The following is a 42,430-nucleotide window of genomic DNA, read 5'->3' as shown; positions in this document are numbered from 1 at the left end:
AGATGGCTATGTCGCCATTACGATGATCAGTCGCACCCGACCGACGAGTGACGTGTCGCCGCAGCGCGCGTTGCGGTACCCGTGAACCCGTATCAAACGTCAGTTAAACTATCACGATTAAGTCAACTGCGAGGCATTCAAGCATATGCTGGTACTAGCTATCGCGGAAGCCCTTTCACCTCAAAGTAAATAAGGTCTCAGCGTCATGCGTATTTCGTCATTCCGCGTGCAAAATTACAAATGTTTTTTTGACACGGGCGAGATAACGCTCGCGCCTGGGTTTAACATCTTTGTGGGGCGTAACGATGCGGGGAAGAGCGCCTTGGCGGAGGCACTCAGTTTGATGTATGGACCAAAGCCGCATCGGAGCTTAACAACTGCGCCCACTGCAGAGGCGTGGACGAGCGATTTGTCAACGACCGACGTCACCTACGCTGTGTTGCCTGAAGAGTTAAAGGCTTTTCTTTCTCGACAGCGGTCCTGGGCGGTACCGCTACAACAACATGGAAACAACGATGTGACCACTGCGGCTTTTAACGGTGCTATAGAAGACCCAGGGCCATTGTTTGCCTCGTGGGCAAATCAGAATCTCGTGTCCGGCCGCCTAGCCCCTCTTGGTCTACCTCAGAGCAACCAGTATGCCATTTACCAAAATGTAGGTTTTCCCACGTCTACACAGCTTTCATTCCAATCAATACAAGCCGGTCATACGCAAGATTTTGCCTTTCATTTTGCGAACTCGCTCCGCGGCCGAACATACGCGTTCCGAGCTGAGCGTATGAACGTTGGTCAATCTGGGATGAGCGCGAAGCAGCATCTTGAACCAAATGCAGCCAACCTCCCGGATGTGCTTAATCAGTTGAGTTCGGGTAACCCGGCACGCTACGAACGGCTGATGGCTCACGTTCGCACAATATTTCCGCACATTACCCAAATCACCGCCCCTGCTATTGGCAATGGTAATGCGCAGATATTGGTCTGGACGGTTCCTGTCGATACCGAACGCGCTGACTTGGCGGTTCCGTTGACTGAGAGTGGTACAGGCATAGGGCAAGTACTGGCGATGTTGTATGTTGTAGTCACGTCTCATTTGCCAAACGTCATTATCATCGATGAACCGCAGAGCTTTTTGCATCCTGGGGCCGTGCGTAAGCTATTGGAGATATTACGCGAGTACTCACAGCACCAATACGTGGTTACAACACATTCGCCAGTGGTGCTGACGCTTACGGAATCAGATCGAATGTTCCTGGTTCGGCGAGAAGCGTCGGGTAGCACAGTTGTACCTATCGATCCTGAGAGCCAAGATGATCTGCGCTTATCACTTACAGAGTTGGGCGTGAGGTTGGGGGATGTCTTCGGTTCAGATTGGATTCTGTGGGTGGAAGGCAAGACGGAAGAGACCTGTTTTCCCGAAATTATCCGCCGCTTGGGCAACTCACGGCTGCACGGGGTCCAGATTCTTGGCGTCATCAGTACAGACGAGCTTAGCGCCAAAATGGCGAACAGGGTATACGAAGTCTATACCCGTCTTTCCGGCGGCCCGTCACTACTTCCGCCGGCCGTAGCCTTCATGTTCGACCGAGAGGGACGTTCGGAAGCAGAACGTGCGGATATCGATCGGAAAAGCGGTGGCTTAGTTCAGTGGCTCCCGCTGCGAATGTACGAGAACTATCTACTGGAGCCCCTGAGCATCGCTTCGGTCATTAGTGCTCTAGATACAGCTCGCGCGAAACCAATTGCAACCGACGAAGTGAGGGAATGGTTGGAGCGGAATGGTGGCCAGAAGAAATACTTCGCCTCGACTCAGGATTCGACCGGCTTTGGCACTGCTACATGGCAGCAACGCGTGCACGGTGCTCAGATTCTTCACGATATGTTCGGTGAATTTACTGAGTTCCGGCTTGAGTATGACAAGGTAAAGCATGGACTGATGCTGACGCGACACTTAATCGATCAGCCGACACCCGAACTGCGGCACTTGGCTCAAATGCTAAGTGACCTCGTTGCAGCGAAGGCGTAGTCAGATCGTCATGTGACCTTTTCCGTGATTGCGCCACGTGCAACGCAGGAAATGCGGCATGTCAATTGTTTCGTCTGCGAGCGGCCGCACCGAGCGGCTGCTTGACTATGACTACTGCCGCTGCACCTCTGACGGCTCGACCGGCGGCTACGGGTCGGCAGCGGCGGGTCCCTTGAAACGAATTGAACGTAGGTTTTGGCGTAGCTTTCTGATCGCGGCCTTGTCAGATAAGGCGGAAAGACCTATGCATCATCGGTGTATGCCGGTTCGATTCCCGCTGCTGGACTGGCGTTCGCTCTGGTTGTGTGTGCTACAAATTTGCACCGGACGAAGATAAATGAATGATTATATTGAATAGTTGAGTCCGGTCCCCGGCACCAAGATCGCTTCCGTGCGATTCCATGAAGTTCCGAAAACCCGCGAGAAACCAGCCGCTCGCGGGTTTTTTGTTTTTCAGGTCGTGCTTCGCTTCGATGGCGGCGGCCGGTTCCCGTAGATCCCCCGCGCCGGCCAAACGCAAACGTACCGGCGATTGAAATATCGATTCCCCGCGATTTGCTTCAGGCGTCCGCTCGTCGCCCGAATGAAGCGCGCTTCAACACCCGGCTATCCGCTTTCCGCGCCGAAAAACAGCCAGCGTTCTGGAGAGCACCTTTCCGCTGCAGGCCGCTAACAGCAGAAAAACGGCTCATTACACTGCGCCCGTCGCATCGCCGGGAAACATCGACGCGACGCACCTTCGCAGCACGCAACCGTTGCGACCAGCAAACGAAAGACCTGGGGGTAAATCGTCATGAACATGCGTTGGGGGATCATCGTACCCGCCGCGTTGCTTGCTGCCGCGGCGCATGCACAAAGCAGCGTGACGCTGTACGGCAAGATCGAGGACGGCATCAACTACACGAGCAACGCGCGCGGCCACGGAACCGTGCAATTGCAAAGCGGCTACGACTACGGCAGCCGCTGGGGTATCAAGGGCACCGAAGACCTCGGCGCAGGCTACCAGGCGATTTTCACGCTCGAGAGCGGCTTCGACGTCAACAACGGGAAAATGAGCCAGGGCGGCCGGGAATTCGGCCGTCAGGCTTTCGTCGGCATCGCGTCGGATCGTTACGGCACCCTGACGTTCGGTCGCCAGTACGATCCGAGCGTCGACGTCTTCTCGCCGCTCACCGCAAACGGCAACTGGACCGGCTACCTGTTCTCGCATCCGTACGACAACGACAACACCGACTACTCGTTCCGCGTGAACAACGCGGTCAAGTACGTGTCGCCCGCGTGGCACGGTGTTACCGCGGAGGCGATGTATGGATTCAGCAATCAGGCGGGCGGCTTCGCGAACAACCGTCTCTATGGCGCCGCGCTGCAATACCAGCAGGGCGGGCTGACGGTCGGCGCGTCGTATCTGAAGATCAACAACGCACGCAATGCCGATTCGACCGGGGCGATCACCGGCGACAACACGTTCGATGCGTCGTCGCAGCAGAACATCGGCATCGGCGTGAATTACGCGTTCTCGAATGCGCTCGTGGGATTCACGTATTCGCACGTCGACGTTTACGATCCGACTTCGAACGCGTATTTCACCGGTACGACGCAGCCGGCGGGCGGTGCGTGGCAGTCGTGGAAATTCGACAACTTCGAGGTGAACGGCCTCTATCACTTCACGACAGCGTTCTACGTCGGCGCGGCATACACGTACACCCAGGCCCGCGTGGCGTCGACGATCGGCTCGTTCAATCCGAAGTGGCATCAACTGAGCGCGAAGCTGAACTACGACTTGTCGAAACGCACGTCGGTATTCGTCGAAGGTGTCTATCAGCATGCGCTGAACGCGCACACTGGAACCGACTTCGACTACGCGTACGTTCCGGGCGCCGCCGATATCTCGTCGGGTCCGAATCAATACGTCGCGCGTGTCGCGCTGCTGCATCATTTCTGACGCCCGTGCCGTTCGCGGAGACTGCATGGTTGCGCGAGCGATCCCGGGGCCCATCGAACGGATCGTCGCGGCGGGACCCGATAGCGGGGCGCCTCACTGCGGCGAAGCCGACACCGAAACCGGCGCCATGTGATACTGGCACGCGCGTCGCGCCGGACACGTTTGCCGCCATCGGCATACGCGCCCCGCCGACGGACTTCAACGCAGTTTCCCTCCCGCAAGACCACCCGCCATGACCGATTCGAACTACCACTATTACGAACCGTCGCAAGGCCACGGGCTGCCGCACGATCCGTTGAACGCGATCGTGGGCCCGCGCCCGATCGGCTGGATTTCCTCCCGCGGCAACGACGGCACGCTCAACCTCGCGCCGTACAGCTTCTTCAACGCATTCAACTATCGTCCGCCGATCATCGGCTTTTCGAGCACCGCCGCGAAGGACAGCCTGCGCAACGTGCAGGAAACCGGCGAGTTCGTCTGGAACCTCGCGACGCGCGACCTTGCCGACCGGATGAACCAGACCTGTGCCGCCGTGCCGTACGACGTCGACGAATTCGAGCTCGGCGGCCTGACCGCGATTCCGTCGCGCCTCGTCGGCGTGCCGCGCGTGGCGGAAAGCGGCGTCAATTTCGAATGCAAGGTGACCGACGTGATCCGGCTGCGCGATCACCGCGGCGTCGAGACGCCGGCCACGCTGGTGCTGGGCGAGGTCGTCGCCGTGCATATCCGTCACGACCTGCTGAAGGACGGCCTCTTCGACACGTTCGGCGCGGGCATCATTCTGCGCGCGGGCGGCCCGTCCGCCTACGTGCACGTGACGCCCGACAGCCGCTTCGACATCGCGCGCCCCGACGCGTGATGCATTGCATCATCGACGCATCGCGCCTTCGCGCCCATCGCGTCCATCGCGTCCATCGCGCGCCGGAACGATCCAGCGCGTGAGCGCTGAAGCACGCGGACGCGCACCGACAAAGACAAAGACCCCGCCGAAATCCAGGATTTCGCGGGGTCTTTCGCTTCGTACCCTCCGAGACGCGTGACAGACGCGTATCGATTCCGCGCTCGCCGACGCGTTGACGCATCGCAGCACACGCAACCGTCCTTCAAACCCACCGGCAACGCCGCTCACCCATTGTCGCCGCCATGGCAAATCTGCTCACCCCGAACGAGCGGCTTGGTCATCGACGTCCGGCCCCGCAAGGCATAGATTTCCAAGGTTGGCGTGCTTATCCGCGCGCCAGCCTGCGCGTGAGCCGGCAACCGGCCGCGCGTCTTTATCAGCGTGAGACACAATCGAGCGTGGAGACGACACGATGAGCCTGTCAGAGCCATTGCGTCTGCATGTGCCGGAGCCCACCGGGCGCCCGGGCTGCAAGACGGATTTTTCCTATCTGCATCTATCGCCGGCCGGCGCGGTTCGCCGCCCGCCGATCGACGTAGCGCCGGCGGACACCGCCCATCTCGCCCGCAGCCTGGTGCGCGTGCTCGACGATCACGGCGAAGCCCTCGGCCCGTGGGCGCCGGATCTCGACGATGCGCGCCTGATCGCCGGGATGCGCGCGATGCTGAAGACCCGCATCTTCGACGCGCGCATGATGATCGCGCAGCGTCAGAAGAAAATCTCCTTCTACATGTTGAGCCTCGGCGAAGAGGCGATCGGCGCCGCGCATGCGATGGCGCTGCGTCACGGCGACATGTGCTTCCCGACCTACCGCCAGCAAAGCATCCTGATCGCGCGCGACGTGCCGCTCGAACGGATGATCTGCCAGCTGATGTCGAACGAAGGCGACCCGCTGAAGGGGCGCCAGCTTCCGGTGATGTACTCGGACCGCGAAGCCGGCTTCTTCTCGATCTCCGGCAATCTCGCGACGCAGTTCATCCAGGCGGTCGGCTGGGCGATGGCGTCGGCGATCAAGGGCGACACGAAGATCGCGTCCGCCTGGATCGGCGACGGCGCGACCGCGGAAGCCGACTTCCACACCGCGCTGACGTTCGCGCACGTGTATCGCGCGCCGGTCGTGCTGAACGTCGTCAACAACCAGTGGGCGATCTCGACGTTCCAGGCGATCGCGGGCGGCGAGGGGACGACGTTCGCCGGGCGCGGCGTCGGCTGCGGCATCGCTTCGCTGCGCGTCGACGGCAACGACTTCCTCGCGATCTACGCGGCGTCGACCTGGGCCGCCGAACGCGCGCGCCGCAATCTCGGCCCGACCTTGATCGAGTGGGTCACCTATCGCGCCGGCGCGCATTCGACGTCGGACGATCCGACGAAATACCGGCCGGCCGACGACTGGGCCCATTTCCCGCTCGGCGATCCGATCGCCCGCTTCAAGCAGCACCTGATCGCGAAGGGCATCTGGTCGGACAGCGCGCACGACGCGCTCACGGCCGAACTGGAAGCCGAGGTGATCGCCGCGCAGAAGGAAGCGGAGAAGTTCGGGACGCTGGCCGACGATCGGATTCCGTCGCCGGCCTCGATGTTCGACGACGTGTACAAGGAGCTGCCCGCGCATCTGCGCCGTCAGCGCCAGGAACTGGGAGCGTGATCATGGCGCAACATGAAACAACGACGGCGTCGGCCCAGCCGATGACGATGATCCAGGCGCTGCGCTCCGCGATGGACGTGATGCTCGGCCGCGACGACGACGTGGTCGTGTTCGGGCAGGACGTCGGCTACTTCGGCGGCGTGTTCCGCTGCACCGAGGGGCTGCAGGCCAAGTACGGCAAGTCGCGCGTGTTCGACGCGCCGATCTCGGAAGGCGGGATAGTGGGCGCTGCGGTCGGGATGGGCGCGTATGGCTTGCGGCCGGTCTGCGAGATCCAGTTCGCCGACTACTTCTACCCGGCGTCCGACCAGATCGTGTCGGAAGGCGCGCGGCTGCGCTATCGCTCGGCGGGCCAGTTCACCGCGCCGATGACGATCCGGATGCCGTGCGGCGGCGGCATCTACGGCGGCCAGACGCACAGCCAGAGCCCGGAGGCGATGTTCACGCAAGTCTGCGGACTGCGCACGGTGATGCCGTCGAATCCGTACGACGCGAAAGGACTGCTGATCGCGTCGATCGAGAACGACGACCCGGTGATCTTCCTCGAGCCGAAACGCCTGTACAACGGGCCGTTCGACGGCCATCACGAGCGTCCGGTCACGTCGTGGCTCAAGCATCCGGGCAGTGAGGTGCCGGACGGCTATTACACGGTGCCGCTCGACACGGCCGCCGTCGTGCGGCCCGGCAACGACGTGACGGTGCTGACGTACGGCACGACCGTCCACGTGTCGCTGGCGGCCGCCGAGGAGACCGGCATCGATGCGGAAGTGATCGACCTGCGCACGCTGTGGCCGGTCGATCTCGACACGATCGTCGCGTCGGTGCGCAAGACCGGCCGCTGCGTGGTGGTGCACGAGGCGACGCGCACCTGCGGCTACGGCGCGGAGCTGGTGTCGCTCGTCCAGGAACACTGCTTCTACCATCTGGAGGCACCGGTCGAGCGGACGACGGGCTGGGACACGCCGTATCCGCACGCGCAGGAATGGGCGTATTTCCCCGGGCCGGCCCGGGTCGGCGAAGCGTTGCGACGCGTGATGGAGGCTTGAGATGGGGATTCATGTCATCAAGATGCCGGATATCGGCGAAGGAATCGCCGAGGTCGAGCTGGTGGCCTGGCACGTTCAACCGGGGCAGACGATCGCCGAAGACCAGCCGCTCGCCGATGTGATGACCGACAAGGCGGCGGTGGAGATTCCGTCGCCGGTGGCGGGCAAGGTGCTGGAGCTCGGCGGCCGGATCGGCGAGATGATGGCGGTCGGCAGCGAGCTGATTCGTCTCGAAGTCGAAGGCGACGGCAACCTGAAATCGGGCGCGAAAGCACACGATGCAGGCCCGGATGCGATGCGGCGAGCGGCGGCGGTCGACGTGCCTGCCGAGTCGTCTTCCATCGCTGAGGGATCCGAAACACATGCGTCGTCGAAGGCGGCGACGCACGCCGCGTCCCGCGCGCCGGCCGAGCCGCGCCGCGCGGAACATGCGGCGGCGCCGCGCGCGGCGCTCGCGCCGGGCGAACGGCCGCTCGCGTCGCCGGCGGTGCGCCAGCGCGCGTGGGACATGGGCATCGAGCTGCGCTACGTGCGCGGCACCGGCGAGGCCGGGCGGATCCTGCACGCGGACCTCGACGCGTATGCGCGCACGGGCGGCGGCGCCGCGCGCGGATCGCAAGCGCGCGGCTACGCCGAGCGCAACGACGCAACCGAGGTGCCGGTGATCGGCCTGCGGCGCGCGATCGCGCGCAAGATGCAGGAAGCGAAGCGCCGCATTCCGCACTTCAGCTACGTCGAGGAGATCGACGTCACCGAGCTCGAAGCGCTGCGCGCCGAGCTGAACCGGCGCCACGGCGACACGCGCGGCCGGCTCACGCCGCTGCCGCTGCTGATCCGCGCGATGGTGATCGCGCTGCGCGACTTCCCGCAGATCAACGCGCGCTACGACGACGAAGCCGGTGTCGTCACGCAATACGGCGCGGTGCACATGGGCGTCGCGACGCAGACGGACGGCGGCCTCACGGTGCCGGTGCTGCGTCATGCGGAGGCGCGCGACGTATGGTCGATCTCGGCGGAAATCGCGCGGCTCGCCGACGCGGTGCGCGCGAACCGCGCGCAGCGCGACGAGCTGACCGGCTCGACGATCACGATCTCGAGCCTCGGCGCGCTCGGCGGCATCGTGTCGACGCCGGTCATCAACCATCCCGAGGTCGGCATCGTCGGCGTGAACCGGATCGTCGAGCGGCCGATGATCCGCGACGGCGCGATCGTCGCGCGCAAGATGATGAACCTGTCGTCGTCGTTCGACCATCGCGTCGTCGACGGCGCGGACGCGGCCGAATTCATCCAGGCCGTGCGCGAGGTGCTCGAGCGCCCGGCGCTGCTGTTCGTGGAGTGAGCCCGATGAAGAACGAACACACCACGCTGCTCGTGATCGGCGGCGGGCCGGGCGGTTACGTCGCCGCGATTCGCGCGGGGCAGCTCGGCATTCCGACGGTGCTCGTCGAGCGCGACCGGCTCGGCGGCACGTGCCTGAACATCGGCTGCATTCCGTCGAAGGCGCTGATCCACGTCGCCGACGCGTTCGAGCAGGCGCGCGGGCAGGCCGGCGAGGGGATGCTCGGGATTCGCGTGCGCGCGCCGGAGATCGACATCGCGAAAAGCGTCGCATGGAAGGACGGCATCGTCGAGCGGCTCACGCGCGGCGTCGGCGCGCTGCTGAAGAAGCACGGCGTGCGCGTGCTGCACGGCGACGCGCGCGTCGTCGACGGCAAGACGGTCGACGTCGTCGCCGGCGACCACACGACGCGGATCGCCTGCGAGCACCTGTTGCTCGCGACGGGTTCGGAGCCGGTCGAACTGCCGTCGATGCCGTTCGGCGCGCACGTCGTCTCGTCGACCGAGGCGCTGTCGCCCGCATCGTTGCCGAAGCGGCTGGTCGTCGTCGGCGCCGGCTACATCGGGCTCGAACTCGGATTCGTCTATCGCAAGCTCGGCGTCGACGTCAGCATCGTCGAGGCGGCCGAGCGCGTGCTGCCCGCATACGACGCGGAACTCGCGAGGCCGGTCGCCGATTCGCTCGCGCGGCTCGGCGTCGGGCTATGGACGGGCCACAAGGTGCTGGGCCTCGCGAGCGACGGCGCCGTGCGCGTGCAGGCGCCCGACGGCGCGGAGAAAACCCTGCCGGCCGATCGCGTGCTGGTCGCGGTCGGCCGCCGGCCGCGCGTCGACGGCTTCGGGCTCGAATCGATGCCGCTCGATCGCAACGGTCGCGCGCTGCGCATCGATGACGAATGCCGGACGTCGATGCGCAACGTATGGGCGATCGGCGACGTCGCCGGCGAGCCGATGCTCGCGCATCGCGCGATGGCGCAAGGCGAGATGGTGGCCGAGCTGATCGCGGGACGGCGCCGCAAGTTCACGCCGGCCTCGATCCCGGCCGTGTGCTTCACCGATCCCGAGGTCGTCACGTCCGGCTGGGCGCCCGACGACGCGAAGGCGGCCGGTGTCGACTGCATCAGCGCGTCGTTCCCGTTCGCGGCGAACGGCCGCGCGATGACGCTGCAGGCGACCGACGGTTTCGTGCGCGTCGTCGCGCGGCGCGATACGCACCTGATCGTCGGCTGGCAGGCGGTGGGGCGCGGCGTGTCGGAACTGGCCGCCGCGTTTTCGCAATCGCTCGAGATGGGCGCGCGGCTCGAGGACATCGGCGGCACGATCCACGCGCATCCGACACTCGGCGAAGCGATGCAGGAGGCGGCGTTGCGCGCGCTGGGACATGCGCTGCACGTGTGAGCATGTGCCGACCCGTGCGGCTGATGGAAGCCCCGCCGCGGCGGGGCTTCTTGTTTGTGTCGATCGCGGGCGTCGGCTTCGTGTCTCCCGCGCCGGATTCGACATGACAGTTCGCGCTTCGAATATCCGGATTGCCGACGATCGGTCAAGGCCGACGCCGCGCTCGACGCGCGCCCGGGCGTGCAGGTGATCGGATCGGAACGGTTGGCCTGAACCGGAACCGGCGACGACGTGCCGCCGGCGGCACGGCTGAACGAACGGACGGCCTGCGCCGGCGGTTCGCGCACGACGCCGTCAAGCAGGCCGACCCCGTTGCAAGACTGTTTCGTCACACCAGGCAATAGCGGACATATCGCGTGCATGCTGACCTACGATGAAGACATCGCGTCCATCGTCCGCCTAATCATGTGCACCCACTACCGCGCCCCCGATGAAGACCCGGGCATCAGCGAGCTGAGGATCGGCATCGGCGACCTGTTTCGCCGCGATCCGTGGGAACCCGACGTGTATCCGGATTATGCGGCGCCCATCGCGCGTGCCGACGGCGACGGTCTCGCGGTCGTCAGCGCGGTGTTCGGTTTCTGGCCGAAGTTCATGCAGCCCGAGCGTCTCGACGAGCACGGCCGCAAGCGAAAGAAGCTCGATACGGTGAACGCGCGCGCGGAGACGGTCGGTGAGTCGCGACTCTACGGCAACGCCTGGCGCAATGGCCAGCGCTGCCTGATTCCGGCGCGCTGGATCTTCGAGCCGTGCTACGAGACGGGCCGCAACGTGTGGCACCGGATCGGCGTCGACGGCTGGCAACCGTGCTGCGTCGCCGGCCTCTGGCGGCGCTACGAAGCGGCCGACGGCCACGAGCGGATCGGCATGACGATGCTCACGGTCAATGCGGACGATCATCCGGTGTTCGCGCGCATGCATCGGCCCGGCGACGAGAAGCGGGGTGTCGTGATCCTGCGTCGCGACGACTACGACGAATGGCTGCATGCACGCGACGTCGAGGCCGTGCGGCGCATGCTGACACTCCTTCCTGCGGCCGACATGGTCGCCGCACCCGATCAGGTGTCGCCCGCCGGCGCCTGAGCTTTCATTTTTCATACGCTTTTCATACGCACAACCGATTGCTGCGCAGGTCGGACGTATCCCGTTTTCTCAGACGATTTCTAAAATTCCCGGATTCCGGGTAATCACCGATATCAGCCAAGTTGTATATACAAGATCATCCGCTGGCAATGTCGGCACACGTCGTGCCCGTTGCGCGCCAGCGTGCTGACCGTGCGTGCGTGGCGCATGCCGGCGATCCACGGCGCCCCGCACCCGACGAGCCGAAAGGGCGGCTCGGCACGTTTTCCGTCTCGTCCCAACCATTTGTGATCCTCAGTATCTTGGAGATTTACCCGTGTCAACGAATCCCAGTGGAAAAGCCGGCGGTCTGATCGAGGTACGCTCGATCGATTTCATTCCCGACGCCGAACGCCACGGCGGACTGCTGAGCCAGTTCACGCTGTGGCTGTCCGCGAACATGCAGATCACGGCCATCGTCACGGGCGCGCTGGCGGTCGTGCTCGGCGGCGACGTGTTCTGGTCGCTGGTCGCGCTGCTGCTCGGCCAGTTCATCGGCGGCGCGGTGATGGCGCTGCACGGCGCGCAGGGGCCGCAGCTCGGGTTGCCGCAGATGATCTCGAGCCGCGTGCAGTTCGGCGTCTACGGCGCGATGATCCCGATCGTGCTCGTGTGCCTGATGTACATCGGTTTTTCCGCCAGCGGCTCGGTGCTCGCCGGGCAGGCCGTCGCGCAACTGCTGCACGTCGACGACGCGGCCGGCATCCTGCTGTTCGCGGCCGTGATCGTCGTGCTGACGGTGTTCGGCTATCGCGCGATCCACTTCGTCGGCCGGATCGCGAGCGTGATCGGCATCGTCGCGTTCGTCTACATGTTCACGCAGCTGTTCGCGAACCACGACGTCGGCGCGCTGCTCGCGAACAGGCACTTCTCGCTCGCGAGCTTCCTGCTGTCGATGTCGCTGTCCGCGTCGTGGCAGATTGCGTTCGGCCCGTACGTCGCCGACTACTCGCGCTACCTGCCGCGCTCGACGTCGTCGGTCGCCACGTTCCTCGCGGTCGGCCTCGGCTCGGTGATCGGCGCGCAGGCGGCGATGGTGTTCGGCGTGTTCGCGGCCGCGCTGGCCGGCAGCCAGTTCGCGCACCACGAGGTGTCGTATATCGTCGGCCTCGGCTCGACGGGCGCCGTGGCCGCGCTGCTGTACTTCAGCATCGCGTTCGGCAAGGTGACGGTGACCGCGCTCAACGCGTACGGCAGCTTCATGTCGATGGCGACGATCGTCAGTGGTTTCCGCGGCAAGGGCGCGGTGTCGTCGAAGAGCCGTCTCGTGTACATCTTCGGGATGATCTGCGTGTCGACGCTGATCGCGCTCGCCGGCCGCCATTCGTTCCTGAAGGAATTCACCGCGTTCATCCTGTTCCTGCTCGCGTTCTTCACGCCGTGGAGCGCGATCAACCTGGTCGACTACTACTGCTTCACGCGCTCGCGCTACGATGTGCCCGCGCTGTCCGATCCGGATGGCCGCTATGGCCGCTGGAACGTGATGGCGATCACGATCTACGTGGTCGGCATCCTGGTGCAGCTGCCGTTCATGTCGACGCACATCTACACGGGCCCGCTCGTCGACGCGCTCGGCGGCACCGACATCTCGTGGATCCTCGGCCTCATCGTGCCGGCCGTGCTGTACTACGTCGGCGCGCGTGCGTCGCGGCGCAGCATCCCCGAGCGCCTGATCCTGCCGCTCGAACGCGGCGAGGTTCATCACTGACGCATCGCGTCGTCCGCCGGGCCGGCCAGCAGCCGGCCTGAGCGGCCCGCCGCGGCGAGCCCGGCTCGACCGGCAGCCGCGTCGTACCTCACCTTCGTTATCCGCGATGCCGGCATGGCAGACCACCGTGCCCGGCATCGTTCCATTCTCTTTTCATTGAATAGTAGGACTAAGCAGATGAACGCACGAGACAATCGTTCCCGGGCGCGATCGGCGCATGCCGGTCTTCGCATGGCCGTTACGGCCGCATGCCTGGGTGGGTCGGGCGCCGCGCTCGCGCAGGACGGCGTCACGCTGTACGGCGTGATCGACGAATTCGCGCAGTACGTGAATACCGGCAACGGCTACACGGCGGCGATCGGCTCGGGCGGCCAGTGGGGCAGCCGCTTCGGGCTGAAGGGCGGCGAGGACATCGGCGGCGGCCAGAAGATCGAGTTCGCGCTCGAGAACGGCTTCAACCCGAACGACGGTTCGCTGGCAAGCTCGGGCAGCATGTTCAACCGGCAGGCGTGGGTCGGCATCGCGGGGCAGTGGGGCAAGGTGCGCGCGGGCCGCCAGAATTCGCCGCTGTTCAACGACCAGGGCGGGCAGGACGCGTTCGGCGGCGTCACGCAGGCGTCCGGCATGGACAACCTGACCGTGTTCGCGTTCCGCACCAGCAATACGCTGTCGTACCAGAGCCCCGAGATCGCCGGCTTCCAGGCCGGGCTGTATTTCGGATTCGGCGACGCGGGCGGCGTGCGCTCGGCAGGCTCGAGCCAGCAGTTCGACGTGACCTACGAGCACGGGCCGTTCGCGGCATTCGTCGCGGGCCAGTGGCTGAAGAACAAGACCGCGACCACGACCGATCGCACGATCATGGCCGGCGCGTCGTATGCAATCGGCAAGGCGACCGTGTACGGCGGCTTCTCCGCGGTGAAGTGGGCCGACCTGGGGATCGATTCGCGCGTGTACGGGCTGTCGGTCAAGTACCAGCTCAATCCGGCGAACTACGTCGCGCTCGGCTATGCGTACCTGCATGACCAGACGTCGCAGGGCGACAACGCGGACCAGTTCGGGCTGATGTACGAATACGACCTGTCGAAGCGCACGAGCTTCTATGGCGCGCTGTCGTACCTGCGCAACCGCAACCAGGCCGGCTACACGCTCGCCGGCGCGGCGAACCCGGGCCTGCCGCTCGCGTATCCGGGCGCGAATGCGCGCGGCGTGCAGCTCGGCATCGTGCATCGCTTCTGACGGTGCATCGGGCGCCGGGCCGCGCGGGCCGGCGCCTGTTTCCCTTCACGGATGCGCGCGTTCGCGCACCTACATGCGCGCACCTACATGCGCGCGCCTACATCCCCAGCCGTTCCGCGAGCGAATGACGCTGCATGCAGCGCTCCATCGCGTCGAGGAACGCCTGCTCGGCCGCGTTTATCTTGCGGTCGCGATGCCACAGCAGGAACACGTCGACGTCGACGAGCCCATCGTCCGGCGGCAGGCGCCACAGGCGTTGCTGCGCGATGTCGTCGCGCACGATGTGCTCCGGCAGGCAACCGATGCCGTAACCGGCGAAGATCAGCCGCCGCACTTCCTCGAGGCTCGGCGACGACGCGACGATGCGTCCGGTGAAGCCCTTCTGGTCGCGGAACACGGTGAGCGGCGACAGGCTGTCGCCGATCTGGTCGCTCGTAAACGACACGAAGTTTTCCGCGAGCAGGTCGTCCATCCGCAATTGGGTCTGCCCGAACAGCCGGTGATGGCGGCCGCAGTAGATCGCGTAGCGCTGCCGCAGGAAGCAGCGCATCTCCAGCTTGTCGTGCGGCGTGCGGCACAGGCCGAGCCCGGCGGTGGCTGTCTTCTGCAGCAGCGACGACAGGATGTCCGACGAACGCATCACCTCGATCTGCAGGTCGATGCGCGGATACGCGCGATGGAAGTCGGCGAGGAATTCGTCGTAGACGGGCGACTCGATGCGGCTCACCGTCAGCAGCCGGATCGAGCCGGTGAGGTCGGCCGTGCTGTCGTCGAGCTCCGTTTCGAGCCGCGACACGCCGCCGTAGATGTCGCTCGCGATCCGGTACACGGCTTCGCCGGCCGGCGTCGGCGCGAAGTGCGCGCCGCGCCGCTCGATCAGCTTGCGCTCGAGGGCCTCCTCGAGCCGCCGCAGCGCCTGGCTCACGGCCGGCTGCGTCACGTGCAGGCGCGCGGCCGCGCGGCTTACGCTGCGCTCCTGCATGATCACCAGGTAGGTGCGCAGCAGGTTCCAGTCGAGGCGGTCGTTGAGGAAGGGGGCGAGGTCGGCGCGCATCGGGTCAGTCATTAGCTGAATTTATACGCGAAATAATAACTTGAAATTTGACTAATGATGTGCGGTCGCCGATAAAGGAGGGGCGCCGCACCGTGCGGCGCGAGGCCGCGACAGACGGCCGGCCATCACGATATCGCGCGTGCCGCGGCGCGCGCCAGGAGCCCGCATGACCCAGTCCCTTCCTTCCGCCCGCCAGCCGGCGCGTGCCGCGACGGCCGCGTTCATCGGCACGATGATCGAGTGGTACGACTTCTACATCTACGCGACCGCCGCCGCGCTCGTGTTCGGGGAACTCTATTTCCCGTCGCATGACCGCTTCGTCAGCACGATGGCGTCGTTCGCGACGTTCGCGGTCGGCTTCTTCGCGCGCCCGCTCGGCGGCATCGTGTTCGGCCACCTCGGCGATCGCATCGGCCGCAAGAAGGCGCTGATGACGACGCTGATGATGATGGGCGTCGCGACCGTTTGCGTCGGGCTGCTTCCCGACTATTCGAAGGTCGGCATGCTCGCGCCGGTGCTGCTGGTCGCGCTGCGCGTCGTGCAGGGGATCGCGGTCGGCGGCGAGTGGGGCGGCGCGGTGCTGATGGCGGGCGAACACGCGCCGCAGGGCCGCCGCACCTTCTTCGCGTCGTTCGCGCAGCTCGGCAGCCCGGCCGGGCTGATCCTGTCGCTGGTCGCGTTCCGCGCGGTCACGTCGATGGACAAGGCCGACTTCCTCGCGTGGGGCTGGCGCCTGCCGTTTCTCGCGAGCTCGGTGCTGCTCGTGGTCGGCATCCTGATCCGGCTCGGCGTGAACGAGTCGCCGGAGTTCGCGCGCGTGAAGGAGACGAACCGTACCGTGAAGCTGCCGGTCGCCGAAGTGTTCCGCTCCGCATCGGGGCTCGTGCTGCTCTGCATCGGCGCGAACACGATCGGGATCGCGGGCGTCTATTTCACCAACACGTTCATGATCGCGTACACGACGCAGTACGTCGGCGTGTCGCGCTCGCTGATCCTCGACAGCCTGTTCGCGGTCGCGATCATCCAGTTCATCGCGCAGCCGATCGCTGCGTGGATCGCCGAGCGCATCGGCGGCGCGCGTTTCCTGAAGATCGCCGCGCTGCTCGCGATGCTGTCGCCGTACCCGATGTTCATGCTCGTGCAGGGCGGCACGTCCGCGTCGCTCGTCGCGGGCATCGCGCTCGCGGTCGTCTGCATGGCCGGTTTCTATTCGGTGATCGCCGGCTTCGTGAGCGGCGTGTTTCCCGCGCACGTGCGCTATTCGGCGATCTCGCTCGCTTATCAGATCTGCGGCGCGCTCGCGGGCGGCCTGACGCCGCTCGTCGGCACCTGGCTCGCGCATCGCTTCGCGGGCCAGTGGTGGCCGCTCGCGGTGTTCTACACGGGGCTCGCCGGCGTCTCGCTGCTTTGCATCGTCGCGCTCGACGCGCGCCGCGCGGCCCGGCCGGCCGCCGCCGAAGCGCTCGGCTCGCGCTGAAACTCAACGAACGAATTCATCGGAGTGCAAATGAAAGACCTGCTGGAAATCGACGGTGCCCGCCTGTGGCGGAGCCTGGCCGACATGGCGCGCATCGGTGCGACGCCGCGCGGCGGTGTGCGGCGCCTTGCGCTGACCGACGACGATCGGCGCGGGCGCGACCTGTTCGCGCAGTGGTGCCGCGACGCGGGAATGACGGTGAGCGTCGATGCGGTCGGCAACCTGTTCGCGCGGCGCGCCGGCACCGATGCGCAGGCCGCGCCGGTGCTGATCGGCAGTCATCTCGACACGCAGCCCGAAGGCGGGCGCTTCGACGGCGTGTACGGCGTGCTCGCCGCGCTGGAGCTCGTGCGCACGCTGAACGATGCGGGCATCGCGACCGACAAGCCGCTCGAGATCGTGTCGTGGACCAACGAGGAAGGCGCGCGTTTCGCACCGGCGATGCTCGGCTCGGCGGTGTTCACGGGTGCGCTGCCGCTCGACGACGCGCTCGCGAAGCAGGATGCCGACGGTGTCACGCTCGGCGCCGCGCTGGACGCATGCGGCTACCGCGGCACGCGCGCGCCGGGCGGCGCGCTCGACGCGTATTTCGAAGCGCATATCGAACAGGGCCCGGTGCTCGAGGCGAACGGCACGACGATCGGCGTCGTCACGGGCGGGCAGGCGATCCGCTGGCTCGACGTGAGCGTGACGGGCGTGGCCGCGCATGCGGGCACGACGCCGATGCCGTATCGCAAGGACGCGTATTTCGCGAGTGCGCAGATCGCACTCGAACTCGAACGGATCGTCGCGGGCTACGCGCCGCGCGGGCTCGCGACGATCGGGCAGGTCGGCATCCGCAACGCGTCGCGCAACACGATCGCAGGCGACGTGACGTTCACGGTCGACCTGCGCCATCACGACGATGCGCAGGTCGACGCGATGGAGCGCGACCTGCGCGACGCGTGCGCGCGCGTGGCCGCCGCGCGCGGCGTTCAGGTGTCGATCGACACCTGCTGGCGCAGCCCGGCGACGCCGTTCGACCGCACCTGCGTCGAACTGGTCGCGCAGGCGGCGGACGCATTCGGCTACACGAACGAGCGGATCGTCAGCGGCGCCGGTCACGATGCGATCCTGCTCGCGCGCCGCGTGCCGACCGCGATGGTGTTCATCCCGTGCGTCGACGGGCTGTCGCACAACGAGGCCGAAGACGCGTTGCCCGACGACGTGACGCGCGGCACGAACGTGCTGCTCAACGCGGTGCTCGCGCGTGCGGGCGTCGCGACGCGCGTGGCCGCGGCCGCGCACGACGCATGACACGGCGAATCGACGAGGACCCACGATGAAAACCTATTTCCACCCCGAACAGTTGCTGCACCATCCGCGCACCTACCTGTCGCGCGGCAGGATGCGCGAGCCGCAGGAGGTGCCCGAGCGCGCGGCGCGGCTGGTCGCGGCGGTGCATGCGCTCGACTTCGACGTGCGCGAGCCGGCCGACCGCGGCACCGCGCCGATCGCGGCCGTGCACGACATGAACTACCTGCGTTTTCTCGAGGAAGCGCACCGCGACTGGAAGCGGATGCCCGACGACTGGGGCGACGAAGTGATGTCGAACGTTTTCGTGCGCGACCCGAACCCGCTGCGCGGCGTGCTCGCGAAGGCCGCGCGCTATCTCGCCGACGGCAGCTGCCCGGTCGGCGCGAACACGTGGCGCGCCGCGTACTGGTCCGCGCAGAGCGCGCTCGCGGCCGCGTCGGACGTGAACGACGGCGCGCACGATGCTTACGCACTGTGCCGGCCGCCCGGCCATCACGCGCGCCGCGATGCGGCCGGCGGCTTCTGCTACCTGAACAATGCGGCGATCGCCGCGCAGGCGCTGCTCGGCCGCCATCGCCGGATCGCGATCCTCGACACCGACATGCATCACGGGCAGGGCGTGCAGGAGATCTTCTACGGCCGCGACGACGTGCTGTACGTATCGATCCATGGCGACCCGACCAATTTCTATCCGGTCGTCGCCGGTTACGAGGACGAGACGGGCGCGGGCGCCGGCGACGGCTACAACCTGAACCTGCCGATGCCGCACGGCGCGCCCGAGTCGGCGTTCTTCGAGCGGCTCGACGACGCGCTGCGCGCGCTCGCGCGGTTCCAGCCCGACGCGCTCGTGCTCGCGCTCGGCTTCGACATCTACAAGGACGACCCGCAATCGCAGGTGGCCGTCACGACCGACGGGTTCGGCCGGCTCGGCGGCGCGATCGGTGCGCTCGGCTTGCCGACGGTGATCGTGCAGGAAGGCGGCTATCACCTCGAGAGCCTCGACGCGAATGCGCGCGCGTTCTTCGGCGGGTTCGCCGGCGCGCGCTGAGGCGCTGAGACGTCGATACGTCGATACGTCGATACGTCGATACGTCGATACGTCGATACGTCGATACGTCGAAACGTCGAAACGTCGAAACGTCGAAACGTCGAAACGGCGGCGCGCGATGCGCAGGCCTTCAACGAAAATGCCCGCGCCGGAATCCCGGCGCGGGCATTTTTCAATCGCGGTGCCGCGTATCGGCACCATGCGGATCACCGGGCGCTTACGAATTCGCCGCGACCGGCGCGCGGCGGCGCTGGATCATCTGCAGCGCGACGAGCGCGAGCCCCGCCGCCGCGATCAGCCCGCCGACGAGCGGCACCGCCGCGTAGCCGAAGCCGGCCGAGATCGCTGCGCCGCCCGCTGCCGCGCCGACTGCGTTGCCGAGGTTGAACGCGCCGATGTTGACGGCCGACGCGAGGCCCGGGGCTTCGTGTGCGGCACGCATCACGCGCATCTGCAGCGGCGGGACCACCGCGAACGTCGCGACACCCCAGACCAGCAGCGTGACCGCGGCGCCGGCATGGGTGCGCGCGAGCAGCGGGAACGCGGCCATCGTCACGATCAGCAGCACCAGGAAGCTGATCAGCGTGCCGTCGAGCGAGCGGTCGGCGAGGCGGCCGCCGGCGATGTTGCCGATCGAGAAGCCGACGCCGATCAGCACGAGCATCGCGGTGACGAAGCCGGGCGTCGCGCCGGTCAGGTGTTCGAGCGTCGGGGCGACATACGTGTACAGCGTGAACATTGCGCCGGCGCCGAGCACCGTGGTCCCGAGCGCGCCGAGCACGACCGGGCGCGTCAGCACCGACAGTTCGGCACGCAGGTTCGGCATCCTGCCGGCTGCGCCCTTCGGCAGCGCGGCGAACAGGCCGGCGATCGCGATCAGGCCGAGCACGGCGGTCGCCGCGAACGACATGCGCCAGCCGATCATCTGGCCGAGCCAGGTCGCGGCCGGCACGCCGCCGACGTTCGCGATGGTGAGGCCCATGAACATCGTCGCGACCGCGCTGGCCTGCCTTTCGCGCGGCACGAGGCTGGCCGCGACCACCGAGCCGAGCCCGAAGAACGCGCCGTGGTTCAGGCTCGTGACGAGTCGCGCGAGCAGCAGCGTCGTGTAGTCGGGCGCGACGGCCGACAGCAGGTTGCCGATCGTGAAGATCGACATCAGCGCGATCAGCGCCGAGCGGCGCGACCAGCGCGCGAGCAGCAGCGTCATCAGCGGCGCGCCGACCATCACGCCGATCGCATACGCGCTGATCAGCATGCCGGCCTGCGGAATCGACACGTGCACGCCGTCGGCGATCACGGGCAAGAGGCCCATCGGCGAGAACTCGGTCGTGCCGATGCCGAACGCGCCGGCGGCGAGCGCCAGCAGCGGCAGCGCGGCGCTGCCGCCCGGGCGGGAAGGGGAAGAAGTCGTGGTGTTCACGCGATGCGCTCCGGTAAGCATGGGGCAACGGCACCGGGCCGTTGTGGACAGGGTGAAGTGTGCCTGCGTTACTTTTGCGGAAAAAGCCGTGCTCGGGCGAAATTATCTTGATTTCATGTCAACAATGCGCGATTGGGGCGGCACGCGCATATGGCCCGCCGGGCGGCGCGGCTTGCCGCCCAAAAAAATCCCCGGTCACAGGGGGACCGTGACCGGGGCGGAAAGGCATCCTCTCTTTGGCACGAGGGTGGATGCGGGCGCAGTATATTTCGGTGCATAACGTTTCGAAGTGACGTTAAACGGCCCTTTTTGGCGTCAATTTGAAAATTCCGGCGTGATGGCGTCGATCGTCACCGATTCGAAAGATTGGTCGTGCGCTCGGACGGACGTTCCGGGTGGGCGATGACGCTAATACCGGCCGTCGTCCGAAGCGACTGCGCGCAGACGGCCGAATCCGCTGCCGCGCGCCGAGGCGAAATCCGCCGGCGTCGCGCGGGTCGCGCATGCCGGGCCGGTCGGTCAGTCCGCCTGCCCGGCCGCATCGCGCACCGCCTCGAGAAACCGCGCGACGACGGGCGAAGCCGGCGCCGCCGCACCGTCGAACACGAACTCGATGTCGAAGCGGCTCGCGAGTTCGTCGAGTGCGACGAGCCGGACCGTGCGCGGGCACGTCGACGACGCGCTTTCCGGCACGAATGCGCAGCCCATGCCGGCCGCGACGAGACCGATCAGCGTCGGGATGTCGCTGCCGACCTGTGCGATGCGCGGCGTGAAACCGGCCTGGTCGCACTGGGCCATCAGGAAGCGGTGGTGCGCGGCGGAGCGCTGCGCGTCGAACCAGACGAACGGCTCGTGTGCGACGTCGGCGAGCGTGCGCGGCGCGTGGAAGCGGCCGCCGGGCGGCGCGGGCATCGCGAGCACGAAGCGGTCGCTCAGCAGCCGCACGCCCGACAGATGCGGCGCCTCGTCGCGGCGCCACGCCATGATGCCGCCGTCGAGCTGGCCGCGCATCAGCGCCGCCGCCTGTTCGGCCGACAGCATCGGCGCGATCGACAGTTTCACGTCCGGACACGCGTCGCGAAACGCCTTCAGCACGTTCGCGACGACCGGTAGCGGCAGGCAGTTCGGCAGCGCGCCGAGGCGCAGTTCGCCGAGCTGGCCGGCCGCGCTGCGCAACGCGCGTTCGCGGCTGTCCTGCAATGTCGCGAGCAGGCCGGTGGCATCCTGCAGGAAACTCGCGCCGGCCGCCGTGAGCGTGACGCCCGTCGCGCGGCGGACCAGCAGCGGCGTGCCGATCGCATCCTCGAGCTCGCGGATCTGCCGCGACAGCGCAGGCTGGACGATGCCGGCCGCGCGCGCGCCGGCCATCACGCTGCCGGCTTGCGCGACGGCCACGAAGTAACGCAGGTGACGCAGTTCGATCTGGCGCATGCGGTGTCGGCTCCGGCGTTCGGTCTCGATTCGGTGGATATGCCTGTCAAGCATAGCAAGTGCCATCCGATGGTATTGGAAAGCATGACGGGCGTGCCGTACGATGGTCGTCGTTACCGGGCCGGTTCATCGGCCCGTGCCTTCTCCTTGCCCCGATTCTCGACCGTGTCCCGCACCATGCCGCTTCATATCCAGACCCCCTATATTCGCTCGCAAATCGCGTCGCGCCGTCTCGGCAAGAACATCCGGCTGAAGCTCGACGCGCTGCAGCCGTCCGGCTCGTTCAAATTGCGCGGCATCGGCGCGGCGTGCGAAGCGCGGCATGCGGCCGGTGCGCGCCGGTTCGTGTCGTCGTCGGGCGGCAATGCGGGCATCGCGGTCGCGTATTGCGGCCGCGAGCTCGGCGTGCCGGTGCTCGTCGTCGTGCCGGAAACCGCGTCGGCCCGCGCGCGCGAGCTGATCCGCGTCGAGGGGGCGGAGGTGGTCGTGCACGGTGCGAGCTGGGCCGAGGCGAATGCGTTCGCGCTGTCGACCGTCGGTACGCAGGACGCGTTCGTGCATCCGTTCGACGATCCCGTGCTGTGGCAGGGGCACGCGACGATGATCGACGAGATGGCGGCGGCCGGCCCGAAGCCCGACGCGGTCGTGCTCGCGGTCGGCGGCGGCGGGCTGCTGTGCGGCGTGCTCGAGGGGCTCGCACGCAACGGCTGGCACGACGTGCCGGTCGTCGCGGTCGGGACGGAAGGCGCCGACAGCTACGCGCGCTCGGTCGCGCACGGGCATCCGGTCGAATTGCCGGCGATCACGAGCATCGCGACGTCGCTCGGCGCGAAGCGGCCGTGCGACGCGGCGCTCGAATGGGCGAAGCGGCACGCGATCCATCCGGTCGTCGTGTCGGACGCGCAGGCGGTGGCTGCGTCGCTGCGGTTCCTGGACGAGCACCGGATCGTCGTCGAGCCGGCGTGCGGTGCTGCGCTGGCCGCGCTCGAAGAACCGGTGCCGGTGCTGGCTTCGGCGTCGGAGATCGCGGTGATCGTGTGCGGCGGTGTGACGGCGACGGCCGAGCAGATGCGGACGCTGAACGCGACGCTGCGGTAACGCGCACGGGCATGTGACGCGGCGCAGCCGGATGGTGATGCGGACGAAGACGTCACGGTGAAGTGACGGCGAAGTGACGGCGGGGCGGGACCGGTCGCGGGCATCCGCGGAATCGGGGGCGTGTCGTCTGTCGCGACGGGCTGTTTCCGCTTGCGGGTTACGTCACGCCGGGCGCGCGCAGCCAGTGGCCGGGTGCAAGATCTTCTCACCGGAGGGCGACGGGGCGGGGATCGGCCGGCGCGCCGCGCACACGGTGCACGGCGCGGCGAGGGCGCGCGCGGTCAGTTCGCGGACGGCGCGCTAGCGCCGGTCGGCGCGGACGACGCGACGGGGTCGGCAGCAGCGGGTGCGGACGTCTTGCCTGCCGGCGTTGGAGCAGCGTTTGAGGGCGTCGGCGCGGACGCCGCCGGCGCAGGCACGGACGATGCCGCCGTGGTAGCGGCAGACGTCGACGTGGCCGGCGTCGAAGCGGACGTAGGCGCCGAAGCGGAAGTGGGCGTCGAAGCTGAAGCGGGTGCGGAGGCTGACGCGGGCGTCGAAGCCGAGGTGGGCGCCGAGGTCTTAGCAGGTACCGCAGCCGAAGCAGGCGCCGAAGCCCGCGCCGAGGCCGAAGCTTGTGCCGAACCCGAACCCGAACCCGAACCCGAACCCGAACCCGAACCCGAACCCGAACCCGAACCCGAACCCGAACCCGAACCCGAACCCGAACCCGAACCCGAACCCGAACCCGAACCCGAACCCGAACCCGGCGCGGCACCTGCCGCAGCCCCCGAACCCACTCCGGCTCCCAACCCCGACCCGACGGCCCGCATCGTCCCCGGCGCGACCACGGCCGATGCCGCAGCAGGCACGGCCGGCACGACCGACGTGCCCGACGTCGGCGCGACACTCGGCACGGACAGCGGCACCGGCGCCGCCGGCGGCGTCGGCACGACCGGCGTCGTCATCTTCATCGGCTCGCCCTGCGGCGTCGGCGCAGGCTCGGGCAGCGGCGTCACGGGCTCCTTCTCGGCCGCCTTCACGGTCGCGCGATCGCGGCGGGCCGGATCGATCTTCAGGAAATGCTCGACGAGATTGAAGAAGCGCTCGTAGAACACGCCGGCGGGAATCGTCTCGCTCGCGGTCTTCACGAGCGCGTCGTCGCTCGACCCGATCGGCAGCGACAGCGAACCGAACACGCTGAGCCCGACGCTCGCCGACGTATTCGACTTCTTCAGCGTGTAGCGGTCCTGCACCGCGTTCACGTACGCGATGCTCGACGAGCCGTCGGCAGTCGCGTCCGCGCACACGACGTGAAACTCGATCACGACGTGCATGTCGTTGCTCGGCTGGAAATTCTTGCTGCCGTCGACCGCATCGTTGCGCGACGACGACACGACATAACCCTGGCTCAGCAGCGCGCGCCGCGCGGCCTCGCAGGACGCGTCGGATTTCGAGTGGAACGTGTGCGCATACGGGCTGCTCGTCGCGTCGAACTGCTCCTGCTGGTAGATCGGCTTGGGTGGCGACGAGCACGCCGCCAGCACGGTCGCGGCCGCGAGCGCGCACGAAACGGAAAACAGGCGAAATCGGTTGTGCATGGCGTCTTTCAATAGGCTCGGCGAGATGCCGCGCGGGGCTGCGGGCGCAACGCACGCGGCGGCGGGGCCGGTGCGATGCGCGTGGCAATCTCGTATGGCCGGGGCGTCATTATAGTTTCGTTTGATGTCGCGCTCGCTTCAGCCGGCCGGCGCCGGCCGCGCGGCGGCGAGCAAGCGCGACGCCAGCGGGTGGTGTTCGCCGCGCCGCGAGCGGATCGCATGGATCTCCTCGGTCACGTCGCCCGCGCGGCCGAGCCGGCGCAGCCCGCGCAGCAGCGATGCGTCGTTCGCGCCGAGTTCGCTGAGCGGAAACACGCCGAGGCCGCGCGCCGCGAACACGGCCATCAGCGCGCTGTCCTCGAATTCGCCAGCGATGCGGGGCACGATCCGTTCCCGCTCCAGCCACAGGTCGAGGCGCGCGCGCAGCGCCGAGTGGGCGGTCGGCAGCAGCACCGGCAGCTCGGCGAGGCACGCCGGAAAGCGCTGTCGCGCGGCCGGCGTGACGAGCGCCGCGGGCCCGTACCAGTCGACCGGCGACGCGACGAGCCGCTCGCTCGTTACGCGCAGGTTCGACCCCGACGGCGCGCCCTGGCCGGCCAGCACGAGGTCGAGGTGATGCAGCGCCAGTTCCGCGAGCAGCGCGTCGTGCTCGCCCTCGTGGCACAGCAGCCGCAGCGTGGGCGTATCGAGCACCGGCGCGAGGAGCGCATGCGCGGCGAGCTTCGAGATCCCGTCCGCGAGGCCGACCGCGAGCCGTACGGTCGGCTGGCTGGCCGCCGCGCGCACTTCGTCGGGAATCAGCCGGCCCATCTCGAAGATGGCCTCCGCACGCGCATACGCGGCCTGGCCCGCGTCGGTCATCGCGACACCGCGCCCGGCCGGGCGCAGCAACTGGTGGCCGAGCGACTTTTCCAGCTCGCGGACCTGCGCGCTGATCGTCTGCACGGCCATGTCGAGCCGCTCGGCGGCGCGTGCGAAGCCGCCTTCCTTCACGACGACCCAGAAATAGTACAGATGGCGGAAATTCAGCATCGGATCGTTATTTCGTAAAAACCGAACCAAAGATCAGATTTTCTCTGATTTTTGCGAAGTCGTGCGCTACCTATCATCGGGCTTTCCACCTTCGAATCGGCCCTTTTCATGGACTCCCTGCTGACGCTTGCCGCCGACCCCGCCGTCTGGGCCGCGCTCCTGACGCTCGTCGTGATGGAAGTCGTGCTCGGCATCGACAACCTGATCTTCATCTCGATCCTCAGCAACAAGCTGCCCGAAGCGCAGCGCGCCCGCACGCAGCGCCTCGGCATCGCGCTCGCGCTCGTGATGCGCCTCGCGCTGCTCGGCAGCGTCGCGTGGATCGCGAGCCTGACCGAACCCGTGTTCACGCTGTTCGATCACGCGTTCTCTTGGCGCGACATGATCCTGCTGTCGGGCGGCCTGTTCCTCGTGTGGAAGGCGACCACCGAGATCCATCACCACGTGTCGCATGACGGCGACGGCGCGGGCGCGTCCGGCGGCGCGGCCCGCCTGACGATGTGGGCCGCGATCGGCCAGATCGTGATGCTCGACATCGTGTTCTCGATCGACAGCATCGTGACCGCGATCGGCATGACCGAGCACGTGCCGATCATGTTCGTCGCGGTGATCGTCGCGGTGTCCGTGATGCTGTTCGCCGCACAGCCGCTCGCACGGTTCATCGACCGCAACCCGACCATCGTGATGCTCGCGCTGTCGTTCCTCGTCGTGATCGGCATGACGCTGATCGCGGAAGGCTTCGGGTCGCACGTGCCGAAGGGCTATATCTACGCGGCCATGGCGTTCTCGGCGTTCGTCGAGGGCATGAACATGCTGGCGCGGCGCGCGAAGGCGAAGCGCGTGGCACGGCGCGAAGGTCATTGAGCCAAGCGGGCGGGCCGTGGCCCGCCCGCGATTCGGAATGTCCGACGAAAGGAGAAACGCGATGAAATGTCCGGTCTGCAAGACGCCCGACCTGCTGATGGCCGAGCGGCAATCGATCGAGATCGACTACTGTCCGACGTGCCGCGGCGTGTGGCTCGATCGCGGCGAACTCGACAAGCTGATCGCACGCGAAACCGGCGACGGGCCGGCGCGCCGCGACGAGGTGCCGGTGCGGCACGATGCGCAGGCGCCGCGCGGGCGTGACGACGGCTGGGGGCGCGACGGCCGCGAGCACGACGACCGTTACCGGCACGACGGCCGGCGTCGCAAGAAGTCGGTGTTCGACCTGTTCGATTTCGATTGAACGCGACAGCGAGCGTGTCCTGCTCGGCACATCGAAAAAAAGCCCCGCCGCGCGTCATGCCCGGCGGGGCTTCGTCATTCGTCATGCGCGTCGCGTGACGAACACGCGCCGACGTTACGCGTTGCCGGCCGTCACGTCGATGCGGCGCGGGCGCGTTTCCTCGCGGCGCGGAATCGTCAGCGTGAGCACGCCGTCGCGCAGGCTCGCATCGATCCGCGACGTGTCGAGGTCGGGGCTCAGCACGAACGTGCGCACGTAGCGCGGCGCGCGGACTTCGGCATGACGCACGCGCAGGTCGGCCGGCGTGTCGATGCGTGTGTCGGCTTCGATCGTCAGCGTGTTGTCGTGCACCTTCACGTCGAGATTTTCGCGCGGCACGCCGGGCAGGTCGGCACGCAGCGTGACGCGCTGCCTGTCTTCGACGATATCGACGGCCGGCGTGATCGCGGGCCGGCGCGCGGCTTCGGCGGCGGCTGCCTGCGCGGCACCGGTCTGGCGTTCGGTCAGGGTCTGGCTCTGGCTCGTATTCATATCGTTCTCCTGAAGGTTACTGAACGGTGATCGCGCGCGGCTTCGAGGCCTCGCGCCGGCCGACGCGAATCAGCAGGCAGCCGTTTTCATAGCGGGCGCTGACGTTGTCGGCGTCCGCGTTCTGCGGCAGCTCGACCACGCGGCGGAACGCGCCGTGAAAGCGCTCCTGCGCGTAGGTGCGCACGTCGTCGCCGGCGTCGTGCGGTGCGGGTTTGCGCTCGCCGCTGATCGTCAGCAGGTCCTTGTCGATCGAGACGTCGAAGTCGGCCGCGGCCATGCCGGGAGCGAACGCGACGATCTCGATCGCGTCGTCGGTCGCGCCGACGTTCAGCGCGGGGAACGCGCTCGGCCGCACCGCGCGGATGCCGGTCGGGGGCTCGCCGAACAGGCTCGCCATCTGCCGCTGCACGCGGGCGAATTCGTCGAACAGGTCGTGACCGAAATGAATACCGCTCATGAGGATCCTCCGGAACATGAGGCGCGAAAGACACGATGGCGCGACGCCGATGGCGAGTGCGACGCACGGTTTTCCGCTGAGTCGAAACGGGGGCAGTGCGCGTGACGGGCACTGCCTGGCAACGGGTAATTAGAGGCCGCCGCGGTGGTTTTCAAGAGGGCAAGTGCAATCGGCATCAACGCGTCGTGACGGGGATCGATGCGACAATCGTCGCGCTATCCACAGACCACGGAGACGGAACGGACATGGAGATTCAACGCATCGCGATCGTCGGGGCCGGCGTGATCGGCGCGAGCTGGGCGGCTTTCTATCTGTCGAAGGGCTTCGACGTCGTTGCGACCGATCCCGCACCGCAGGCCGACGCGCGGCTGCGCGACGCGCTCGCGGCCTTCCTCGGCGAGCGGGCCGCCGAACTTTCCGCGCGGCTGTCGTTCGACGCCGATCTCGTGCGCGCGCTCGACGGCGTCGATTTCGTGCAGGAAAACGGCCCGGAGCGGCTCGACCTGAAGCGCGCGCTGTACCGGCAGATGGACGACGTGCTGCCCGCGCGCGTGCCGATCGCGTCGAGCTCGTCGGGCCTGAAGATGTCCGAGATCCAGACCGCGTGCGACAGGCATCCGGAACGCTGCCTGATCGCGCATCCGTTCAACCCGCCGCACCTGATTCCGCTCGTCGAGCTGGTCGGCGGCAGCGCGACCGACCCGAGCGTGATCGCGCGCGTGAAGGCGTTCTACGACGCACTCGGCAAGCAGACGATCGTGCTCAACAAGGAGACGACCGGCCACGTCGCGAACCGGCTCGCGGCCGCGCTGTTTCGCGAGGTGTATCACCTCGTCGGCGAGGGCGTGGTGAGCGTCGCCGATGCGGACAAGGCGGTCGCGTGGGGGCCGGGCCTGCGCTGGGGGCTGATGGGGCAGTGCCTGACCTATCACCTCGGCGGCGGCGCGGGCGGGATCGCGCACTTCCTCGAACACCTGTCGGGGCCGATCACGACGTGGTGGGACGATCTCGGCACGCCGTCGTTCGACCCGGCCGTCGATCGCAAGCTGAACGACGAACTGCGCGCGATCCAGGGCGAGCGTTCGATGCAGGAACTGGCGGCCGAGCGCGACCGGCTGCTCGTCGAGCTGATCGACGCGCGGCGCCGCAGCTTCCTGCCCTGAGCGCGCCGCCGCGCGGCGTTCCGGTCGCGCCGGGAAGGCTATTGCTGCACGGCCGTTTGCGGTGCTGGCTGCGGCGTCTGCGCGAGCCACGCGGGCAGCGCGGCCTGCACCAGTTCGCGATTGCGCGCGCGCGTCGCGGCATCCGGCGGATAGTTACCGTCGTTGGTCGGCAGTTCGCCGTCGAGGTAGGCCTGCTTCAGCTGGGCGACGACTTCCGCGCGCGTGAGGCCCTGCGCGGGGGCGGCGGCATCGGTTTGCGCAAAGGCGGGGGACAGCAGCGCGGCTGCGGCGGCCGCGACGGCGATTCGCACGACGTTCATGGTGTGCTCCGATCAAGGGGACGGGACAGCGGACGCGCGGCACACTGCCGTGCGTTCCGATGCGGCCCATTGTCGCGAGCGGGGACTGCGCGGACGCTGACGCGTTCCGGGCAAGATGGTCAGTTGCGCGCGAACACCGCGGCGGCGTTGGCGTGAAGGCGGCAGCCAGCGTTACAGCTCGGCCGCTGCCGCGATCAGCGTCGCTTCGAGCGCGAGCGTCGAGCGCGACGCGGCCGCCGGCCGGTCGATCACGTATTCGAGTTCGCCGAGTTCGGGGAGCCCCGCGTCGAGCCGCGCGAGCCCGGCCGGAATCACGTAGCCGGCGAACGCGCTGACGCCGAGCCCCGCGCTCGCGGCCGCGCGCAGCACCGCGATGCTGCTGCTCACGACGGCGATCCGGTAAGGGCGGCCGACCGCCTCCAGCGACTCGAGCACGCGGCGGCGCGATACGCTCGGCTCCGGATGCATCGCGAGCGGCAGCACGGCCTCGTGGCCGGTGATCCGCGAATCGGGGCCGGTGCACCAGTACAGCGGTTCGCTGCGGATCACGCGGCCGCGCCGGCTGCCCGCGACGCGTTTCGCGAACACCAGGTCGTGACGGCCTTCGTCGAGCGCATCGAACAGGTCGCCCGACAGCCCGGTCGAGATCGCGAGCTCGACTTCCGGATTGCGCTGCACGAAGCTCGCGAGCGCGGCCGTCAGGTGCGCGGACGCGAAATCCTCCGACATCGCGAGCCGCACCTTGCCCGACAGCGGCGGGCCGCACACCGACGTGACGGCCTCGTCCATCAGCTCGAGGATGCGCACCGCGTAGCGGAACAGCGCGTCGCCGTGCTGCGACAGGTGCACGTTGCGCGTGTCGCGCTCGAACAGCGGCCGGTCGAGCAGTTCCTCGAGGCGGCGGATGTGCTGGCTGACGGTCGACTGCGACAGGCTCACGCGTTCGGACGCGGCGGTGAAACTGCCGGACTGGGCGACGGCGACGAAGCTGCGCAGCAACTCGGGCGGTAATGGACGCATTGCTAAATCCACTGAATCGGTTTCGACAACTTCATAAATGGCCGGCTGGTGCGGCGCTAGTATCGGATCACGCGCTGGTGCGGCCCATGCAAACGGGGCGCACCGGACGCGTAGCCCGTGTCGCGCCGCCGGCTCCATCGGTCAGTCTAAGCCATCCGGCGTCCGGCCCGAAACCGCATCATCCCATCGACCGCCCGAGAACGCGCTCGCACGACGAGCCGCCGGGCCGCGGCGCCCCGCCGCAGGAGACACCCAGTCCGCGCCCGGAACCGGCATGCGGGCCCGACTCCCGCACGCGTCAGGCACCCGTCACGAAGAGACTGGAGACGACTCATGATCATCTACGGAACCGCGCTGCTGGCGTTCTGCCATCTGGCCGGACTGTTCCTCGGCGACCTGCTGGGCGCCGCGATCGGCGTGAAGACCAACGTCGGCGGCGTCGGCATCGCGATGCTGCTGCTGATCTGCCTGCGCCTGTGGCTGCACCGGCGCGGCTGGCTGCCGAAGGAGACCGAGGCCGGCGTCGGTTTCTGGGGCGCGATGTACATCCCGGTCGTCGTCGCGATGGCCGCGAACCAGAACGTCGTCGCCGCACTGAAGGGCGGGCCGGTCGCGCTGCTTGCCGCCATCGGCGCGGTCGTGATCTGCGCATGCTGCATCGCGGTACTCGTGCGCACCGGGCGCGACGACACGGCCTTCGCGGGCGTGCCGCAATTCGAAGAACAGTAACGGAGGCCGCGATGCTGCAGATGCTCGAAAAAACCGTCGCCCACAACGGGCTCGTCGCGTCGTTCGCGCTGGTCGGCCTGATCATGTGGTTGTCGTCGATCGCGTCGCGCAAGCTCACCTTCGGCCGCGTGCATGGCTCCGCGATCGCGATCGTGATCGGCCTCGTGCTTGCGTACGTCGGCGGCGCGTTCACCGGCGGCGAGAAGGGGCTGGCCGACGTCAAGCTGTTCGCCGGCGTCGGCCTGATGGGCGGCGCGATGCTGCGCGATTTCGCGATCGTCGCGACCGCGTTCGAAGTGCAGCCGACCGAGGCGCGCAAGGCCGGCCTCGTCGGCGTCGTGTCGCTGCTGCTCGGCACCGTGCTGCCGTTCATCGTCGGCGCGTGCATCGCGCGCGCGTTCGGTTATACCGATGCGGTCAGCATGACGACCATCGGCGCGGGCGCCGTCACCTACATCGTCGGGCCCGTGACGGGCGCCGCGATCGGCGCGAGCTCCGACGTGATCGCGCTCAGCATCGCGACAGGCCTCGTGAAGGCGATCATCGTGATGATCGGCACGCCGGTCGCGGCGAACTTCATGGGCCTGAAGACGCCGCGCTCCGCGATGATCTTCGGCGGCCTCGCCGGCACCGTGAGCGGCGTGAGCGCGGGCCTTGCTGCGACCGACCGCCGGCTCGTGCCGTACGGCGCGCTGGTCGCGACGTTCCATACCGGCGTCGGCTGCCTGCTCGGGCCGTCGGTGCTGTTCTTCACGACACGCGCGCTGGTCGGCGCATAACCGCCACGCGTGCGATCCGGGCGACCCGTGCGCAAGCGCCGGCGCGCGCGGGCCGCGGCGGGGCCGCATCCATCGCGGCGTCCTCTGAGTCGCATTCGTCAACATCATCAATCGGCGGCGGCGCCAGGCTTAGAATGCCGCTGAACCATCGAAGCGGGAGAACTGTTCATGACGGGATGGAATCACGCGCGGCAGGCGCGCGATGCACGGCTCGCGGCCGGTGCGGCTTACGCGCACGGCAAGCGGGTCGATGCGCGCGACACCGTCGCGTTGCTCGAAGCGGTGCTGCGGCCCGGCGACCGCGTTTGCCTCGAAGGCGACAACCAGAAGCAGGCCGACCTGCTCGCCACCGCGCTTGCCGACGTCGACAGCGCGAAGATCCACGACCTGCACATGGTGCAGTCGGGCGTCGTGCTGCCCGAGCATCTCGACGTGTTCGAGCGCGGCATCGCGAAGCGTCTCGACTTCGCGTATTCGGGCCCGCAGTCGCAGCGCATCGCGAAGCTGCTGTTCGGCGGCAAGATCGCGCTCGGCGCGGTGCACACCTATCTTGAACTGTTCGCCCGCTACTTCATCGACCTCACGCCGCAGGTCGCGCTGATCGCCGCGGTCAGCGCCGATGCCGACGGCAACCTGTACACCGGCCCGAACACGGAAGACACACCGACCGTCGTCGAGGCCACCGCGTTCAAGGACGGCATCGTGATCGCGCAGGTCGACCGCATCGTCGACAAGGTGCCGCGCGTCGACATTCCGGGCGACCGCGTGCATTTCGTCGTCGAGGCCGGCCGGCCGTTCTACGTCGAGCCGCTGTTCACGCGCGACCCGGCCGCGATCACCGAGACCCAGATCCTCACCGCGATGCTCGCGATCAAGGGCATCTACGAACCGTACGGCATCAAGCGCCTGAACCACGGGATCGGCTTCAACACGGCCGCGATCGAGCTGCTGCTGCCGACCTACGGCGCGAAGCTCGGGCTGAAGGGCAAGGTCTGCACGCACTGGGCGCTCAATCCGCACCCGACGCTGATTCCCGCGATCGAATCGGGCTGGGTCGAGCAGGTTCACTGCTTCGGCTCGGAAGTCGGGATGGACGACTACATCCGCGCGCGCTCCGACGTGTGGTTCACGGGCCCCGACGGGTCGCTGCGCTCGAACCGCGCGTTCTGCCAGACCGCCGGCCTCTACGCATGCGACATGTTCATCGGCTCGACGCTGCAGATCGACCTGTCCGGCCATTCGTCGACGGTCACGGCCGAGCGGATCGCCGGCTTCGGCGGCGCGCCGAACATGGGCAGCGACGCACGCGGCCGGCGTCACCCGAGCGAGCCGTGGCTGAAGGCCGGTGCGGAGGCCGACCCCGACACGCCGGCGGCGCTCAGGCGCGGCCGCAAGCTGGTCGTGCAGATCGGCGAGACGTTCGGCGACAAGAACGTGCCGATGTTCGTCGAGAAGCTCGACGCGCTGAAGCTCGCCGACAAGCTGCAGCTCGACCTCGCGCCGATCATGGTCTACGGCGACGACGTCACGCACATCGTCACCGAGGAAGGGATCGCGAACCTGCTGATGTGCCGCGACAAGGACGAACGCGAGCACGCGATCCGCGGCGTGGCCGGCTATACGGAAGTCGGCCGCGGCCGCGATCGCAGGCTGGTCGAGCGGCTGCGCGAGCGCGGCGTGATCCGCCGCCCGGAGGATCTCGGCATCGATCCGCTCGACGCCGACCGCCGCTGGCTTGCCGCGCGCTCGATCAAGGATCTCGTGCACTGGTCGGGCGGCCTGTATGCGCCGCCGGCCCGGTTCCGCAACTGGTGAGGAAGAGGGCATGGAACAGTTGAACTATCGCTTCACCGCGCGCGAACGCGCGCAGGGCGAACTGGCCACGGCGCTCGTCGGCGTGGTCGCGTCCGGCAATCTCGAGGTGCTCGTCGAGCGCGTGCTGCCGGGCAACGAATGCGAGATCGACATCCGCACCGCGGCGGTCGGTTTCGGCGCGGTGTGGCAGGCCGTCGTGTCGGACTTCGTCGAACGGCGCGCACCGGGCGGCCTGAAGCTGTCGATCAACGACGGCGGCGCGCGGCCCGACATGGTGTCGCTGCGGCTCGCGCAGGCCGTGCGAGCGATCGAGGGAGGCGCATGATGACCGACGCGATCCACGACGCACCCGCATTCGTCGCGAACCGCGCGAGCTGGTACGAAGCGTCGGCGCGCCAGCGCGTCGACGGGCTGCTCGACGCGGGCAGCTTCACCGAATTTCTCGGACCGGGCGATCGTGTGACGAGCCCGCACTTGCCGCTGTTCGACCTGCCGCAGCAGTTCGACGACGGCATGGTGGTCGGCCGCGGCCGGCTCGACGGCACGCCAGTGTTGGTCGCCGCGCAGGAGGGCCGCTTCATGGGCGGCGCGTTCGGCGAGGTACACGGCGCGAAGCTCACGGGGCTGCTGCGTGCGGCGCGCGACCTCGGCACGCCGGTGCTGATCCTGTTCGATACGGGCGGCGTGCGGCTGCAGGAAGCGAATGCGGGCGAACTGGCGATCGCCGAGATCATGCGTGCGCTCGTCGACGCGCGCGCAGCCGGCGTGCCGGTGATCGGGCTGATCGGCGGGCGCGCGGGCTGCTACGGCGGCGGCGGCCTGCTCGCCGCGTGCTGTTCGGCGCTCGCGGTGTCGGAGCAGGGGCGCATCAGCGTGTCGGGGCCCGAGGTGATCGAGACCAATCGCGGCGTCGAGGAATTCGATGCGAAGGACCGCGCGCTGATCTGGCGCACGATGGGCGGCAAGCATCGCCGTCTGATCGGCGGCGCGGACCGCTACGTGGCCGATACGCCCGACGCGTTTCGCGCGGCCGCGCTCGACCTGATCGGCCGTGCGCCGAACTTCGACGCGGCGATGCTGCGCGCGGAGCAGGCGCGTCTCGAAGCGCGCGTCGAACGGTTCGGCGCATGCAAGGACGCGCTCGACGTGTGGCGTGCGCTCGGCGCGAGCGAGCCGGAAGCGATTCCCGGCATGCCCGACGATGAATTCGCGAAGCTCGCCGATCAACTGCAGGAGGCGCAGCATGACGCTCGATGAAGTATTGACCTCGCTGTTCCCGAACGGCCACGCGATCACGCGGACCGGCGGCTTGCTGGCGGGGCACGCTGATCTGACCGGCACGCGCGTCGACGTGATCGGCGTCGCCGACCGGCTGCCGTTCGGCATCGACGAAGCCGTGACGCTCGCGTCGCACGTGCTCGACACGATCGGGCGCGGCGGCGACACGCCGATTCTCGTGCTCGTCGACAGCGACAGCCAGCGGATGAGCAAGCGCGACGAGCTGCTCGGCCTGAACGAAGGCTTGTCGCATCTCGCGAAATGCCTGATGCACGCGGAGCTCGCCGGGCACCGGACGATCGGCCTGCTGTACGGCCATACGGCCGCGGGCGCGTTCATCGCGACCGCGCTCGCGACGCGCACGCTGCTCGCGTTGCCGGGCGCGGAGCCGGAAGTGATGGACCTGCCGTCGATGTCGCGCGTGACGAAGCTGCCGATCGACGTGCTGAAGGAGATGGCGCGCTCGACGCCGGTGTTCGCGCCGGGACTCGACAATCTCGTGAAGATGGGTGCCGTCGACGCCGTGCTCGACCCGGCCCGCGCGCTCGACGCGCAGGTCGCCGAATGGCTCGGCAAGCCGGCCGATCGCAACGACGTGCGTGCGGCGCGCGGCCGGCCGGTCGCGGCCGACGTCGCGCGGCGTGTCGAGGCACTCGCGCGTGCCGCACGCTGACACGCCGCTGCGCCGCCACACGCTCGTCACGCTGACGGCGGCCGGGTGGGGCGCGGCCTGCGCGCGCGATCCCGCGCTGGCGGCCGATCCGCTCGTGCAGGCGTGGGCCGCGCACGGCTGGCCGCTGATCGTGCGCCGCGCGTCGCCCGACGAGGCCGATGCGGGGCGCATCCCGCTCGGCTTGCCGCTGCCGCCTTCGGCGGGCAAGCGGCGCATTGCAATGAACGTCGCCGCCGACGCGCTCGCGTCGGTCGGTCCGCTGCCCACGCTCGCCGATGTGCTCGCTGTCGCGCCCGACGCATGGCACGCGACGCTGCGCGACCTGGCTGCGCTCGGCGCCCGCTGCGGCGTGCAGGGCCGCGTATTCGGCAGCCTCGCATGGCAGGCGCTGACGGGCGAGCGCTACCTGAGCGCGTCGTCCGATCTCGACCTCGTGTTTCCGCTGCCGGACGCCGCATCGCTCGCCGCGCTGCTCGACGGCCTGGCGACACTCGACGCACGCGCGCCGATGCGCATCGACGGCGAACTGCTGCGCGACGACGGCGCCGGCGTGAACTGGCGCGAGCTGCATGCGCGGCTGCCTGAAGTCGCGGTCAAGACGGCGATCGCCGTCGAATTGATGCCTGCCGACGCATTCACCGGAGGCACGCGATGAGTGCGTGGGCCGCCTGCCGCGCGCCGGTGCCGTCCGATGCCGAGCGCATCGCCGAACTCGCCGAGCACAGCCTCGTGCTGGAAATCGACACCTATCCGAAGCCGGGCCTCGTCAGTCACGTCGACACCGGCAGTCACGCGGACATGGATGCCACGATGTTCGTGCGCAGCGCGGCCGTGCTGCGGCCGTACTTCGCGGAGCTCGCCGATGCCGGTGCGCGTGACGCCGACATGGCCGTGCTGCGCAAGATCGGGCTGCGCGCGGAACACGCGATGCTTGCCGCGACCGGCGGCGTCAACACGCATCGCGGCGCGATCTTCGGGCTCGGGCTGCTGTGCGCGGCCGCCGGCCGCCGCACGGTGCCGGGCACCGCGGCACGCACGCTGACGCTGGGCGCGTTCGTCGCGCGGCGCTGGGGCACCGAGATCCTCGGCGGCCCGCGGCTGCCCGACAGTCACGGCGAGCGCGCGAGCCGCCGCTACGGCGTCGGCGGCGCGCGTCGCGAGGCGGCCGACGGGTTCACGACCGTGTACGACGTCGGGCTGCCGGCCCTGCGCCGCGCGCGGCGCTGCGTGCCGGACGATCCGGAGGCCGCGCGCGTCGACGCCTGCTTCGCGCTGATCGCCGCGCTCGACGATACGAACCTGCTGCACCGCGGCGGGCAGGCCGGCCTCGATTTCGCGCGTGCCACGGCACGCGCATTCGTTGCCCGCGGCGGCATCCGCGCCCGCGACTGGCGACTGCACGCGGCCGCTGCGCACCGCGCGTTCGTCGCGCGCCGGCTGAGCCCGGGCGGCGCGGCCGACCTGCTGGCGATGAGCGTGTTCGTCGATGCGCTCGAAACGGGCGAAACGGGCGAAACGGGCGAAACGGGCGAAACGGGCGAAACGGGCGAAACGGACGAGACGGGCGAAACGGGCGAGACGAACGAGGCGGGACGATGACGCTGGCGATCCTCTGTTCGGGGCAAGGCGCGCAGCGTGCGGACATGTTCGAGCTGACCGGCGCGGTGCCGCAAGCCGATGCGCTGTTCGCGCACGCCGGCCGGCTCCTCGGCGACGATCCGCGCGACTGGGTGCGACACGCCGAACCGGATGCGCTGCGTGAGAACCGCGCTGCGCAGATCCTCTGCACGGTGCAGGCGCTTGCGGCGACGATGTTGCTCGAGGCGATGTGGCCGCGGCGTCGTTGCGTCGCGGGGTACAGCGTCGGCGAAGTCGCGTCGTGGAGCGTCGCGGGGATGATCGATCCGCACGACGCGCTGGCGCTGGCCGATGCGCGCGCGCGCGCCATGGATGCCGCGAGCGGCGGCGATGAACGCATGGCATTCGTGCGCGGGCTCACGCGTGCGCGGCTCGCGCAACTCTGCGACGGCCGCGATGCGGCGATCGCGATCGCCAATCCCGGCGATGCGTTCGTGCTGGCCGGGCGGCAGGCCGACGTCGCCGCGGTGGCCGACGCCGCCGCACGCGACGGTGCGCTGCGTGTCGCGCCCGTGTGCGTGCGGATCGCGTCGCACACGCACCGGCTCGCGGCGGCGGTGCCCGCGTTTCGCGCATCGCTGGCCGCCGTGAACGTGCGCCGGCCGCTGCCCGGCACGCGACTGTTTTCGGGGATCGACGGCGCGTCGGTGCTCGATGTCGACGCCGGGCTCGACAAGCTTGCGCGCCAGATCGCGGAGCCGGTCGAGTGGGCGGCCTGCCTGGCCGCGTGCGTCGAGGCCGGCGCGACCGCGTTTCTCGAACTCGGCCCGGGCCGCGCACTGGCCGAGATGGCGGGCGGCGCGTATCCGGCGCTGCCGGCACGCAGCGTCGCGGATTTCCGTTCGGTCGACGGCATCGCGAGCTGGCTCGCGCGCGTCGCGGCCGGCTGACCGGCGGCGGGCAAGCGGCCGGATCACGCGCCGCAACTGCTTCGAATCCAGTTCGAAATCCGCTTCGAAATCCGCCTGCCGACCGGTCGTTCCGCGCCGGGTGTTGCGCCGGCGCAGCAGCGCTGCAGCAGGCGCTTGTCATGCGAATTGGCGTCGCTACAATGGCGCCCGCCATGAGACCAGCCGCCTTCCTCGTCGCCGCGCTTTGCTGCGTGGCGACCGCCCACGCCAGCCCGATTCCGTCCGACGCAGCAGCAGTCGGCAGGTACTTTTCGTATGACAATGCGGCGGCCGACGCGACCGTCGACCTGATCGGTCAGGCGCAGCGTCGCGTGCTGCTGGCCGGCTACGCGTACGTGCCGCCCGCGGTCGCGGCGGCGCTGCGCGCGGCGCGTTCGCGCGGGATCGACGTGCGGGTCGTGCTGGTGCGCTCGCCGCGTGCGGGCAAGTACAGCGGCGCCGGCTATCTGAAATCGGCCGGCATCGACGTCGCGATCGATTCGCGGCACGGCGACCCCGCACCGCGCTTCGTGATCGTCGACGACAGCGTCGCGCTGACGACGCTGTCCGACGACGCGGCCGCGCACGCGGAAACGGTCAACGTGTTCCAGCGCGCGCCGGAACTCGCGCAGTCGTACGCGCAGTCGTTCTGGCGGCTGTATCGGCAGGCCGGCGGGCTCTGAGCGCTTGACGGCAGCCCGCCCCGGGCGAACGCCACCCATCCTTTTCCTTGCCGCGATCGGCCTGCCGCGGACGCCGGTATGACCCTGCTTGCATCGGCGTGTCCGATGAACCATGCTCGTTGAACAGGTGCCGGCGCGCAGTCGCGCATCCGGCCCAACGGCAGGGAGCCGATCTTGACCGAGTGTTTTGCGGATCGCGCCGACGCGGGTCGTCAGCTTGCGCTCGCGCTGCACGACTATGCGGGGCGTCGCGACGTCGTCGTGCTCGCGCTGCCGCGCGGCGGCGTACCGGTTGCATTCCCGATCGCGCAGGCGCTGCGCGCGCCGCTCGACGTGCTGGTCGTGCGCAAGCTCGGCATGCCCTCCGATCCCGAATTCGCGATCGGCGCGATCGCGACCGGCGGGGCGATCCACCTGCAGCACGCGGCGATCCGCGCGATGGGCGTGTCCGATTCCCAACTGGCCGACGTGATCGTGCGCGAGACCGCCGAACTGCAGCGCCGCGACACGCTGTATCGCGGCGCGCGGCCGCCGCTGCCGGTCGACGGTCGCATCGCGATCGTCGTCGACGACGGCATCGCGACCGGCGCGTCGATGCGCGTCGCACTGCAGGCGCTGCGCAAGCGCCATCCCGCGCGCATCGTGGCCGCCGCACCCGTCGCGCCGGCCGGCGCCCAGCATGCGTTCGACGATCTGGCCGATGCGTTCGTGACGGTGTCGCAGCCGCTGCGCTTCTTCGGGATCAGCCAGTTCTACGCGCGTTTCGACCAGACCGGCGACGACGAGGTGCGCGCGCTCCTCGATGCGGCCCGCGGGCCGGACGACGACCTCACGTCCGCCTGACCCGGCGCCGGCGCGATCGCGGGCGAACGGCTTCGGCCTGCGCGAACACGCGCTGCAGCGCCGGATGGACGTTGCCGTGCCAGCGCGCGCCCGTGAACAGCCCGTAGTGATCGCAGTCGTCGATATCGAGACGCTGGCGCTCGCCGGCCTTGAGGCCGCGGCACATGTCGAGTGCCGCATGCGTCTGGCCGGCGCCGGTGACGGCGTCTCGACCGCCTTCGACCGTCAGCAGCGCGACGCCGCGCAGCGCGGCCGGCTCCACGCGCTGGCCGCCGACTTGCCACGTGCCGTTCGCGAGGCACATCCGCTGGAACACGATATCGACGGTGTCCAGGAAGTATTCGGCCGGCATGTCGAGCAGCGCCGTGTATTCGCGCAGCGCGCGCCGCGCGTCCGCCAGCGCCGTCAGGTCGAAGTGCGACGCGGCGCGCGCGTAGTCCTCGATCAGCGTCAGGAAGCGTTGCGGATACAGCAGCGCGATCTCGCCTTGCTGAAGATAGGTCGGGAACACGTGCCGGCCACGGCCGGGGAAGCGGGGCGGCACGATGTCGATCAGGTGGCGGCGGCACCACGTGAGCGAACGGGACGCGGCCGTGGTGCCGAGCGTGGTCGGGTTGATGCGTGCGTCGAGCGGCCCGCCGATCAGCGTGACGCTCGCGGGCGGTGCGTGGCCGCGCGCGGCGCGCAGCGCGAGTGCGCCGAGTGCGGGAACGGTGGCCTGGCATACGGCGACGACATGCAGCGGCCGGTCGTCGCGGGCGAGCGCGTCGACGAAGCCGTCGAGCGTCGCCACGTACTCGTCGAGCCCGAAGCGGCCCGCCGCGAGCGGGACGTCGCGCGCATTGACCCAGTCGGTCACGCAGACGTCGCCGTCCGCGAGCAGCGCCTCGACGGTCTCCCGCATCATCACGGCCGCGTGCCCCGCGAGCGGCGCACACACCAGCACCGCGCGCCGCGCATCGTCGCGTGCGAAGCGCCGCAACTGGCAGAACGGCGTGCGCGCGACGATCCGCTCGTCGACGGCCGGCCGCCGGATCTCGAAGCGCGGCGGCCCGGCGGCCGGCCCGAGGAGCGGCTCGAACAGGTCGTCGTAGCACGACGACACGGCGTGCGGCAGCGTCGCGGCGGGCCATACGTCGAACGCGTGGCGCGTCGCTTCGCGCCAGGCGCGCATCCATTCCCGCTGCTGCTCGACGACGTCGTACCACATGGCGAACCTCGAGGCGGAAGGGAGGTGAATCTGCATTATGGTCACTCCGGGCGCGCAGCGGGTGTCGGAAACGTGACCGGACGACGCGGATTTCGCCGCGCGTTTCGGCGGCATCGCGCTAGGCGCCGGCGCAGGGCGCTGCTACAGTCGTCGGTCCCATTCCCTCAAGCGGAGCGTTTGCGATGAAGCTGATCGGCATGCTGGATTCCCCGTTCGTGCGCCGTGTCGCCATATCGGCGAAGCTGCTCGACCTGCCGTTCGAACACGAGTCGGTCTCGGTGTTTCGTCAGTTCGACCGGTTCCGGTCGTTCAGCCCGGTCGTGAAGGCGCCGACGCTCGTGACCGACGACGGTGCGACGCTGCTCGATTCGTCGCTGATCGTCGACTACCTCGACCATCGCGTCGCGCCGGAGCGGCGCCTGTTGCCCGACGCCGCCGACGCGCGGTTGCGCACGCTGGTGCCGGTCGGCCTCGCGCTGGCGGCGGCCGAGAAGACGGTGCAGGTGGTGTACGAGCACGCTTTGCGGCCGACCGACAAGCAGCACGCGCCCTGGCTCGAGCGCGTGCTGAGCCAGCTCGAGGCCGCGTACGGCGAACTCGAGCCGCTCGTCGCGGCCGCGAACGGCTGGTTCGGCGGCGCGCGGCTGCTGCAGTCGGACGTGACCGTCGCGGTCGCCTGGCGCTTCACGCAATTCATGGCCGCCGATTATCCGGCGCTCGCGCGGATCGATCCGGCCCGGTATCCGGCGCTGGCCGCGCATTCGGCGCGTGCGGAAGCGCTGCCGGCGTTTGTCGAGACGCCGCTCGCCTGAACGCGGCGTCGATCCCGGCAGCACCGGAACGGCGGCGGGCGACGGCGGCGCGTCCGGCCCCGCCGCGTCGGAACTGGGCCGGCATTCGGCGCATATCGACCCAACCGCAGTCCGCGGCGCGTCCGATCGCGCGTTATTGTTCGGCGCGACGCGCTGGAAACCACGTCGCGCCGCTGCGTTTTATGCGCCCGCGCGCTCGTGCGCTGCCCGCCCGGCCCCGCCCGGCAAGGACGAGCCGATTGTTCTCCGCCGCTGACAAGTGACTTCGCATTCGCGCCGTTTATCCGGATGCGGGCCGTCCCTAGAATCCACTCCATCGAATACGCATTGCCTGATGGAGCCGATGATGAGAGCGCTGATCGAATCGAGTCTGTACCACCCGTCCGTCGTGTTGCCGCTTGCCGCGCTGACGCAACTGATGGTCGAGCGCGACTTCAATCTCGGCCAGGTCGGCCTGATCGTCGCCGCGCGGGGCGCGCAGGCAGCCGTGTCGCGTTCGCGTGCGCTGATCTTCTGCCGCCACTGCGAAGCGCACGCATGAACCCGCGTCACGTCTACGGATA

39 protein-coding genes and 1 pseudogene are annotated in these 42,430 nt (G+C 68.5%); 30 read left to right on the top strand and 10 right to left on the bottom strand.

What is annotated here, in order from left to right; translation table 11 throughout:
- Nucleotides 1-205 precede the first annotated feature (205 nt).
- The 10 genes from U4Z64_RS35830 (at nucleotide 206) to U4Z64_RS35785 (ending at nucleotide 14,359) form a co-directional block, all read left to right on the top strand.
- Nucleotides 206-2,023 (top strand): AAA family ATPase, encoded by a 1,818-nt coding sequence (locus U4Z64_RS35830; RefSeq protein WP_321822496.1) that lies wholly within the window; start codon nucleotides 206-208, stop codon nucleotides 2,021-2,023.
- Between the two features lie 793 nt (nucleotides 2,024-2,816).
- Nucleotides 2,817-3,965: a porin gene (locus tag U4Z64_RS35825; protein WP_321822495.1), complete on the top strand. Its 1,149-nt coding sequence runs from the start codon at nucleotides 2,817-2,819 to the stop codon at nucleotides 3,963-3,965.
- Nucleotides 3,966-4,197: 232 nt separating this feature from the next.
- The gene (locus U4Z64_RS35820; RefSeq protein WP_124892384.1) at nucleotides 4,198-4,824 is read left to right on the top strand and encodes a flavin reductase family protein; all 627 of its coding nucleotides are present in this window, start codon (nucleotides 4,198-4,200) and stop codon (nucleotides 4,822-4,824) included.
- A 454-nt stretch (nucleotides 4,825-5,278) separates the two neighbouring features.
- The gene (locus U4Z64_RS35815; protein ID WP_044844942.1) at nucleotides 5,279-6,511 is read left to right on the top strand and encodes a 3-methyl-2-oxobutanoate dehydrogenase (2-methylpropanoyl-transferring) subunit alpha; all 1,233 of its coding nucleotides are present in this window, start codon (nucleotides 5,279-5,281) and stop codon (nucleotides 6,509-6,511) included.
- 2 nt (nucleotides 6,512-6,513) lie between these two features.
- Nucleotides 6,514-7,557: an alpha-ketoacid dehydrogenase subunit beta gene (locus tag U4Z64_RS35810; protein ID WP_044844941.1), complete on the top strand. Its 1,044-nt coding sequence runs from the start codon at nucleotides 6,514-6,516 to the stop codon at nucleotides 7,555-7,557.
- A 1-nt stretch (nucleotide 7,558) separates the two neighbouring features.
- On the top strand, nucleotides 7,559-8,896 hold the full coding sequence (locus U4Z64_RS35805; RefSeq protein WP_321822494.1) for a dihydrolipoamide acetyltransferase family protein: 1,338 nt from the start codon (nucleotides 7,559-7,561) through the stop codon (nucleotides 8,894-8,896).
- A gap of 5 nt (nucleotides 8,897-8,901) precedes the next feature.
- Entirely contained in the window at nucleotides 8,902-10,293 is a 1,392-nt protein-coding gene (gene lpdA, locus U4Z64_RS35800) for a dihydrolipoyl dehydrogenase (protein WP_321822493.1), read from the top strand.
- A gap of 405 nt (nucleotides 10,294-10,698) precedes the next feature.
- A complete protein-coding gene (locus U4Z64_RS35795; protein WP_321822499.1) occupies nucleotides 10,699-11,376 on the top strand; it encodes an SOS response-associated peptidase family protein in 678 nt (225 codons plus the stop codon).
- 316 nt (nucleotides 11,377-11,692) lie between these two features.
- Nucleotides 11,693-13,123, top strand: coding sequence for a purine-cytosine permease family protein (locus tag U4Z64_RS35790; RefSeq protein WP_044844935.1), 1,431 nt, complete (start codon nucleotides 11,693-11,695; stop codon nucleotides 13,121-13,123).
- A 177-nt stretch (nucleotides 13,124-13,300) separates the two neighbouring features.
- The gene (locus U4Z64_RS35785) at nucleotides 13,301-14,359 is read left to right on the top strand and encodes a porin (protein WP_257775375.1); all 1,059 of its coding nucleotides are present in this window, start codon (nucleotides 13,301-13,303) and stop codon (nucleotides 14,357-14,359) included.
- A 97-nt stretch (nucleotides 14,360-14,456) separates the two neighbouring features.
- Here U4Z64_RS35785 and U4Z64_RS35780 read toward each other — a convergent pair whose 3' ends face one another.
- Nucleotides 14,457-15,413: a LysR family transcriptional regulator gene (locus tag U4Z64_RS35780; RefSeq protein ID WP_321822498.1), complete on the bottom strand. Its 957-nt coding sequence runs from the start codon at nucleotides 15,411-15,413 to the stop codon at nucleotides 14,457-14,459.
- 166 nt (nucleotides 15,414-15,579) lie between these two features.
- Between U4Z64_RS35780 and U4Z64_RS35775 the strand changes: the two genes are divergently transcribed.
- Genes U4Z64_RS35775 through U4Z64_RS35765 form a run of 3 tightly spaced genes read left to right on the top strand, consistent with a single transcriptional unit; the run spans nucleotide 15,580 to nucleotide 19,234 of the window.
- Nucleotides 15,580-16,890, top strand: coding sequence for an MFS transporter (locus U4Z64_RS35775; RefSeq protein WP_124571799.1), 1,311 nt, complete (start codon nucleotides 15,580-15,582; stop codon nucleotides 16,888-16,890).
- Between the two features lie 30 nt (nucleotides 16,891-16,920).
- Complete coding sequence (locus tag U4Z64_RS35770) at nucleotides 16,921-18,186, top strand: Zn-dependent hydrolase (protein ID WP_321822492.1); 1,266 nt, start codon at nucleotides 16,921-16,923, stop codon at nucleotides 18,184-18,186.
- A gap of 25 nt (nucleotides 18,187-18,211) precedes the next feature.
- Nucleotides 18,212-19,234 carry a histone deacetylase family protein gene (locus U4Z64_RS35765; protein ID WP_321822491.1) on the top strand — a complete coding sequence of 341 codons (1,023 nt, stop codon included), beginning with the start codon at nucleotides 18,212-18,214 and terminating at the stop codon, nucleotides 19,232-19,234.
- Nucleotides 19,235-19,451: 217 nt separating this feature from the next.
- Here the strand turns inward: U4Z64_RS35765 and U4Z64_RS35760 are convergent, their stop codons facing one another.
- Nucleotides 19,452-20,657, bottom strand: a complete 1,206-nt coding sequence (locus U4Z64_RS35760) for an MFS transporter (protein ID WP_321822490.1) — start codon at nucleotides 20,655-20,657, stop codon at nucleotides 19,452-19,454.
- 519 nt (nucleotides 20,658-21,176) lie between these two features.
- A complete protein-coding gene (locus U4Z64_RS35755; RefSeq protein ID WP_321822489.1) occupies nucleotides 21,177-22,088 on the bottom strand; it encodes a LysR family transcriptional regulator in 912 nt (303 codons plus the stop codon).
- 177 nt (nucleotides 22,089-22,265) lie between these two features.
- Between U4Z64_RS35755 and U4Z64_RS35750 the strand changes: the two genes are divergently transcribed.
- The gene (locus U4Z64_RS35750) at nucleotides 22,266-23,186 is read left to right on the top strand and encodes a pyridoxal-phosphate dependent enzyme (RefSeq protein ID WP_321822497.1); all 921 of its coding nucleotides are present in this window, start codon (nucleotides 22,266-22,268) and stop codon (nucleotides 23,184-23,186) included.
- Between the two features lie 281 nt (nucleotides 23,187-23,467).
- Here the strand turns inward: U4Z64_RS35750 and U4Z64_RS35745 are convergent, their stop codons facing one another.
- Both U4Z64_RS35745 and U4Z64_RS35740 read right to left on the bottom strand, forming a co-directional pair.
- Entirely contained in the window at nucleotides 23,468-24,766 is a 1,299-nt protein-coding gene (locus U4Z64_RS35745; RefSeq protein ID WP_321822488.1) for a DUF2242 domain-containing protein, read from the bottom strand.
- Between the two features lie 138 nt (nucleotides 24,767-24,904).
- Entirely contained in the window at nucleotides 24,905-25,798 is an 894-nt protein-coding gene (locus U4Z64_RS35740; protein WP_321822487.1) for a LysR family transcriptional regulator, read from the bottom strand.
- Between the two features lie 108 nt (nucleotides 25,799-25,906).
- Here U4Z64_RS35740 and U4Z64_RS35735 point away from each other — a divergent pair, with 108 nt between their 5' ends.
- Together U4Z64_RS35735 and U4Z64_RS35730 are read left to right on the top strand one after the other, a co-directional pair.
- Nucleotides 25,907-26,662: a TerC family protein gene (locus tag U4Z64_RS35735; RefSeq protein WP_321822486.1), complete on the top strand. Its 756-nt coding sequence runs from the start codon at nucleotides 25,907-25,909 to the stop codon at nucleotides 26,660-26,662.
- Between the two features lie 61 nt (nucleotides 26,663-26,723).
- Nucleotides 26,724-27,026, top strand: coding sequence for a zf-TFIIB domain-containing protein (locus U4Z64_RS35730; protein ID WP_321822485.1), 303 nt, complete (start codon nucleotides 26,724-26,726; stop codon nucleotides 27,024-27,026).
- A 114-nt stretch (nucleotides 27,027-27,140) separates the two neighbouring features.
- Here the strand turns inward: U4Z64_RS35730 and U4Z64_RS35725 are convergent, their stop codons facing one another.
- Together U4Z64_RS35725 and U4Z64_RS35720 are read right to left on the bottom strand one after the other, a co-directional pair.
- Nucleotides 27,141-27,557 carry an Hsp20/alpha crystallin family protein gene (locus U4Z64_RS35725; protein ID WP_044844923.1) on the bottom strand — a complete coding sequence of 139 codons (417 nt, stop codon included), beginning with the start codon at nucleotides 27,555-27,557 and terminating at the stop codon, nucleotides 27,141-27,143.
- 16 nt (nucleotides 27,558-27,573) lie between these two features.
- The gene (locus U4Z64_RS35720; RefSeq protein WP_044844922.1) at nucleotides 27,574-28,014 is read right to left on the bottom strand and encodes an Hsp20/alpha crystallin family protein; all 441 of its coding nucleotides are present in this window, start codon (nucleotides 28,012-28,014) and stop codon (nucleotides 27,574-27,576) included.
- A 245-nt stretch (nucleotides 28,015-28,259) separates the two neighbouring features.
- On the opposite strand from U4Z64_RS35720, the gene U4Z64_RS35715 reads away from it, so the two are divergent.
- Nucleotides 28,260-29,177, top strand: a complete 918-nt coding sequence (locus tag U4Z64_RS35715) for a 3-hydroxyacyl-CoA dehydrogenase NAD-binding domain-containing protein (protein WP_321822484.1) — start codon at nucleotides 28,260-28,262, stop codon at nucleotides 29,175-29,177.
- Nucleotides 29,178-29,215: 38 nt separating this feature from the next.
- Here U4Z64_RS35715 and U4Z64_RS35710 read toward each other — a convergent pair whose 3' ends face one another.
- Both U4Z64_RS35710 and U4Z64_RS35705 read right to left on the bottom strand, forming a co-directional pair.
- The gene (locus U4Z64_RS35710) at nucleotides 29,216-29,497 is read right to left on the bottom strand and encodes a DUF4148 domain-containing protein (RefSeq protein WP_321822483.1); all 282 of its coding nucleotides are present in this window, start codon (nucleotides 29,495-29,497) and stop codon (nucleotides 29,216-29,218) included.
- A 171-nt stretch (nucleotides 29,498-29,668) separates the two neighbouring features.
- On the bottom strand, nucleotides 29,669-30,517 hold the full coding sequence (locus U4Z64_RS35705; RefSeq protein WP_039322076.1) for a LysR substrate-binding domain-containing protein: 849 nt from the start codon (nucleotides 30,515-30,517) through the stop codon (nucleotides 29,669-29,671).
- A 333-nt stretch (nucleotides 30,518-30,850) separates the two neighbouring features.
- Here U4Z64_RS35705 and madL point away from each other — a divergent pair, with 333 nt between their 5' ends.
- The 11 genes and pseudogenes from madL to U4Z64_RS35650 all read left to right on the top strand — a co-directional run bounded on the left by madL (nucleotide 30,851) and on the right by U4Z64_RS35650 (nucleotide 39,845).
- Nucleotides 30,851-31,246, top strand: coding sequence for a malonate transporter subunit MadL (gene madL, locus U4Z64_RS35700; protein ID WP_321822482.1), 396 nt, complete (start codon nucleotides 30,851-30,853; stop codon nucleotides 31,244-31,246).
- Between the two features lie 11 nt (nucleotides 31,247-31,257).
- On the top strand, nucleotides 31,258-32,025 hold the full coding sequence (gene madM, locus U4Z64_RS35695) for a malonate transporter subunit MadM (protein ID WP_321822481.1): 768 nt from the start codon (nucleotides 31,258-31,260) through the stop codon (nucleotides 32,023-32,025).
- A gap of 168 nt (nucleotides 32,026-32,193) precedes the next feature.
- Entirely contained in the window at nucleotides 32,194-33,840 is a 1,647-nt protein-coding gene (gene mdcA / locus U4Z64_RS35690) for a malonate decarboxylase subunit alpha (protein ID WP_044844917.1), read from the top strand.
- A 10-nt stretch (nucleotides 33,841-33,850) separates the two neighbouring features.
- Complete coding sequence (mdcC, locus tag U4Z64_RS35685) at nucleotides 33,851-34,165, top strand: malonate decarboxylase acyl carrier protein (RefSeq protein ID WP_044844916.1); 315 nt, start codon at nucleotides 33,851-33,853, stop codon at nucleotides 34,163-34,165.
- Nucleotides 34,162-35,097 (top strand): biotin-independent malonate decarboxylase subunit beta, encoded by a 936-nt coding sequence (locus U4Z64_RS35680; protein WP_321801403.1) that lies wholly within the window; start codon nucleotides 34,162-34,164, stop codon nucleotides 35,095-35,097. Before mdcC ends, U4Z64_RS35680 begins: the two co-directional genes overlap by 4 nt.
- A complete protein-coding gene (gene mdcE, locus U4Z64_RS35675) occupies nucleotides 35,084-35,791 on the top strand; it encodes a biotin-independent malonate decarboxylase subunit gamma (protein ID WP_044844914.1) in 708 nt (235 codons plus the stop codon). Before U4Z64_RS35680 ends, mdcE begins: the two co-directional genes overlap by 14 nt.
- Nucleotides 35,778-36,446 carry a malonate decarboxylase holo-[acyl-carrier-protein] synthase gene (gene mdcG / locus U4Z64_RS35670; protein ID WP_044844956.1) on the top strand — a complete coding sequence of 223 codons (669 nt, stop codon included), beginning with the start codon at nucleotides 35,778-35,780 and terminating at the stop codon, nucleotides 36,444-36,446. Before mdcE ends, mdcG begins: the two co-directional genes overlap by 14 nt.
- A pseudogene (gene mdcB / locus U4Z64_RS35665) lies at nucleotides 36,443-37,297 on the top strand (triphosphoribosyl-dephospho-CoA synthase MdcB); the annotation flags it as partial. The gene mdcG and the pseudogene mdcB, both read left to right, overlap by 4 nt.
- Nucleotides 37,298-37,386: 89 nt before the next feature.
- Nucleotides 37,387-38,319 carry a malonate decarboxylase subunit epsilon gene (mdcH, locus tag U4Z64_RS35660; RefSeq protein ID WP_321822480.1) on the top strand — a complete coding sequence of 311 codons (933 nt, stop codon included), beginning with the start codon at nucleotides 37,387-37,389 and terminating at the stop codon, nucleotides 38,317-38,319.
- 161 nt (nucleotides 38,320-38,480) lie between these two features.
- Complete coding sequence (locus U4Z64_RS35655) at nucleotides 38,481-39,002, top strand: phospholipase D-like domain-containing protein (protein WP_321812382.1); 522 nt, start codon at nucleotides 38,481-38,483, stop codon at nucleotides 39,000-39,002.
- Nucleotides 39,003-39,176: 174 nt separating this feature from the next.
- Nucleotides 39,177-39,845 carry a phosphoribosyltransferase gene (locus U4Z64_RS35650; RefSeq protein WP_321812383.1) on the top strand — a complete coding sequence of 223 codons (669 nt, stop codon included), beginning with the start codon at nucleotides 39,177-39,179 and terminating at the stop codon, nucleotides 39,843-39,845.
- Here U4Z64_RS35650 and phaZ read toward each other — a convergent pair.
- Nucleotides 39,832-41,055, bottom strand: a complete 1,224-nt coding sequence (phaZ, locus tag U4Z64_RS35645) for a polyhydroxyalkanoate depolymerase (protein ID WP_321822479.1) — start codon at nucleotides 41,053-41,055, stop codon at nucleotides 39,832-39,834. The two genes, U4Z64_RS35650 and phaZ, sit on opposite strands and share 14 nt — an antisense overlap.
- Before the next feature lie 182 nt (nucleotides 41,056-41,237).
- Between phaZ and U4Z64_RS35640 the strand changes: the two genes are divergently transcribed.
- Both U4Z64_RS35640 and U4Z64_RS35635 read left to right on the top strand, forming a co-directional pair.
- Nucleotides 41,238-41,867, top strand: a complete 630-nt coding sequence (locus tag U4Z64_RS35640; RefSeq protein WP_044844909.1) for a glutathione S-transferase family protein — start codon at nucleotides 41,238-41,240, stop codon at nucleotides 41,865-41,867.
- 343 nt (nucleotides 41,868-42,210) lie between these two features.
- Nucleotides 42,211-42,408 (top strand): hypothetical protein, encoded by a 198-nt coding sequence (locus tag U4Z64_RS35635; protein WP_044844954.1) that lies wholly within the window; start codon nucleotides 42,211-42,213, stop codon nucleotides 42,406-42,408.
- Nucleotides 42,409-42,430 lie beyond the last annotated feature (22 nt).

Origin of the sequence: Burkholderia sp. BCC1996 (genome assembly GCF_905339955.1) — a bacterium.
In the GTDB taxonomy this organism is placed as follows: Bacteria; Pseudomonadota; Gammaproteobacteria; order Burkholderiales; family Burkholderiaceae; genus Burkholderia.
This window is presented reverse-complemented; position numbering and strand designations above follow the sequence as displayed.

Excerpts from the sequence above, each read along its gene's own strand:
- U4Z64_RS35830 (WP_321822496.1), top strand. The coding sequence starts at position 206 with ATGCGTATTTCGTCATTCCGCGTGCAAAATTACAAATGTTTTTTTGAC.
- U4Z64_RS35825 (WP_321822495.1), top strand. The coding sequence starts at position 2,817 with ATGAACATGCGTTGGGGGATCATCGTACCCGCCGCGTTGCTTGCTGCC.
- U4Z64_RS35820 (WP_124892384.1), top strand. The coding sequence starts at position 4,198 with ATGACCGATTCGAACTACCACTATTACGAACCGTCGCAAGGCCACGGG.
- U4Z64_RS35815 (WP_044844942.1), top strand. The coding sequence starts at position 5,279 with ATGAGCCTGTCAGAGCCATTGCGTCTGCATGTGCCGGAGCCCACCGGG.
- U4Z64_RS35810 (WP_044844941.1), top strand. The coding sequence starts at position 6,514 with ATGGCGCAACATGAAACAACGACGGCGTCGGCCCAGCCGATGACGATG.
- U4Z64_RS35805 (WP_321822494.1), top strand. The coding sequence starts at position 7,559 with ATGGGGATTCATGTCATCAAGATGCCGGATATCGGCGAAGGAATCGCC.
- lpdA (WP_321822493.1), top strand. The coding sequence starts at position 8,902 with ATGAAGAACGAACACACCACGCTGCTCGTGATCGGCGGCGGGCCGGGC.
- U4Z64_RS35795 (WP_321822499.1), top strand. The coding sequence starts at position 10,699 with ATGTGCACCCACTACCGCGCCCCCGATGAAGACCCGGGCATCAGCGAG.
- U4Z64_RS35785 (WP_257775375.1), top strand. The coding sequence starts at position 13,301 with ATGAACGCACGAGACAATCGTTCCCGGGCGCGATCGGCGCATGCCGGT.
- U4Z64_RS35780 (WP_321822498.1), bottom strand. The coding sequence starts at position 15,413 with ATGCGCGCCGACCTCGCCCCCTTCCTCAACGACCGCCTCGACTGGAAC.
- U4Z64_RS35775 (WP_124571799.1), top strand. The coding sequence starts at position 15,580 with ATGACCCAGTCCCTTCCTTCCGCCCGCCAGCCGGCGCGTGCCGCGACG.
- U4Z64_RS35770 (WP_321822492.1), top strand. The coding sequence starts at position 16,921 with ATGAAAGACCTGCTGGAAATCGACGGTGCCCGCCTGTGGCGGAGCCTG.
- U4Z64_RS35765 (WP_321822491.1), top strand. The coding sequence starts at position 18,212 with ATGAAAACCTATTTCCACCCCGAACAGTTGCTGCACCATCCGCGCACC.
- U4Z64_RS35755 (WP_321822489.1), bottom strand. The coding sequence starts at position 22,088 with ATGCGCCAGATCGAACTGCGTCACCTGCGTTACTTCGTGGCCGTCGCG.
- U4Z64_RS35750 (WP_321822497.1), top strand. The coding sequence starts at position 22,266 with ATGCCGCTTCATATCCAGACCCCCTATATTCGCTCGCAAATCGCGTCG.
- U4Z64_RS35745 (WP_321822488.1), bottom strand. The coding sequence starts at position 24,766 with ATGCACAACCGATTTCGCCTGTTTTCCGTTTCGTGCGCGCTCGCGGCC.
- U4Z64_RS35740 (WP_321822487.1), bottom strand. The coding sequence starts at position 25,798 with ATGCTGAATTTCCGCCATCTGTACTATTTCTGGGTCGTCGTGAAGGAA.
- U4Z64_RS35735 (WP_321822486.1), top strand. The coding sequence starts at position 25,907 with ATGGACTCCCTGCTGACGCTTGCCGCCGACCCCGCCGTCTGGGCCGCG.
- U4Z64_RS35730 (WP_321822485.1), top strand. The coding sequence starts at position 26,724 with ATGAAATGTCCGGTCTGCAAGACGCCCGACCTGCTGATGGCCGAGCGG.
- U4Z64_RS35725 (WP_044844923.1), bottom strand. The coding sequence starts at position 27,557 with ATGAATACGAGCCAGAGCCAGACCCTGACCGAACGCCAGACCGGTGCC.
- U4Z64_RS35720 (WP_044844922.1), bottom strand. The coding sequence starts at position 28,014 with ATGAGCGGTATTCATTTCGGTCACGACCTGTTCGACGAATTCGCCCGC.
- U4Z64_RS35715 (WP_321822484.1), top strand. The coding sequence starts at position 28,260 with ATGGAGATTCAACGCATCGCGATCGTCGGGGCCGGCGTGATCGGCGCG.
- U4Z64_RS35710 (WP_321822483.1), bottom strand. The coding sequence starts at position 29,497 with ATGAACGTCGTGCGAATCGCCGTCGCGGCCGCCGCAGCCGCGCTGCTG.
- U4Z64_RS35705 (WP_039322076.1), bottom strand. The coding sequence starts at position 30,517 with ATGCGTCCATTACCGCCCGAGTTGCTGCGCAGCTTCGTCGCCGTCGCC.
- madL (WP_321822482.1), top strand. The coding sequence starts at position 30,851 with ATGATCATCTACGGAACCGCGCTGCTGGCGTTCTGCCATCTGGCCGGA.
- madM (WP_321822481.1), top strand. The coding sequence starts at position 31,258 with ATGCTGCAGATGCTCGAAAAAACCGTCGCCCACAACGGGCTCGTCGCG.
- mdcA (WP_044844917.1), top strand. The coding sequence starts at position 32,194 with ATGACGGGATGGAATCACGCGCGGCAGGCGCGCGATGCACGGCTCGCG.
- mdcC (WP_044844916.1), top strand. The coding sequence starts at position 33,851 with ATGGAACAGTTGAACTATCGCTTCACCGCGCGCGAACGCGCGCAGGGC.
- U4Z64_RS35680 (WP_321801403.1), top strand. The coding sequence starts at position 34,162 with ATGATGACCGACGCGATCCACGACGCACCCGCATTCGTCGCGAACCGC.
- mdcE (WP_044844914.1), top strand. The coding sequence starts at position 35,084 with ATGACGCTCGATGAAGTATTGACCTCGCTGTTCCCGAACGGCCACGCG.
- mdcH (WP_321822480.1), top strand. The coding sequence starts at position 37,387 with ATGACGCTGGCGATCCTCTGTTCGGGGCAAGGCGCGCAGCGTGCGGAC.
- U4Z64_RS35655 (WP_321812382.1), top strand. The coding sequence starts at position 38,481 with ATGGCGCCCGCCATGAGACCAGCCGCCTTCCTCGTCGCCGCGCTTTGC.
- phaZ (WP_321822479.1), bottom strand. The coding sequence starts at position 41,055 with ATGTGGTACGACGTCGTCGAGCAGCAGCGGGAATGGATGCGCGCCTGG.
- U4Z64_RS35640 (WP_044844909.1), top strand. The coding sequence starts at position 41,238 with ATGAAGCTGATCGGCATGCTGGATTCCCCGTTCGTGCGCCGTGTCGCC.
- U4Z64_RS35635 (WP_044844954.1), top strand. The coding sequence starts at position 42,211 with ATGATGAGAGCGCTGATCGAATCGAGTCTGTACCACCCGTCCGTCGTG.